This window comes from Vogesella oryzae (genome assembly GCF_902829295.1).
Lineage (GTDB): Bacteria > Pseudomonadota > Gammaproteobacteria > Burkholderiales > Chromobacteriaceae > Vogesella > Vogesella oryzae.
Genome location: NZ_CADEPL010000055.1, coordinates 56872 through 112213 on the forward strand (window position 1 = coordinate 56872; position 55342 = coordinate 112213).

The 55342-nt window shown below is 61.4% G+C and carries 57 protein-coding genes (1 of these 57 cut by a window edge); 33 read left to right on the top strand and 24 right to left on the bottom strand.

Going from position 1 to position 55342, the window contains the following annotated elements:
* Positions 1-192: the 5' end (the start) of a D-alanyl-D-alanine endopeptidase gene (gene pbpG / locus HU218_RS15215; protein WP_174875790.1), read on the bottom strand. The gene continues 663 nt to the left of window position 1, outside the view; 192 of the gene's 855 nt are visible here — the first part of the coding sequence; the start codon lies at positions 190-192; its stop codon lies off the left edge, out of view.
* 143 nt (positions 193-335) lie between these two features.
* Between pbpG and uvrB the strand changes: the two genes are divergently transcribed.
* The 19 genes from uvrB to HU218_RS15310 all read left to right on the top strand — a co-directional run bounded on the left by uvrB (position 336) and on the right by HU218_RS15310 (position 17061).
* The gene (gene uvrB, locus HU218_RS15220; protein WP_174875791.1) at positions 336-2351 is read left to right on the top strand and encodes an excinuclease ABC subunit UvrB; all 2016 of its coding nucleotides are present in this window, start codon (positions 336-338) and stop codon (positions 2349-2351) included.
* Between the two features lie 22 nt (positions 2352-2373).
* A complete protein-coding gene (locus HU218_RS15225) occupies positions 2374-2844 on the top strand; it encodes a low molecular weight protein-tyrosine-phosphatase (protein ID WP_174875792.1) in 471 nt (156 codons plus the stop codon).
* Between the two features lie 30 nt (positions 2845-2874).
* Positions 2875-3570: a chemotaxis protein CheB gene (locus HU218_RS15230; protein ID WP_281357195.1), complete on the top strand. Its 696-nt coding sequence runs from the start codon at positions 2875-2877 to the stop codon at positions 3568-3570.
* 20 nt (positions 3571-3590) lie between these two features.
* The gene (locus HU218_RS15235) at positions 3591-4937 is read left to right on the top strand and encodes a sigma-54-dependent transcriptional regulator (RefSeq protein ID WP_174875896.1); all 1347 of its coding nucleotides are present in this window, start codon (positions 3591-3593) and stop codon (positions 4935-4937) included.
* Between the two features lie 31 nt (positions 4938-4968).
* Entirely contained in the window at positions 4969-5289 is a 321-nt protein-coding gene (gene fliE, locus HU218_RS15240; RefSeq protein ID WP_174875793.1) for a flagellar hook-basal body complex protein FliE, read from the top strand.
* 55 nt (positions 5290-5344) lie between these two features.
* Positions 5345-7075: a flagellar basal-body MS-ring/collar protein FliF gene (gene fliF / locus HU218_RS15245; protein ID WP_174875794.1), complete on the top strand. Its 1731-nt coding sequence runs from the start codon at positions 5345-5347 to the stop codon at positions 7073-7075.
* Positions 7068-8066 carry a flagellar motor switch protein FliG gene (fliG, locus tag HU218_RS15250; RefSeq protein ID WP_174875795.1) on the top strand — a complete coding sequence of 333 codons (999 nt, stop codon included), beginning with the start codon at positions 7068-7070 and terminating at the stop codon, positions 8064-8066. Before fliF ends, fliG begins: the two co-directional genes overlap by 8 nt.
* Entirely contained in the window at positions 8056-8835 is a 780-nt protein-coding gene (locus tag HU218_RS15255; protein WP_174875796.1) for a FliH/SctL family protein, read from the top strand. The genes fliG and HU218_RS15255 overlap by 11 nt, the downstream gene beginning before the upstream one ends.
* The gene (fliI, locus tag HU218_RS15260) at positions 8828-10222 is read left to right on the top strand and encodes a flagellar protein export ATPase FliI (protein WP_174875797.1); all 1395 of its coding nucleotides are present in this window, start codon (positions 8828-8830) and stop codon (positions 10220-10222) included. The genes HU218_RS15255 and fliI overlap by 8 nt, the downstream gene beginning before the upstream one ends.
* 17 nt (positions 10223-10239) lie before the next feature.
* The gene (gene fliJ, locus HU218_RS15265; protein ID WP_174875798.1) at positions 10240-10665 is read left to right on the top strand and encodes a flagellar export protein FliJ; all 426 of its coding nucleotides are present in this window, start codon (positions 10240-10242) and stop codon (positions 10663-10665) included.
* Positions 10666-10722: 57 nt separating this feature from the next.
* Positions 10723-11919: a flagellar hook-length control protein FliK gene (locus HU218_RS15270; RefSeq protein ID WP_174875799.1), complete on the top strand. Its 1197-nt coding sequence runs from the start codon at positions 10723-10725 to the stop codon at positions 11917-11919.
* 156 nt (positions 11920-12075) lie between these two features.
* Positions 12076-12543, top strand: a complete 468-nt coding sequence (locus tag HU218_RS15275; RefSeq protein ID WP_246211270.1) for a flagellar basal body-associated FliL family protein — start codon at positions 12076-12078, stop codon at positions 12541-12543.
* Between the two features lie 9 nt (positions 12544-12552).
* A complete protein-coding gene (gene fliM / locus HU218_RS15280; RefSeq protein WP_174875801.1) occupies positions 12553-13563 on the top strand; it encodes a flagellar motor switch protein FliM in 1011 nt (336 codons plus the stop codon).
* On the top strand, positions 13556-14020 hold the full coding sequence (gene fliN, locus HU218_RS15285; RefSeq protein WP_174875802.1) for a flagellar motor switch protein FliN: 465 nt from the start codon (positions 13556-13558) through the stop codon (positions 14018-14020). Before fliM ends, fliN begins: the two co-directional genes overlap by 8 nt.
* A 2-nt stretch (positions 14021-14022) precedes the next feature.
* Positions 14023-14448 (top strand): flagellar biosynthetic protein FliO, encoded by a 426-nt coding sequence (gene fliO, locus HU218_RS15290; protein ID WP_246211272.1) that lies wholly within the window; start codon positions 14023-14025, stop codon positions 14446-14448.
* Positions 14445-15185 (top strand): flagellar type III secretion system pore protein FliP, encoded by a 741-nt coding sequence (gene fliP / locus HU218_RS15295; protein ID WP_174875803.1) that lies wholly within the window; start codon positions 14445-14447, stop codon positions 15183-15185. The genes fliO and fliP overlap by 4 nt, the downstream gene beginning before the upstream one ends.
* Positions 15186-15194: 9 nt before the next feature.
* The gene (fliQ, locus tag HU218_RS15300) at positions 15195-15464 is read left to right on the top strand and encodes a flagellar biosynthesis protein FliQ (protein ID WP_174875804.1); all 270 of its coding nucleotides are present in this window, start codon (positions 15195-15197) and stop codon (positions 15462-15464) included.
* A gap of 13 nt (positions 15465-15477) precedes the next feature.
* Positions 15478-16254 carry a flagellar biosynthetic protein FliR gene (gene fliR, locus HU218_RS15305; protein WP_174875805.1) on the top strand — a complete coding sequence of 259 codons (777 nt, stop codon included), beginning with the start codon at positions 15478-15480 and terminating at the stop codon, positions 16252-16254.
* Positions 16255-16335: 81 nt separating this feature from the next.
* A complete protein-coding gene (locus HU218_RS15310; protein WP_174875806.1) occupies positions 16336-17061 on the top strand; it encodes a YebC/PmpR family DNA-binding transcriptional regulator in 726 nt (241 codons plus the stop codon).
* 100 nt (positions 17062-17161) lie between these two features.
* On the opposite strand, the gene HU218_RS15315 is transcribed toward HU218_RS15310, so the two are convergent.
* The 6 genes from HU218_RS15315 to HU218_RS15340 all read right to left on the bottom strand — a co-directional run bounded on the left by HU218_RS15315 (position 17162) and on the right by HU218_RS15340 (position 23984).
* Positions 17162-18076 (bottom strand): glutaminase, encoded by a 915-nt coding sequence (locus HU218_RS15315; protein WP_174875807.1) that lies wholly within the window; start codon positions 18074-18076, stop codon positions 17162-17164.
* Between the two features lie 111 nt (positions 18077-18187).
* Positions 18188-18832, bottom strand: a complete 645-nt coding sequence (locus HU218_RS15320) for an HD domain-containing protein (RefSeq protein ID WP_174875808.1) — start codon at positions 18830-18832, stop codon at positions 18188-18190.
* Between the two features lie 120 nt (positions 18833-18952).
* The gene (gene motA, locus HU218_RS15325) at positions 18953-19813 is read right to left on the bottom strand and encodes a flagellar motor stator protein MotA (RefSeq protein WP_174875809.1); all 861 of its coding nucleotides are present in this window, start codon (positions 19811-19813) and stop codon (positions 18953-18955) included.
* 199 nt (positions 19814-20012) lie between these two features.
* Positions 20013-20936, bottom strand: coding sequence for a pseudouridine-5'-phosphate glycosidase (locus tag HU218_RS15330; RefSeq protein ID WP_174875810.1), 924 nt, complete (start codon positions 20934-20936; stop codon positions 20013-20015).
* 15 nt (positions 20937-20951) lie between these two features.
* Positions 20952-22043 carry a PfkB family carbohydrate kinase gene (locus tag HU218_RS15335; RefSeq protein ID WP_174875811.1) on the bottom strand — a complete coding sequence of 364 codons (1092 nt, stop codon included), beginning with the start codon at positions 22041-22043 and terminating at the stop codon, positions 20952-20954.
* Between the two features lie 153 nt (positions 22044-22196).
* Positions 22197-23984, bottom strand: a complete 1788-nt coding sequence (locus HU218_RS15340; protein ID WP_174875898.1) for an ABC transporter ATP-binding protein/permease — start codon at positions 23982-23984, stop codon at positions 22197-22199.
* A gap of 134 nt (positions 23985-24118) precedes the next feature.
* Here HU218_RS15340 and cysS point away from each other — a divergent pair, with 134 nt between their 5' ends.
* The 3 genes from cysS (at position 24119) to HU218_RS15355 (ending at position 27603) form a co-directional block, all read left to right on the top strand.
* Entirely contained in the window at positions 24119-25492 is a 1374-nt protein-coding gene (gene cysS, locus HU218_RS15345) for a cysteine--tRNA ligase (RefSeq protein ID WP_174875812.1), read from the top strand.
* A 119-nt stretch (positions 25493-25611) separates the two neighbouring features.
* Positions 25612-25827, top strand: a complete 216-nt coding sequence (gene rpmE, locus HU218_RS15350) for a 50S ribosomal protein L31 (protein WP_174875813.1) — start codon at positions 25612-25614, stop codon at positions 25825-25827.
* Between the two features lie 132 nt (positions 25828-25959).
* Entirely contained in the window at positions 25960-27603 is a 1644-nt protein-coding gene (locus HU218_RS15355) for an ArnT family glycosyltransferase (protein ID WP_174875814.1), read from the top strand.
* A 68-nt stretch (positions 27604-27671) separates the two neighbouring features.
* On the opposite strand, the gene HU218_RS15360 is transcribed toward HU218_RS15355, so the two are convergent.
* The 3 genes from HU218_RS15360 to HU218_RS15370 all read right to left on the bottom strand — a co-directional run bounded on the left by HU218_RS15360 (position 27672) and on the right by HU218_RS15370 (position 31320).
* The gene (locus HU218_RS15360; protein WP_174875815.1) at positions 27672-29633 is read right to left on the bottom strand and encodes an acetoacetate--CoA ligase; all 1962 of its coding nucleotides are present in this window, start codon (positions 29631-29633) and stop codon (positions 27672-27674) included.
* 129 nt (positions 29634-29762) lie between these two features.
* Positions 29763-30776 carry a fumarylacetoacetate hydrolase family protein gene (locus HU218_RS15365; protein WP_174875816.1) on the bottom strand — a complete coding sequence of 338 codons (1014 nt, stop codon included), beginning with the start codon at positions 30774-30776 and terminating at the stop codon, positions 29763-29765.
* 1 nt (position 30777) lies between these two features.
* Complete coding sequence (locus HU218_RS15370; protein ID WP_174875817.1) at positions 30778-31320, bottom strand: VOC family protein; 543 nt, start codon at positions 31318-31320, stop codon at positions 30778-30780.
* A 161-nt stretch (positions 31321-31481) separates the two neighbouring features.
* On the opposite strand from HU218_RS15370, the gene HU218_RS15375 reads away from it, so the two are divergent.
* Positions 31482-32255, top strand: coding sequence for an IclR family transcriptional regulator (locus HU218_RS15375; protein WP_174875818.1), 774 nt, complete (start codon positions 31482-31484; stop codon positions 32253-32255).
* 63 nt (positions 32256-32318) lie between these two features.
* Entirely contained in the window at positions 32319-32954 is a 636-nt protein-coding gene (locus tag HU218_RS15380) for a phosphoribosyltransferase (RefSeq protein ID WP_174875819.1), read from the top strand.
* 19 nt (positions 32955-32973) lie between these two features.
* Here the strand turns inward: HU218_RS15380 and HU218_RS15385 are convergent, their stop codons facing one another.
* The 9 genes from HU218_RS15385 to HU218_RS15415 form a co-directional block, all read right to left on the bottom strand.
* On the bottom strand, positions 32974-33870 hold the full coding sequence (locus tag HU218_RS15385) for a hydroxymethylglutaryl-CoA lyase (protein WP_174875820.1): 897 nt from the start codon (positions 33868-33870) through the stop codon (positions 32974-32976).
* A gap of 37 nt (positions 33871-33907) precedes the next feature.
* Entirely contained in the window at positions 33908-34240 is a 333-nt protein-coding gene (locus HU218_RS15390) for a hypothetical protein (RefSeq protein ID WP_174875821.1), read from the bottom strand.
* Between the two features lie 6 nt (positions 34241-34246).
* Positions 34247-36214, bottom strand: coding sequence for an acetyl/propionyl/methylcrotonyl-CoA carboxylase subunit alpha (locus HU218_RS15395; protein WP_174875822.1), 1968 nt, complete (start codon positions 36212-36214; stop codon positions 34247-34249).
* A complete protein-coding gene (locus HU218_RS17090; protein ID WP_281357198.1) occupies positions 36204-36335 on the bottom strand; it encodes a hypothetical protein in 132 nt (43 codons plus the stop codon). Before HU218_RS17090 ends, HU218_RS15395 begins: the two co-directional genes overlap by 11 nt.
* A complete protein-coding gene (locus HU218_RS17095) occupies positions 36325-36456 on the bottom strand; it encodes a hypothetical protein (protein ID WP_281357199.1) in 132 nt (43 codons plus the stop codon). Before HU218_RS17095 ends, HU218_RS17090 begins: the two co-directional genes overlap by 11 nt.
* Positions 36457-36552: 96 nt before the next feature.
* The gene (locus tag HU218_RS15400) at positions 36553-37344 is read right to left on the bottom strand and encodes an enoyl-CoA hydratase/isomerase family protein (RefSeq protein ID WP_174875823.1); all 792 of its coding nucleotides are present in this window, start codon (positions 37342-37344) and stop codon (positions 36553-36555) included.
* A gap of 19 nt (positions 37345-37363) precedes the next feature.
* Positions 37364-38962 (bottom strand): carboxyl transferase domain-containing protein, encoded by a 1599-nt coding sequence (locus HU218_RS15405; RefSeq protein WP_174875824.1) that lies wholly within the window; start codon positions 38960-38962, stop codon positions 37364-37366.
* Positions 38963-39034: 72 nt separating this feature from the next.
* A complete protein-coding gene (locus tag HU218_RS15410; protein WP_174875825.1) occupies positions 39035-40204 on the bottom strand; it encodes an isovaleryl-CoA dehydrogenase in 1170 nt (389 codons plus the stop codon).
* Between the two features lie 145 nt (positions 40205-40349).
* The gene (locus HU218_RS15415; RefSeq protein ID WP_174875826.1) at positions 40350-40751 is read right to left on the bottom strand and encodes a MerR family transcriptional regulator; all 402 of its coding nucleotides are present in this window, start codon (positions 40749-40751) and stop codon (positions 40350-40352) included.
* Between the two features lie 133 nt (positions 40752-40884).
* Between HU218_RS15415 and HU218_RS15420 the strand changes: the two genes are divergently transcribed.
* The 3 genes from HU218_RS15420 to HU218_RS15430 all read left to right on the top strand — a co-directional run bounded on the left by HU218_RS15420 (position 40885) and on the right by HU218_RS15430 (position 43802).
* The gene (locus tag HU218_RS15420; RefSeq protein WP_174875827.1) at positions 40885-42576 is read left to right on the top strand and encodes an AMP-binding protein; all 1692 of its coding nucleotides are present in this window, start codon (positions 40885-40887) and stop codon (positions 42574-42576) included.
* 144 nt (positions 42577-42720) lie between these two features.
* Positions 42721-43383, top strand: coding sequence for a YecA family protein (locus HU218_RS15425; RefSeq protein ID WP_174875828.1), 663 nt, complete (start codon positions 42721-42723; stop codon positions 43381-43383).
* A gap of 95 nt (positions 43384-43478) precedes the next feature.
* Positions 43479-43802: a hypothetical protein gene (locus HU218_RS15430; RefSeq protein WP_174875829.1), complete on the top strand. Its 324-nt coding sequence runs from the start codon at positions 43479-43481 to the stop codon at positions 43800-43802.
* Between the two features lie 109 nt (positions 43803-43911).
* Here HU218_RS15430 and HU218_RS15435 read toward each other — a convergent pair whose 3' ends face one another.
* Positions 43912-45696, bottom strand: a complete 1785-nt coding sequence (locus HU218_RS15435) for an acyl-CoA dehydrogenase C-terminal domain-containing protein (protein ID WP_174875830.1) — start codon at positions 45694-45696, stop codon at positions 43912-43914.
* A gap of 176 nt (positions 45697-45872) precedes the next feature.
* Here HU218_RS15435 and HU218_RS15440 point away from each other — a divergent pair, with 176 nt between their 5' ends.
* The 6 genes from HU218_RS15440 to HU218_RS15465 all read left to right on the top strand — a co-directional run bounded on the left by HU218_RS15440 (position 45873) and on the right by HU218_RS15465 (position 52294).
* Complete coding sequence (locus tag HU218_RS15440) at positions 45873-46430, top strand: DUF2062 domain-containing protein (protein ID WP_217450845.1); 558 nt, start codon at positions 45873-45875, stop codon at positions 46428-46430.
* Positions 46417-46974 (top strand): NUDIX domain-containing protein, encoded by a 558-nt coding sequence (locus HU218_RS15445; protein ID WP_174875831.1) that lies wholly within the window; start codon positions 46417-46419, stop codon positions 46972-46974. Before HU218_RS15440 ends, HU218_RS15445 begins: the two co-directional genes overlap by 14 nt.
* Positions 46961-47281, top strand: coding sequence for a PilZ domain-containing protein (locus tag HU218_RS15450; protein ID WP_246211274.1), 321 nt, complete (start codon positions 46961-46963; stop codon positions 47279-47281). The genes HU218_RS15445 and HU218_RS15450 overlap by 14 nt, the downstream gene beginning before the upstream one ends.
* A 192-nt stretch (positions 47282-47473) precedes the next feature.
* Entirely contained in the window at positions 47474-49402 is a 1929-nt protein-coding gene (locus tag HU218_RS15455) for a PrkA family serine protein kinase (protein WP_174875833.1), read from the top strand.
* Positions 49403-49477: 75 nt separating this feature from the next.
* Positions 49478-50749, top strand: coding sequence for a YeaH/YhbH family protein (locus HU218_RS15460; RefSeq protein ID WP_174875834.1), 1272 nt, complete (start codon positions 49478-49480; stop codon positions 50747-50749).
* A 33-nt stretch (positions 50750-50782) separates the two neighbouring features.
* Positions 50783-52294, top strand: a complete 1512-nt coding sequence (locus HU218_RS15465; protein ID WP_174875835.1) for a SpoVR family protein — start codon at positions 50783-50785, stop codon at positions 52292-52294.
* Between the two features lie 75 nt (positions 52295-52369).
* Here HU218_RS15465 and HU218_RS15470 read toward each other — a convergent pair whose 3' ends face one another.
* The 4 genes from HU218_RS15470 to HU218_RS15485 are packed head-to-tail and all read right to left on the bottom strand — an operon-like array spanning position 52370 to position 55291.
* Entirely contained in the window at positions 52370-53122 is a 753-nt protein-coding gene (locus HU218_RS15470; protein ID WP_174875836.1) for an ABC transporter ATP-binding protein, read from the bottom strand.
* A complete protein-coding gene (locus HU218_RS15475; protein WP_174875837.1) occupies positions 53115-54086 on the bottom strand; it encodes a FecCD family ABC transporter permease in 972 nt (323 codons plus the stop codon). The genes HU218_RS15470 and HU218_RS15475 overlap by 8 nt, the downstream gene beginning before the upstream one ends.
* Positions 54087-54095: 9 nt before the next feature.
* On the bottom strand, positions 54096-54902 hold the full coding sequence (gene dapB, locus HU218_RS15480) for a 4-hydroxy-tetrahydrodipicolinate reductase (protein WP_174875838.1): 807 nt from the start codon (positions 54900-54902) through the stop codon (positions 54096-54098).
* Positions 54899-55291: an outer membrane protein assembly factor BamE gene (locus HU218_RS15485; protein ID WP_174875839.1), complete on the bottom strand. Its 393-nt coding sequence runs from the start codon at positions 55289-55291 to the stop codon at positions 54899-54901. Before HU218_RS15485 ends, dapB begins: the two co-directional genes overlap by 4 nt.
* Positions 55292-55342: the final 51 nt, after the last annotated feature.

Below are 55342 nucleotides of genomic sequence, written 5' to 3' on the forward strand. Positions count from 1 at the left end.
GGCGAACGGCTGAATCTGGTTGGCGTTCTTTTCGTAGACCAGTTGGCCGGTCTGGGCGTCCACGACGGCTACCGCGTGCGAACTCAGGCGCGGGGAGGGGGTCATGGCGGCAAGGGTGACCGGTTCGGCGGCGCCCGCCATCAGCGGGGTGCCAGCCAGGCAAACCAGCATGGCCAGTGTTCTGAGCATCATGTAATGACTCCGATGCGAAGATGTTGCGATTCGATATCTCAATTTTAAATTGAAATAAACCAGTTGTGCGGACGAAATTGCGCTGCAAGCCATGATTGACGCGGATTTCGGCTACAATCCGCGTGACAAATGAGTGAGATGCCATGGTTGTTACCTATCCCGGCAGCCCGTTCCGGCTGCACCAGCCTTTTCCCCCCGCGGGTGATCAGCCGACGGCGATTGCCAGTCTGGTCGAAGGGCTGTCCGACGGCCTGAGCTACCAGACCTTGCTGGGCGTCACCGGTTCCGGCAAAACCTACACCATGGCCAACGTGATTGCGCAGACCGGCCGGCCGGCCATTGTCATGGCGCACAACAAGACGTTGGCCGCACAGCTTTACAGCGAAATGCGCGAGTTCTTTCCGGAGAACGCCGTCGAGTATTTCGTCTCCTACTACGACTATTACCAGCCGGAAGCTTACGTTCCCAGCCGCGATCTGTTCATCGAGAAAGACTCCAGCATCAACGAGCATATCGAGCAGATGCGGTTGTCGGCGACCAAGAGCATTCTGGAACGGCCAGACTGCGTGATCGTGGCCACCGTGTCAGCGATCTACGGTATCGGTGACCCTACCGAATACCACCAGATGATTTTGCACCTGAAAGAAGGTGAGACCACGCCGCAGCGCGAGATCATCAGCCGGCTGACGGCCATGCAGTACGACCGCAACGATATGGATTTCGCCCGCGGTACTTTCCGCGTGCGCGGCGACGTGATCGATATCTTCCCGGCGGAAAGCAACGACACCGCGCTGCGGGTGAGCCTGTTTGACGACGAAGTCGAGACGCTGACGCTGTTCGATCCACTGACCGGTGTCACCAAGCAAAGAGTTGGCCGCTATACGGTTTATCCGGGCAGTCACTATGTGACGCCGCGCGATACCGTGCTGCGTGCCTGCGAGAAGATCAAGACCGAGCTGCGCGAGCGCATCGAGTGGTATCACAAGGAAGGCAAGCTGGTAGAGGCGCAGCGTATCGAGCAGCGCACGCGCTTCGATCTGGAAATGCTGTACGAGATGGGCTTCTGCAAGGGCATTGAGAATTACTCGCGGCATTTCTCCGGTCGCGCGCCCGGCGAAGCGCCGCCGACGCTGATCGACTATCTGCCCAAGAACGCGCTGATGTTCATCGATGAAAGCCATGTCACCGTGCCGCAGGTTGGGGCGATGTACAAGGGCGATGCCGCGCGCAAGCAGAATCTGGTGGATTACGGCTTCCGCCTGCCATCCGCGGTGGATAACCGGCCGCTGAAATTCCATGAATTCGAAAAACTGATACCGCAGGCCATTTTTGTGTCCGCCACACCGTCTGATTACGAGGCCAAGCATGCCGGCCAGGTAGTGGAGCAGGTGGTGCGGCCAACGGGGCTGGTGGATCCGGTAATCGTGATTCGTCCGGTGTCCACCCAGGTAGACGACCTGCTGTCGGAAATCCATCTGCGCATCGAGCGCGGCGAGCGGGTACTGGTTACCACGCTGACCAAGCGCATGGCGGAGCAGCTGGCGGATTACTACACCGAGCACGGCATCAAGGTGCGCTACCTGCACTCCGACATCGACACCGTGGAGCGGGTGGAAATCATCCGCGACCTGCGGCTGGGGATGTTCGATGTGCTGATCGGCATCAACCTGCTACGCGAGGGGCTGGATATTCCAGAGGTAAGCCTGGTGGCGATTCTCGATGCCGACAAGGAAGGCTTTTTGCGCAGCGAGCGCAGCCTGATCCAGACCATCGGCCGCGCCGCGCGCAACCTCAACGGCTTGGCGCTATTGTACGCCGATCGCATCACCGACAGCATGCGGCGCGCCATCGACGAAACCGAGCGTCGCCGTAGCAAGCAGCTGGCCTTCAATGCCGAGCACGGCATCGTGCCGCAAGGTATCAACAAGAAGATCAAGGACATCATCGACGGCGTGTATCACGACAAGGCGGCTGACCGGAAGGCATTGGCCGAAGATGCACGCATCGCGATGATGGATGAAAAAACGCTGGCCAAGGAAATTAAGCGCCTGGAAAAAGCCATGCTGGAGGCTGCGCGCAATCTGGAGTTCGAGCAGGCGGCAAAGCTGCGTGACGAGCTGAAGGCGCTGAAAGAGAAAGCCTGGTTCAGTGAGTTGTGATACCGCAAGGCAAGGGAAAATCATGGCGCGCAAAATACGGGTGCTAATGGTGTGCATGGGCAATATCTGCCGTTCGCCGACCATGGAAGGCGTGATGCGCGCCCGATTGCAGCACTACGGACTGGAGACGCTGGTGGAGGTGGATTCCGCTGGCACGCACGACTACCACGTTGGCCGCGCGCCGGACCCGCGTAGTGTGGCGGCTGCCGCACGGCGGGGTTATGACCTGAGTGCGTTGCGCGCCCGGCAGGTCTCGCCGGCGGACTTTGCCGAATTCGACTACCTGCTGGCGGCCGATTGCGACAACCTTGCCAATCTGGAGCGGGTGCGTGGCGGTCGAGGCGTGGCGCCGAAGCTGCTATTGTCGATATTGGGGCAACCGGCAGAGGTGCCGGATCCTTACTATGGCGGGCCGCAAGGCTTCGAGCAGGTGCTGGACCTGGTCGAGGAAGCCTGCGATGCCTGGTGCCGCCGCCTGCAGCAGTCGTTGTAATCCAAGATGTCGTCGTCACGAGAGAACGCCATGTCGCAAACCAATAAGACGCTCGACAGCAAATCGATGTCGGTGGCCCCTAGCCACTCCGCCGATGTGATCCTGCCTCGCCAGCCCGGCAGGATGGCACTGGGGCGGCAGCCGCTGATCGCGATCGGTTCTTCCACCGGAGGTACCGAGGCTTTACGGGTGCTGTTGACCAGCTTGCCGGCCGAAATGCCGCCGATTGTGATTACCCAGCATATGCCGGAAATGTTTACCAAGTCGTTTGCGGCGCGGCTTGATTCCTTATGCAAGCTGACAGTGAAAGAGGCGGACGATGGCGAGCGCCTGCTGCCGGGGACGGTCTACATCGCCCCGGGGCACTCGCATCTGCTGGTCAAGTCGACCAATGGCATCGGCTATGCTGTCTGTCTGCATCAGGGGCCGCCTGTTAACCGGCACAAACCTTCTGTTGATGTGCTGTTCCGCTCGGCGGCCAACGTTGCCGGCAAGCACTGTATCGGCGTGATCCTTACCGGCATGGGGCGCGATGGCGCGGCGGGTATGCTGGAATTGAAAGAAGCGGGGGCATTGAATATCGCGCAGGATGAGGCGTCTTGCGTGGTGTTTGGTATGCCCAAGGAAGCGATTGCCATGGGCGGGGTGCATGAAGTGCTGCCCCTGCAGGGAATCGCCAGTCGGTTGATGGCACTGTGTGCCAACCGTCAGGGAACTGGCGGCTGAAGGATGGAATGCAGCAACAAATGAAACGCTTGCCTGTTTTGGTGGTTGAGGATGATGCCGATCTGCGTGAGGCGCTGGTCGATACACTGCTGTTGGCCGGCTTCCAGGTGGTGGAGGCGGCAGACGGTACAGCCGCGCTGGAGGTGTTGCAGCACGAGCCGGTCGGCCTGGTGATCTCGGATGCGCAGATGCAACCGATGGATGGTTATCAGTTGTTCTTTGCGATCAAGGACCGCTATCCGGGGCTGCCATTTGTGCTGATGACGGCTTATGGGGTGATCGAGCGTGCTGTCGAGTTGCTGCGTGCCGGTGCCAGTCACTACCTGCTGAAGCCGTTCGAACCGCAGCAACTGATCACCGAGGTGGAACGTTTTGTCCTGGATGTGCCGGAGGTGAGTGCCGAGACGCTGGTGGCGGAGTCGCCAGCAATGCGCAAACTGTTGTCGATTGCCAGCCGGGTTGCGCCCAGTGATGCCAGTGTTTTGATTAGTGGTCCCAGCGGTGCGGGTAAGGAGGTGCTGGCGCGTTTCATGCATCAACATTCTCGTCGCAAGGATGGTCCATTCATCGCGGTGAACTGTGCGGCGATCCCGGAGAATTTGCTGGAGTCGACACTGTTTGGTCATGAGAAGGGGGCGTTTACCGGCGCAACCGCCACCCTGCCGGGCAAATTCGAACAGGCACAAGGCGGGACGATTCTGCTGGATGAGATTACCGAGATGCCGTTGCCGCTGCAGGCGAAGCTGTTGCGGGTATTGCAGGAGCGCGAGGTGGAGCGGGTGGGGGCGACGCGTACCATCAAGCTGGATATCCGGGTGCTGGCAACGACCAACCGCGACATTCAGGCCGAGGTCGCTGCGGGTCGATTCCGGGAAGATTTGTATTTCCGCTTGAATGTTTTTCCGCTGCAACTGCCTGGCTTGGCCGCACGGCCAGAAGACATTCTGCCATTGGCACGGAAATTGCTGAAAAAGTACGCCGATGCAGTTGGAAAGCCGAATTTGATGCTTGGCAGCAGTGCCGAGCGAGAATTGACTGCCTATAGTTGGGAAGGTAACATCCGCGAGCTAGATAATGTGATGCAGCGGGCGGCAATTCTTGCCGCCGGGACGGAGGTTTTTGCCGCCGATCTGATGCTGGAACCTGTCTCGCCCGAATCGTTTGTTACCTTGCCTGACAATGTGGCCGAGCATGCTGCTGTCGAGCAGGCGATGGATATGAAGTCCATCGAGAAAAAACACATTCTGGATGCGCTGGAAGCTGTTGGCGGAGTCAAAAAGCTGGCTGCAGAACGGCTTGGGATCAGCGAACGCACCTTGCGTTACAAGCTGCAGCGCTACCGGGAAGAAGATGGTGAGTCCGCCTGAAACCGGGCGGTAACAAACAGGTAGAATCAACATGTCTACGCAAGGCATTAACCAGTTGCTGGGTGAGTTGCAGGCGATGTCGGCGCTGGCTGCCGGCAAGCAGCCAGCGGCGCCAACCCAGACGCCGGAAGTTGACTTTTCCTCTGTGTTGCAATCAACTTTGGAACAAGTCAATCAAGTCCAGCAAACCTCCCAGGAACTGCAGAAGCGTTTTGAACTGGGGGAAGAAGGGGTCAACATCCAGGATGTGATGGTGACCATGCAGAAAGCCAGCCTGAGCTTCCAGACCATGGTGCAGGCTAGAAACAAACTGGTTTCGGCCTACCAGGAAATCATGAATACGCAAGTGTAGCCCCGCTGTATGGTTTAGCATGCAGCGGTAAAATCAATAACGAAACAACCTCTGTATGGCTGATCTGGTAGACAACGCTACGCCTGCCTGGAGAGTGCGCCTTAATGAAATCACGGCGCGATTTAACGCTCTCCCAAATAATCGCAAAATCCTCCTCTTCGCCGCGGTCGCCGCGGTGTTGTCTATTGCTATTGCCTTGATGGCATTCAACCGTGAACCGTCTTACAAAATTCTGTTTACGGGTCTGGCCGACCGGGATGGCGGCCAGATAACGGCCTCCCTCCAGCAGATGAATATTCCTTACCAGCTTGGTGATGGCGGCGTTATTTCCGTGCCTAGCGACAAGGTATATGACGCCCGTCTGCGGCTGGCGTCGCAAGGTCTGCCAAAGGCCGGTGGCGTGGGTTTCGAACTGATGGATAAACAGAAGTTCGGCATCAGCCAGTTTGCTGAGCAGGTCAATTATCAACGCTCTATTGAAGGCGAGCTGGCGCGGACCATCGAGTCGGTGGCGGCGGTAGACAGTGCCCGAGTGCACCTGGCTATGCCCAAACAGAGTGTATTCGTCCGGGATCAGCAGTTGCCGACGGCATCGGTGATGCTGACACTACGTGGCGGTCGCATTCTTGATGCCGGCCAGATTGCCGGTATCGTGCATCTAGTTTCCAGCTCGGTGCCGAATTTGCCGGTAAGCAATGTATCGATTGTCGATCAGGATGGTAATCTGCTGTCGGCGATCCCTGACCTGAACGGTAATGCCGGGATGGATCGCCGCCAGCTGGCATACATCCGCCAGATTGAAGCAGACTATGCCAAGCGTGTGGAAACCATTCTGGAGCCTATCTTCGGCAAAGGGAATGCCCGTGCCCAGGTCACTGCAACGGTCGATTTCTCCGAGGTAGAACAGACTTCCGAGACTTATCGTCCTAACTCCACGCCTAATCCCTCCGCTACCCGTAGCCAGCAGATCGTGGAATCGCTGGGCAAAGAGGCCAGCTTGCCATCCGGGGTGCCTGGGGCGCTAACCAATCAACCGCCCAGTGCTGCGTCGGCTCCATTGACGCTACCGCCTGGGGCCGCGCCAGGAACGGCAACCTTGTCCGGCTTGCCGATGAACAATACCTCCGGCGCGGTGCATCGGGAAATCACCACCAATTACGAAATCGACAAAACGATCCAGCACACCAAGTTGCCGCAGGGCAATATCAAGCGCCTGACGGCAGCAGTGGTGGTGAACTACAAGATGGTGCCGGATGCGAATGGCGAGGCCAAGCCGACGCCGATGTCCGCGCGCGAGTTCCAGCAGATTAGCGATCTGGTAAAGGAGGCGGTTGGCTATAATCAGGATCGTGGTGATTCGGTCAACGTAGTGAATGCCAGCTTTGCCGAAGCAGTCCCGGTGGCATCTGCCAAAGATCGTTTGGTCGAGTATGCCTCGGAGAATGCCGGCAATCTGGTTAAATATGGCCTGCTGTTGATTGCCGTGTTGTACCTGTTGTTTGGTGTGGTGCGCCCGATCATGCGTGACGTAGTCAAGCCGCCGGCACCAGTGGTGCCGGAAGGAGAGGAGGCAGCGGCAGCGGGTGGCCGACTGCTGGCTGTTGCCGGTGAAGAGGGCGAGGCTGTGGCTGCAGCTGGTTCAGAGGTGCCGTTTGATGCGCTGGATCCGAAAGAGCAGTCACGCCGTCAATACGAGGCCAACCTTCAGACCGCTCGAGACCTGGTGAAGGCCGATCCGCGTATGGCCGCCCAGATTATCAAGGAATGGATTGCCTCCGATGAGTGATGCCGGTATCCGTCGCAGTTCTGTGCTGCTGTTCAGCTTGGGGCAGGCCGAGGCGATTGAAGTCTTCAAGTATCTAGGCCCCAAGGAAGTCCAGAAGCTGAGTCTGGCGATGGCAGGGCTTAGCAACCTGAGCCATGACGAGGTGGAAAAAGTCGTTGGGCAATTCGAAGAAGAATATGCCGCGCGTGCCAACTTCGGTGCCACCGACGAGTATCTGCGTAATGTGCTTATTGAAGCCCTGGGGCCGGATAAGGCGGCCAACCTGCTGGACAAGATTCTGCAAGGGAACGATCACAGCGGTATCGAAAGCCTGAAGTGGATGGATCCATCTTCTGCGGCTGATCTGATTCGCAACGAGCATCCGCAGATTATTGCTACCATCATGGTCCATCTCGACCCGGACTTGTCTAGCGCGATCCTGGCCTATTTCCCGGAGCGCTTGCGCAACGAGGTGCTGATCCGTACTGCCACGCTGGAAGGTGTGCAACCGCAGGCGCTGCGCGAACTTAACGATGTACTCACCCAGCTGTTGTCCGGCTCCGACCGGATCAAGAAGAGCGCTGCTGGTGGCGTGGGCATGACGGCTGAAATTCTCAACTTCCTCGGTTCAAACGTCGAGGCATCTGCCTTGTCGTACATCCGTGAATACGATCCGGAACTGGCGCAGCGTATTCAGGACAAGATGTTCGTATTCGACAACCTGCTGGAAATCGACGACCGCTCGATCCAGACCATCCTGCGGGAAATCCAGTCGGACTCGCTGGTTATCGCCCTCAAGGGAACCAGCCAGGAGCTCAAGGACAAAATTTTCCGCAACATGTCGTCACGTGCTGCCGAAATGCTGCGTGATGATCTGGAGTCCAAGGGGCCAGTCAAACTGTCGGAAGTGGAAGCCGAACAGAAAGAAATTCTCAAGATTGTGCGCAGGTTGGCAGACGAAGGCCAGATTGTGCTAGCCAGCAAGGGTGGAGACGAAGGCCTTGTCGAATAACAATGTAATTCCGGCCGAAGCGCTGGGGCAGTGGCAATCCTGGCGTTTTGGCGAGTTGGGGGCGCAAGCCGCGACACCGCAGCCAGAGTCGCCTCCTGACAAAAGCGAACCCCCTGCAGAGGGGGTTTCTGCATTGGAGCCGGCGGAGGATATCACTCAGGAGCTTGTTACTGACCTGCCATCCGAGCCGGCCGAGCCTGAGGTGGCGCCTCCAGCCTATCCGACCGCCGCGGAGCTGGAGGCAATCCATCAGGAGGCATGGCAGGCGGGTTTTGATGCCGGTCGCGAGGAGGGGCTGCAGCTAGGGCGCGGCGAAGGAGCTAGTCAGGCATTACAGGAAGCCGCCGCACGTTTTGCCGAGTATTGGCAGCCGCTCTCGGAGCTGCAGAGTGCTTTCGAGCAGCAGTTACAGCTGCTGGGAGAGTCACTGTCCGGCGACGTGTTGACGCTGTCGGTGGAGCTGGCCGAACGCATTGTGGCTGCGCATATCGAACTGGATCGCATGGCCATCCTGCCGTTGTTGCAGCAGGCACTGGATGAGCTGGGGCACGGTTTGCTGCAGGCAAAGATCAAGGCAAATCCGGAAGACATGGCGGTGATTCAGGCTTTTGTCGCTGAGACGCATCCGGGTGTCAGCTGGCAATGGCAGGCTGATGACAGCGTGGCACGCGGTGGCTGTGTGATCGAGAGCAGCCAGCATCGGCTGGATCTGGGTCTGCCGCAGCGCTTGCAGATGGTGCGACGGGCGCTGGGGGCGAGTGATGACTGACTTGCTGACTGCGCAGCGCCGCTACTTGCAGGCATGTCGAGACGCGGCAGCCCAAGTGCCGTTGTGGCAAATGCAGGGGCAACTAGTCAGGGTGACCGGTCTGGTGATGGAGGCGGTGGGCTTGCGCTTGCCGGTGGGTAGTGCCTGCAGTGTCGAGGTGGCGCCTGGGCATGTGGTGGAGGCCGAGGTGGTCGGCTTTGCGGAAGAGCGCCTGTTCCTGATGCCGCTGACCAATATCCAGGGGCTGCTGCCAGGAACGCCAGTGAAGCCTATCGTGTCGTTTCAGCCGCCGGATTACTTGCAGTCAACCGTTCGCGCCGAGTTGAACGGACCGCTTGGACGTCAGGTGCCGGTTGGTGCCAGTTTGCTTGGCCGGGTGCTGGATTCGCTGGGGCGGCCGCTGGATGGCAAGGGGCCGGTGTTTGCGGATGCCTATTTCCCGCTGTATAGCCAGCCGCTGAATCCATTGCACCGCACGCCGGTACACGACGTGCTGGATGTCGGGGTCAAGGCGATCAATGGTCTGCTGACCGTTGGCCGCGGCCAACGTTTGGGACTGTTTGCCGGTTCCGGTGTCGGCAAGTCGGTGTTGCTGGGCATGATGGCGCGTTTTACCCGTGCCGATGTGGTGGTGGTCGGGCTGATCGGTGAACGTGGTCGCGAGGTAAAGGACTTCATCGAGAATATCCTGGGTGAAGAAGGCCGTGAGCGCTCGGTGGTGGTGGCGGCGCCTGCGGATACGCCGCCGCTGATGCGCTTGCATGGCGCCGCCTACGCGACGGCGCTGGCCGAGTATTTCCGTGCGCAGGGGCTGGATGTGCTGCTGCTGATGGACTCGGTTACCCGTTACGCGATGGCGCAGCGCGAGATTGCGCTGGCGATCGGCGAGCCGCCGGTCAGCAAGGGCTATCCGCCTTCGGTATTTGCCAAGCTGCCGCAGCTGATCGAGCGGGCCGGCAATGGCGAAGCTGGCGGCGGCTCGATCACCGCCTTCTATACCGTGCTGTCGGAAGGTGATGACCAGCAGGATCCGATTGCCGACTCAGCGCGGGCGATTCTGGATGGCCACTTTGTGCTGTCGCGCGAACTGGCCGAGTCCGGGCATTACCCGGCCATCGACATCGAGCAATCCATTTCCCGGGTGATGGTGGATGTGGTCAGCCGCTCGCATATGGATATGGCGCGGCGCTTCAAACAGTTGTTCTCCCGTTATCAGCGCAGCCGTGATCTGATCAGTGTTGGCGCCTACGTACCTGGATCGGATCCGATGCTGGACGAAGCTATCCGTCGTCACGGGCAGTTGGTTTCTTTCCTAACCCAGTCCATGCATGAGAATGTGGACTTCTCTGCCTGCAGCAATCTGCTGGGAGAAACCCTTGCCGGTTGATGTGGAGCCACTAGGCGATGAGCAAGTTTGACCTTCTGCTGCGCTTGGCCAGCGATAAAGTGGATGCTGCGGCCGAGCGCATGCGCAAGGCTCAACAACAGCAGCTGCAGGCGCAACAGACCTTGCAGCAGCTGGAGAGCTTTATTGCCGACTACCAGCAGCAAATGTTGCAGCGGGGGCAGGCGGGTATGTCGGTGACCCAGTGGAGCGACTACCGGCTGTTCATGCAAAAGCTGGATGATGCGCGCGAACAGCAGCAACAGGAACTTGAGCGCAGCCTGCAGCGCTTTGCGGTAGAAAAGCAGGGTTGGCTGCAGGAACGGCGCAAGCTCAAGTCCTACGAGGTGCTGCAAAAGCGCGAGCTGCGACGTGCCGACCTCGCGCAGCGCCGCCGTGAACAAAAAACACTGGACGAGTTTTCTGCCCGCCTGAAAAAGCCCTGATCGGGGCTGGCACGTAAACTGCTTTATGGTGTCATCCTGTCAATGGGGGCAACCACCATGGCCCATGCAATATCTCCTGCCAACACTACCGCATCGACTGCTTCGGCTGTTTTTTCTGCTACTGCAGACCAGCCGGACGACAAGAGTATCTTCTCTGCGCTGTTATCCCAGTTGCAGCCTGCTACTACAGACAAGAGCGGTTTGCCGGCAGCCTTGAATGACTTGCTCGCCGGCAGTGACGCCAAGACGCTTGCAGACGATAAGTCCTTGCCACAAGGCGGCGACCTCTCGGCTGCATTGCAACTGCTGATGCAAGGGTATAACCCCCAGGCGCAAGTGGTCGGCGACCGGCAGAAATTGCCTGCGGCGGCAGCATTTGCCGGTAAGGCCTTGTCAGGGGCGGGCGGCGCTGCGGCAAAGCTGCATGACGCGTCGCTGCTGCAACAGAACGCCTCCAAACAGGTGGCTGCAGGCAAGTTGACGCCAGCGGCTACGGTTGCCGCTCAGCAAGGGAGTGATCAGGCGCTTGGCAAACTGAATGAAATGATGCAGCACCAGCAGACTGAGCCAGCGATTGCGCCGGTAGCGACAGCCTCGCGCCGCGCGGATCCACTGCCCGGCAATGTACGGCTGATGTTCCGCCCGGAGCAGCGTGCCGATGGTGCGGATTTGCAGGCTGACAAAGCCGCTGCGCAAGTCGACAGTAGCCAGAGCATGCTGTCCAGTGCGGCCAGCTCGTTGTTGCCGAATCGTGGTCATGAAAACTGGCAGGAAATCCGCCAACCGATGGCGCAGGGTAGTACCGCCTGGCGTCAGGAGTTTGCCGAAAAACTTGGCAACCTGGTGCAGTTCAAGCTCGATTCGGCCAGTATCAAGGTGACGCCAGAGCATCTGGGACCACTGGATATTTCGATTACTTTTGACCAGCAGGACAGGGCGCGGATTTCTGTCGTTGCGGCCAACCATGCCGCACGTGAGATTGTAGAAAGTGGTCTGCCGCAGCTTGGCAAGATGCTGGAGCAGTCCGGTATTCAGGTCAGCAATGTCGAGGTCAGTTCGCAGGCGCAGCAGCAACAGGCACGGGATCAGGGGGCGCAGTGGCAGCAAGGCCAGCATCAGGGGCAGCACCGAGGCCAACCTCAGGAACCGTTCATTCCGCAGAATGAAACCGGCGTAGCTGCTCTTGCGGGTGATTTGCCTGCGGGTATTGCGCCTACCACGGCGCTTTCCGAGCAATTAAGCATTCGCGCCTGACAGGTTTTCCCAAGCAGCCCTATCCAACAGGCGTGGAAATGGAGAAAATAGTAGAAATAATTTCCCGCTAGCGAGTTGACCAAAGAGATGGCTGAAAAAAAGGAAGAAACCAAAGCGCCAGCAGCGCCGGCACCTGCGGGTGGCAATAAAAAGCTGATGATCATTGTGATCGTGCTGCTGGTGGTATTGCTGGCGGCTATTGGCGGTCTGGCTGCTTATCTGGTTCTTGGGCAGTCGCACGCGCCGGAAACGGCATCTGGCGCCCATGCCGAACAGGCGGCGCCCAAGAAAGAGAAAAAAGAAGGCCCACCCATTTTTGAGAAAATGGACTCTTTCGTGGTGAACCTGACAGGCGGACCGACTGCGCCGATGCTGCAAATCGAGATGCAGGCGGAACTGGCCGACGAAGAAGCCAAGAATAACTTCAAGGCCTACATGCCGAAGATACGCAGCGCGGTGATTTTGCTGCTGTCCTCCAAGAGCGAGGAAGAGCTGGCAACTGCGGATGGCAAAGTCAAACTGCGGGCGCAGATCAAGCGCATCATGAATGAAGCCATGGATGCCGCCGATACCGAGCCGGTAGAAGGCGTGCTGTTTACCTCCTTCATCATCCAGCAACAATAAAGCTGAGTCATGGCCGACGAGATCCTGTCCCAGGAAGAGGTAGACGCGCTATTACGGGGCGTTACCGGGGAAGAGGAAGATGATGGCGATTCCGGCGACGGAAGTTCGATACGTTCCTACGATATTGGTCGGCAGGAACGTATCGTCCGTGGCCGTATGCCTACGCTCGAAATCATTAACGAGCGTTTTGCCCGCAACTTGCGTATTGGCTTCTTCAACTTTATCCGCCGCAATGCCGAAATTTCGGTAGGGCCGGTTAGGGTGCAGAAATATAGCGAGTTCATCCGCAACCTGGTGGTTCCTACCAACCTTAATCTGGTGCATATCAAGCCTTTGCGTGGTACCGGCTTGTTGATTTTCGATCCGGATCTGGTGTTTCTGGTCGTGGATAACCTGTTTGGTAGTGATGGCCGCTTCCACGTACGGGTGGAGGGCCGCGACTTCACGCCCACCGAACAGCGCATCATCCAGAAACTGCTGGAGGTGGTGTTCACCGAATACCAGAAGGCGTGGGAGCCGGTATACCCGATCGAGTTCGGCTATATCCGCTCCGAGATGAACACCCAGTTTGCCAACATTGCTACTCCAACCGAAGTCGTGGTGGCGGTGACGTTCCATATCGAGCTGGGGGCTGGCGGCGGCGATTTTCACGTCTGCTTGCCGTATTCGATGGTCGAACCGCTGCGCGACATTCTGTCCAGTACCATGCAGGCCGACCGTACCGAGGTGGACAATCGCTGGGTAAATTTGATGCAGCGACAAGTCCAGGCAGCTGAAGTGGAGCTGGTGGCCACCCTGGCGCAAGCCAAGATCACACTGGGGCAGATCCTCAACCTGAAGCAGGGTGATGTGGTGATGGTCGATGTGCCGGAAAAAATCGTGGCCGATGTTTCCGGTATTCCGGTGTTGTCTTGCAGTTACGGTACGGTGGCCGGTAACTACGCGCTGAAGGTAGAAGAAATCCTGGCCGGGGCACACGACCTGGCAGATATGCCGAATGGAGAGAACGAAGATGGCTGAAGAACAGGGCTTTGACCCGGATTCTGTTGCCGGTGCTGTGGATGGCGATGGTAATGACGTCATGGATGACTGGGCTGCGGCTATGGCCGAGCAGGAGCAGGTCGATGCCGCTTCCGCTGCGGCTGCTGCCGAAGTAAAGCCTGCCAGCGCGCTGTTCCCGGACTTCTCGGCCGCCGGTAGTGCCCAAGCGGTGCCGCAGAATCTGGACATGATTCTGGACATCCCGGTGCAGCTGACGGTGGAGCTGGGACGAACCAAGATCGCTATTCGCAACCTGCTGCAGCTGGCTCAGGGCTCGGTTGTGGAGCTGGATGGCCTGGCCGGTGAGCCGATGGATGTGCTGGTGAATGGCTGTCTGATTGCCCAGGGTGAAGTAGTGGTGGTTAACGACAAGTTCGGTATCCGCCTGACTGACATCATTACGCCGGCGGAGCGACTGCGCCGCCTGCAGAAATAATTATGCTGCGAATCCTGTTCTGTTTGCTGCTTGCCGCGCCTGCGCTGGCGGCCCCTCCTGCCGAGGGGCCGTCGCCGTTATGGGGCATGTTGCAGGTCATCTTTGGCCTGCTGCTTGTACTCGGGGCGATTGTGGCCATTGCCTGGCTGTTCCGCCGCTTTTCCATGGGGGCGGTGCTGGGGCGTTTTCAGCCGGCACGCGTAGTCAGTGGTGTCATGGTTGGCCCGCACGAGCGGGTGGTCATCGTGGAGCTGGCCGACGAATGGTTGGTACTGGGCGTGACTGCGCGCAACGTGAATCTGCTCAAAACCATGCCCAAACCGGCTGGCTATGATGCTGCTACGCCTGCGGCCAACCCGCCGTTTGCCCAGTGGCTGGCTGCCGCAATGGAGAAGTCCCGCAAGCGGCAAGGGGATGGCGAGAAATGAAGTGGAAGTTGAGCCTTGGTTTGTTACTGTCACTGCTGCCGACTGCGGTATGGGCGGCAGGCTTGCCGATGATGACCAGTACGCCGGCGCCTGGCGGCGGACAGAACTACTCCCTCAGTCTGCAGATGCTGCTGCTGATGACCGGACTGAGCTTCATTCCGGCCATGGTGCTGATGATGACCTCGTTCACGCGCATCATCATTGTACTGTCACTGCTGCGGCAGGCACTGGGCACCATGCAGTCGCCGCCCAACCAGGTGCTGGTGGGGCTGTCGCTGTTTCTGAGTATTTTCGTGATGGCGCCAACGCTGGACCAGGTTTACACCAAGGCTTGGGTGCCTTTGTCAGAGGACAAGATCACCTTCCAGCAGGCAGCGGATGAAGCAGCCAAACCGATGAAGGCCTTCATGCTGACCCAGACGCGGGAGAAAGACCTGGCGTTCTTCATCGAGATTTCGCAATCGCCGCCACCGGCAACGCGGGCCGACGTTTCCCTGAAGACACTGGTGCCGGCATTTGTGGTCAGCGAGCTGAAAACCGCATTCCAGATCGGTTTCATGGTGTTCATTCCGTTTCTGATCATCGACTTGGTGGTCGCCAGCATCCTGATGGCAATGGGTATGATGATGGTGTCGCCGGTGATCATCTCGCTGCCGTTCAAGATGATGTTGTTCGTGTTGGTGGATGGCTGGACCCTGTTGCTGGGTTCGCTGGTGCAAAGCTTTGCCGGGCGTTGAGGTAACACAATGACTCCAGAAACCGTCATCAATCTGGTGCAGAACGCGCTGTACGTGCTGATTCTGGTTTCCGCTCCGCCACTGGCGGTGTCGCTGCTGGTCGGTTTGCTGGTGAGCATCCTGCAGGCGGCTACACAGATCAACGAAATGACGCTAACGTTCATTCCCAAGCTGCTGGCGATGTTCCTGGTGCTGGTGCTGGCAGGCCCGTGGATGCTGACAACCTTGCTGGATTACATGACACGGCTGTTCCAGAGTATTCCCAGTGCCATCGGCTGAGTATCGCTGACGCATGTTGACCTTCAGCGATACCCAGATCAGCGCGTTTCTAGCCTACTTCCTGTGGCCATTTGCCCGTATTGTCGGCTTGATGTTGTCCGAGCCCATCCTGTCCTCGCGCAGTATTCCAAGACGCTACAAAGCTGGCTTTGCCCTGATGCTGACGGTGCTGCTGGCGCCGGTTCTGCCGCCGTTGCCGGCTATTCCGGTGTTGTCGGCGCAAGGAACCTTGCTGGTGATCCAGCAGTTGCTGATCGGTATCATCATGGGCATGGCCATGCGCATCGTGATTACCGCGCTGGAAATGGCCGGTTTCCTGATGGGGACCCAGATGGGTCTGGGTTTTGCCATGTTCTTCGACCCGCAGCACTCGTCACAGGTGCCGGCGGTATCGCGGGTGCTGACGGTGTTTGCCACCCTGATTTTCCTGAGCTTTGATGGCCACCACGTGTTGATTTCCGCACTGGTGGACAGCTTCCAGACCTTTCCCATCGGCAGAAGTCTGCCAGCCAGCAGTCTGCGTGAGGTGGCTATCTGGGGCGGCAAACTGTTTACCTGGGGGGTGTGGCTGTCGCTGCCGGTGGTCGGGAGCCTGCTGGTCGTCAATCTGGCGATCGGCGTCATGACCAGGGCGGCACCACAGTTCAATATCTTTACCTTCGGCTTCCCGTTGACGCTGATGATCGGTTTCTTCGCGCTGTATCTGTCTTTGCCATTGCTGGAGCCGGCGGTTAGCCAGATTTACCGCGAGGCGTTCGAGTTTATTGCGGTGCTGCTGAAGGCGGCCTAGCTTTTTGCTAGAATACCGCGCTACCTATTTTCTCGGCTTGCCACTGTGTGAGCCGCAAACCACTGATATACCGAGGCTTTTATGGCTGGCCACAGCAAATGGGCGAACATTAAGCACAAGAAAGAACGCGCCGACGCCAAGCGCGGCAAGATTTTTACTCGCCTGATCAAGGAAATTACCGTTGCGGCCAAGATGGGCGGCGCGGATATCGACTCCAACCCGCGCCTGCGTCTGGCGGTGGATAAGGCCTGGGATGCCAACATGCCCAAGGACAACATCCAGCGCGCTATCGACCGCGGTGCCGGCACCATGGAAGGCGTTGACTACCAGGAGTGCCGTTACGAGGGTTACGGTATTGGCGGCGCCGCAGTGATGGTGGATTGCCTGACCGATAACAAGACCCGTACCGTTGCCGATGTACGCCATGCCTTCTCCAAATACGGCGGCAATATGGGTACTGACGGTTGCGTGGCGTTCCAGTTCACCCATTGTGGCGCGCTGCTGTACGCACCGGGCGTGGATGAAGATGCGCTGATGGAAGCAGCACTGGAAGCGGGCGCTGACGACGTGATCACCAACGACGACGGTTCGCTGGAAGTGCTGACCCCGCCGTATGAATTCCCGGTGATCAAGGCTGCGCTGGAAGCTGCCGGCTTCAAGGCGGAAGGTGGGGAAGTGACCATGCGCCCGCAGAATGAAACCGAGCTGGCCGGCGACGATGCCGTGCGTATGCAGAAGCTGCTGGATGCGCTGGAAGACCTTGACGATGTGCAGGAGGTGTATACCTCCGCCGTGCTGGAAGACTGATCGTCAGCACTTCGCAAGTAAAAAGCCTGCATCGCAAGATGCAGGCTTTTTTTGTTTGCTGCGGACCATAAGGTTGGCCGCATGCGGCCAACCTTGTCGGCTAGAACACCGATTCGCCACTGCGGGTGGTAAAGCGGTCCAGCGCTTCCAGCCCGGCCAGCGAGTTACCGCGTGCATCCAGCCCCGGGCTCCATACCGCGATGCTCATCTTGCCCGGCAAAATCGCCAGGATCCCGCCGCCCACGCCGCTCTTGCATGGCAGCCCAACGCGGTAGGCAAACTCGCCGGCGGCATCGTAGGTGCCGCAGGTCAGCATGATGGCGTTGATCTGCTTGGCCTGGCTGCGGCTGAGGCGTTGCTGGCTGCTCACCGGCGAGATGCCATGATTGGCCAGAAACAGGCCGGCGCGCGCCAGTTCGCGCACGTTCATGCGGATGCTGCAGGCGCGGAAGTAGTGCGCCAGCAGCGGCTCGACACCGTTACGGATGTTGTCGCAGCTTTTCATGAAGTGACCCAGGGCGGCATTGCGGTGGCCGTGCTCGGCTTCCGATGCCGCAATCACATAGTCGAAATCGATTGCCGCTTCGCCGCATTCTTCGCGCAGGAAACTGCGCAGTGCGCTGCTGCTGTCGCCGAACTCGCTGATGGCGATATCGGTGACGACCAGGGCACCGGCATTGATGAACGGGTTGCGCGGGATGCCGTGCTCGTACTCCAGTTGCACCAGCGAGTTGAACGGGTTGCCGGAAGGCTCCTTGCCGACGCGTTGCCACAGTGCTTCGCCGTGGCTGCGCAGGGTATGCGCCAGCATGAAGGCTTTGGAAATGCTCTGGATGGAGAAGCGCTTGTCGGCCAGACCTGTGGTGTAGACCGCGCCATCCAGCGTGGCAACCGCCATGGCGAATTGCTGCGGGCTTTCCATCGCCAGTGCCGGGATGTAATCGGCTGGCTTGCCTTGTGCCAGATAGGGTTCGACATCATGCGCGATGCTGTCGATGAGACTCTGAATGTCCATATTGCTCTGTCAGGTGTTGTTATGTGGTACTGCCGCCGCCAGCGCCATCTGTGTGGCTTGCTGCTGGTGGCGGTGCGGGCAGTGCCGCGGCCAGCTAGGCCGCAGGCGCTGTCAGGTTGCCCATTCCGCGACAAAACTGTCACGGAACTGGTATAGCCAGGCAAGACGGGCTTCGCCCAGGGTCTTGCCGGCATTGGTCTGCATGCTGGCCGGCAGAGCGGCCAGTTTTACGGCGATATGGTCGAGCGCGTACTGGCGGTCATTCAGTTCGCGGCTGTTGCCGAGGACGTCGTCCGGGTGGGCCAGCTGGCTGTTCATGCGACCGGCGGTGTAAAACAGCCGTGCCAGCCCGACCGCGCCGAGCGCATCCAGCCGGTCGGCATCCTGCACGATCTGTGCTTCGAGCGTCTGCGGCGGGATGGCGGCGGAAAAACTGTGTGCCTCGATGGCGTGGGCGACGGCGGCCAACCTGTCGGCAGGAAAACCCATTGCGGCCAGTTTGCTGCTGGCAAGCGCCGCGGCCTGGCGCGAGGCCAGTTGGCGCTGGGGATGGTTCTTCGGCAGGTTGACCAGGTCGTGCAGGTAACAGGCGGTCATCACTACCAGCGCATCGGCCTCGGGGTAGTCAGCCAGCAGTTGCCGGGCGGTGTTCCACACCCGTTGCAGGTGATTGAGGTCATGAGCACCGTCGTCGCCGGCATGGCGGCGGGCCAGCTCCGCACAGCGCGGTTGCCAGATGGCAAGCAGGGAGGTCATGTGATGTCCGAGCGTGAAAGGTCGCCCATTTAAAAAGCCGCTACCGGTGCTGTCAATGTGTCGACCCATAAAAGCAAAGGCGCCCTACAGGGCGCCTTGCGGGGGCAATAAACTGCCGGCTTATTTCTTGCTCTTGATGCTTTCTTCCAGTTCGGCAAAGCTCGGGCGTTCGGTGGAGTACAGTACCTTGCGGCCGAATTCCACCGCAGTCTGCGGCGCATAGCCCTGCATGCTGGCCAGCAGCACGGTCTTGATGCACTGGAATTCCTTGGTGTTTTCATCCAGTTTCTGCTCCAGCAGCGTGCCCAGCGGGCCGACAAAAGCATAGGCCAGCAGAATACCTAGGAAGGTACCGACCAGCGCCGAGCCAATCATGCCGCCCAGCACGGCCGGCGGCTGGCCCACCGAGCCCATGGTATTCACCACCCCCAGCACCGCGGCCACGATACCGAATGCCGGTAGCGCATCGCCCAGACGGGTAATGGCGGCGGCCGGCGCATGACCTTCGTGGTGGTGGGTTTCGATCTCGATGTCCATCAGGTTTTCGATTTCCATCGCATTCAGGTTGCCGGACACCATGATGCGCAGGTAATCGGTGATGAAGTCCATGATGTGGTGGTCTTTGGAAATGGCTTCGTACTTGGAGAACACCGGACTGTTGTGCGGGTCATCCACGTCCTTTTCCACCGACATCAGGCCTTCCTTGCGGATCTTGACCAGAATCTCGAACAGCATGCCCAACAGGTCCATATAGCGGGCCTTGGTATAGCGCGAGCCTTTGAACAGGGTAGGCAGGGCGCTTTTCACTGCCTTGAGGGTCTTGCCCTGGTTGGTTACGACAAAGGCGCCCAGCGAGCCGCCAAAAATAGCCATCAGCTCCGTTGGCAAGGCATGGATGATCACCATCATGTTGCCTTCGTGGAGGATGTAGGCGCCAAAGATACAGACCAGCGCGATGGCGTAACCGATTAAAACGTTCATGGGCCTGCGGTCCCCTCGGTATGCAAGGCAAGTAGTTCACTATGGGTCAATGGACTGGGCATTGCCAATTGCCTTGGCAATGCCGCCCGTGTAGCTGGTTCGCATTCATTCTGTTTCAAGCGAATGCGAACACCGGATGCTACCGGATTGCCCCCGCACTGCCAACCACGCAACTGGTCGTATGTGGCGTGCTGATACCTCAGTGCAGCTGGTCGTAGGCGCCGGCGATCGCTGCGGCCAACCTGGCGTTGTTGAGTACCAGCTGGATGTTAGAGGCCAGGCTGTCGCCGCCGGTCAGCTCGCAGACACGGGCCAGCAGGAAAGGTGTGGACTCCTTGCCGGCAATGCCTTGCTGCTCGGCTTCTTGCAATGCCTGGCCAATCGCGGCATCGATCTTGTCGCGTGGCATGGCGTACTGTTCCGGGATCGGGTTGGCAATCACCATGCCACCTTTGAGACCGAGCTGCCATTTGGCCTGCATCACTGCGGCGATGTCGCTGGCCTCGTCCAGCTGATAGTCCACGCCGAAGTCGCTATCACGGGTGAAAAAGGCTGGCAGGCGGGCAGTACGGTAGCCGATTACCGGTACGCCGTGGGTTTCTAGGTATTCCAGCGTCAGGCCCAGGTCGAGGATGGACTTGGCGCCGGCGCACACCACGGCTACCGGGGTTTGTGCCAGCTCCTGCAGGTCGGCAGACACATCAAAGCTTTTCTCCGCGCCGCGATGGACGCCGCCGATGCCGCCGGTGGCAAACACGCGGATGCCGGCCATGGCGGCGATGATCATGGTGGAGGCCACGGTGGTGGCGCCGGTGCGCTTGCCCGCCACGATGAAGGGCAGGTCGCGGCGGCTGACTTTCACCACCTCACGGCCGGCTTTGCCCAAGTGTTCGATTTCATCGCGACGTAAGCCGGCTTTCAGGCGGCCATCGATGATGGCGATGGTGGCCGGTACCGCGCCGTGGGCGCGTACTTCGGCTTCCACGCGCAGCGCGGTTTCCACGTTCTGCGGATAGGGCATGCCGTGCGAGATGATGGTGGACTCCAGGGCGACCACCGGTTTGCCCGCGGCCAGTGCCGCTGCCACATCAGGATGAATATCGAGGTAGAGGTTGCTAGTCATGGTTCTGCTTTCGTATCAGGCATGTCTGGCCAGCCAGTCGGCGACGGCCGTGGTGGACAGGCTGGGGTGGTTGGTGGCGGGCGAGCTCAGGGTGAGGGCAGCGCAGGCATGGGCAAACGGCAGGCTGTCCGCCAGCGGCCAACCTTGCAGATAGCCATGCACGATACCGGCCATCAAGGCATCGCCGGCGCCGGTGGCATTGGCGACGCTGACTGCCATGGCGGGTAGTTGGCCGCGGCTGCCATCGGCATGGCTCCAGCAGATGCCTTGTTCGCCCAGGCTCAACACCAGTTGCTGCAGCCCTTGCCGGTGAAACCAGTCCGCCACCCGGTCCGCATCGTCGGGCGTGCGCAGTGGCAGGCCGCTGAGCGCTTCCGCTTCCTGGCGATTGGGTTTGAGGGTGTGGATCTGGCCCAGCCACGGCAGCAGGCGCCGGCACTTGTGTACCGACACGGTATCGGCAAATACCGGGCACTCGCCGCGATGGGCAAAAATCCACTGTAGCGAGGCTTCCGGCAGGTTGCTGTCGATTACCAGCGTGCTGGCGTTGCGCAACCGCTCCAGCTTGTCGGCCAGGCGTTCCGGTCCCAGCCGTCGCAGGATGTCCATGTCGTTGATGGCCACCGTCATTTCGCCATCCGGGCCATGCAGCGACAGGTAGGTGGAGGTGGCCTCGTCCGGCAACGTCCAGCAGTCGCGAATATCCACGCCGGCCTTGTGGCAGGCGTCGAGCAGCGTGCGGCCGTACAGATCTTCTCCCACCACGGTGAGCAGGCGCGCGTCGTTGCCAAGGCGTGCCAGGTTCTCGGCGATATTGCGGGCCACGCCGCCCGGCGAGCAGCGAATGCGCCCCGGGGTGGAGTCGCCGTCCTGCAGCGGCTGCTTGCTGCTGCCGCTGATGTCCATGTTGGCACCGCCGATCAGCAATACGTATTGCTGGCGGGCAAGGATGTAGCCCTTGCCGAGAATGCGGCCTTTCTGCATCAGGTTCATGATGTGGCCGGCCACGGCCGAGCGGCTGATGCCGAGGCGATCGGCCAGTTCCTGCTGCGGAATCAGCGGCTCGTCGCGCAGGATGGCAAGAATTTGTTGTTCGCGTCCGGTCATTTGACAAATGTTTGTTGTACAAACTTAAGTTTGAATTTTCGATGCGATCACTAGCCAGTGTCAAGCGGTGCCGCTGGCCGGCGTGCAAAGGTTGGCCGCATGAAAAAACGGCCGGAGGCAAGGCTTCCGGCCGTCAGTGACGAGTTTGCAGGATCAGGTTGGTTGCAATTGCCAATTGCCGCCGCCCTCAAGTAGCAGCTGCTGGTCGTGATGCGCCAGCAGGGTGCTGCGATGGCCGACGCTGATCAGCGTGGTATGCGGCAGGCGCTCGCGCAGCAGGCGGTACAGCGCATCTTCCAGCCCTTCGTCCATCGCCGAGGTGGCCTCGTCGAGGAAGGCAACCCGCGGTGCGGTCAACAGCAGGCGCCCGAATGCCAGGCGTTGCTGCTCGCCCAGCGACAGGGTGTGACTCCAGTCGGTATCGACATCCAGCTTGTCGGCCAGATGGCCCAGGTGCACGGCTTGCAGCGCGGCAACGGCACCACTGTCGTCATGGCTGGCCTGGTTGGGGTAGTACAGGGCATCGCGCAATGTGCCCAGCGGCAGGTATGGGCGTTGCGACAGGAATAGTAGCTGGTCGGGCCACGGATGCTGCATCTGGCCGTCGCAGTACGGCCACAGGCCGGCGATGGCGCGCAGCAGCGTGGTCTTGCCGCTGCCGGACGGGCCGCGGATCAGCAATGCCTGTCCGCCTTCCAGCGTCAGGTCCAGTTTGCTCAGCAACGGCAGTTTGTCGGGGCGGCGTACGTTCAGCCCGTGCAGGGTCAGGCCGGCTTCGCGCAGGGTGTGGTGCGGCTGCGGCAGATGGGCGGCGGCTTCTACCGCATCCATGAAGCCGGTAAGACGATCCAGCACCGCCTTGTACTCGGCAAAGCTGTCGTACGCGCTACGGAAGAACGACAGGTTGCCTTGCAGCTGGCCAAAGGCTTGCGCGGTCTGCACCATGTCGCCCAGCGAGATCTGCTTGGCAAAGAAGCGCTTGGCCTGGATCAGGAACGGAAATACCGCGGCGGTCTGACTGACAACCAGGTTGAAGCCGCTGAATTTCAGGCTCCGGAACACGATCTGCCACACGTTATCGATGATGTTGTCGAAGCGGTGGCGCAGGGTACGGCCTTCGACGGCTTCGCCACGATAGAACGCGACGCTCTCGCCGTATTCGCGCAGACGGATCAGCGAGTAACGGTAGTCGGCACCCAGTTTTTCGTTGAGGAAGTTGAGGCGGATCAGTGGCTTACCGATGCGGAATGCCAGTACCGTGGCGATGATTACATAGACGTAGACCATGAACACCATGCCGCGCGGGATGTCCACGCCAAACAGTGTCAGCACGCCGGACAGTCCCCACAGGATCAGGGTGAACTCGAAGGTGGAGACCAGGGCGTCTATTACCCCCATCGACAGCGACAGCGAGCTGGAGACGAAGCTGGCGATGTCCTGCTGGATACGCTGGTCCGGGTTATCGCTGGGGTTTTCCAGGTGGGCGGTACGGTAGTAGGCCTGACGGTTCAGCCAGCGCTTGAGCATGCCCTCGTTCAGCCATTGCCGCCAGCGGATCACGAATGCCTGCTGCAGGTAGTATTCCAGCAGCGAGCGGCCAACGTGTACCGTGGCCAGCGCCACGAAAATCCACATCGAGCTCCAGAACAGCTTGGCATCCCACTTCTGCAGCGCGGTGTACATGCCGTTGTACCAGTTGGAAAACAGCACGTTGACCCGCACCCCGGCCAGGGTGATCAGCAAAATCAGCAAAATCGCCAGCAGCGGGCGCCAGCCGTTTTTAGCCGGCAGGAAAAATTCACCGGCAAGGCGCCAGAATTGCTTTCCCCAGAGGGTGTGACGCGTCAGCAGCCTGATGGCCACGGCACTGACCAGCAGCGTAATCGCCATGGCCTTGACCAGCCAGATCGTGCTGCCGAGTAATTCCTGACTCCAATCCATCATTTCTCCTTATTGTCCTGGAAGGGTCTATTGATCGTTGCGGCGGGAAACTGTTCCGCCGGCGACTGTGGCGGGCTTGACGGGTTTGCTACAATAGCGCCTTGTCGACAACGCAACAGGCCATAAGCTACGCCATGCTCAATCTCTACAACACACTGACCCGCCAAAAAGAAGTATTCAACCCGATAGAAGCCGGCAAGGTAAAGATGTACGTGTGTGGCATGACTGTCTATGACCTGTGCCATATCGGGCATGCCCGCATGTTGACCGCCTTCGACGTGATCTATCGCTGGTTTGCCGCTTCCGGTTACGACGTGACCTATGTGCGCAATATTACCGATATCGACGACAAGATCATCAAGCGTTCCGCCGAGCGCGGCATCAGCCCGGAGGCGCTGGTGGAAGAAACCATCGCCGACATGCACGCCGATACCAATGCCCTCGGCCTGCTGCCGCCCACTTTCGAGCCGCGCGCTACCCAGCATATCGGCGGCATGCAGGACATCATCAGCAAGCTGATTTCCCGTGGCAAGGCTTATCCTGCGGCCAACGGTGACGTGTACTACGCGGTGCGCGAGTTCCCGGGCTACGGCAAGCTGTCCGGCAAGACGCTGGAGAGTCTGCGTGCCGGCGAGCGCATCGAGGTAGACCCGAACAAGCGCGACGCGCACGACTTCGTGCTGTGGAAAGCCGCCAAGCCGGGCGAGCCGCAGTGGCAGAGCCCGTGGGGTGCCGGTCGCCCGGGGTGGCACATAGAGTGCTCGGCGATGAGCTGCCATCATCTGGGTGAGCATTTCGACATCCACGGCGGCGGCGAGGACCTGCAGTTCCCGCACCACGAGAACGAGATCGCGCAGAGCGAGGGCGCGCACGGGCAGCAGTACGTGAACTACTGGATGCACAACGGCTTCATCAACGTTGATGGCGAAAAGATGTCCAAGAGCCTGGGCAACTTCTTCACCATCCGCGATGTGCTGGGCCATTTTGATGGCGAGGTAATCCGCTTCTTCATCGTGCGCAGCCATTACCGCAGCCCGGTGAACTTCACCGACGGCATCCTGGGCGACGCCAAGCAGGGGCTGACCCGGCTGTATACCGCACTGCGCGGTCTGGCGCTGCCGGCATCCAGCGGCATCGACTGGAGCAATCCGTACGCGGCACGTTTCAAGGCCGCGATGGATGATGACTTCGGTACCTCGGAAGCGGTGGCGGTGCTGTTCGAGCTGGCCGGTGAAGTGAACAAGAGCGGCGACCTGGCGCTGGCGCGCTTGCTGAAAGACCTCGGCGGCGTGCTGGGCCTGTTGCAGCGTGACCCGGAAGCCTTCCTGCAAGGCGAGGCCGGCAGCGATGGCCTGTCTGCGGAGCAGGTAGAAGCGCTGATCCAGGCGCGCAAGGATGCCCGCGCGGCCAAAAATTGGGCTGAGTCCGACCGTATTCGTGACGAGCTGACTGCCGCCGGTATCGTGCTGGAAGACAGTGCCGCCGGTACCAGCTGGCGCCGCGCCTGATCGGCGAGAGTGCAGGGGCAGATAATTGCCCCTTGCCAAGGCCGGTTAATGGCCGGATAATTGTGTGTTCTAAAGAAGTACAGGCAAAACCCCCTGTACCCGTGTGTAAAGGAAAAATCATGCAAGCTGATATCCAGCCGAATTACAAAGAAGTACAGGTTGCCTGCTCCTGCGGTAACCAGTTCGTGACCAAGTCCACTATGGGCAAAGAAAACTTCCATATCGAAGTTTGCTCCCAGTGCCACCCGTTCTACACCGGTAAGCAGAAGATCGTTGATACCGCTGGTCGCGTTGATCGCTTCAACCAGAAGTTCGGCGGCTTCTTCAAGCGCTAAGCGCTGCTTGCAGGATGCTAGTAAAAAAGGCAGCTACGGCTGCCTTTTTTGTTGCCTGCAATTTCCCGGCGCGGCACCATGCGCAGGACATACTGTCTATTTCCCGTTAACGATTCTTCCGGTTCGCGCCGCATGCTGACCTATACCCCCTACGATACCAATCGCCTGCCGGTTGCCACCGAAAAACCGTGGCTGCTGCTGTTGCTGGCCTTTGTCTGGCTGTGGCCAGGCATCTTTGGCCATACCCCGTGGAAGCCGGATGAACCGTATGTAACCGCCATCGTTCAGCACTTCGCCGCTGGTGGCCACTGGATGCTGCCTACCGTTGCCGGCCAACCTTATCTGGAGTACGCGCCGCTGTATTACTGGTTGGCCGCAGTGCTGGTGAAGCTGCTGTCGCCGTGGCTGCTGCCGCTGCACGATGCCGCGCGACTGGCGACACCGTTATTCATGGGCGTGGCGCTATTGTTTGCCGGCGGACTCGGCCGCGAGCTGATCGGTCGCCGTCATGGCCGCAGCGTGGTGCTGATACTGATCGGCAGCCTCGGGCTGATTGTGACCGGCCACGAGATGAATCCGGTGGTTGCCGGCTTTGCCGGCTTTGCGGCGGCGCTGTATGCGCTGGTGCTGACCTGGCGCTCCCCCGCGATGGCCGGCGCCTTGCTGGGGGCGGCCATCGTGGTGGTGTTTCTCGCCACCAACTTGCTGCAGCTATTGCTGATAACCAGCGTGGCTTTGCTGCTGCCGGCCTTCTCGGCCTGGCGCAACAAGAACTACGCCATCACGCTGGCGATGGCACTGCTGTTTGCACTGCCCTTGCTGCTGGTGTGGCCGTGGGCGTTGTACAAGAACTATCCGCAGGTATTCGCGCTGTGGTGGCAGAACTATGCCCTCGGCCCGCTGCGGGGTTTCGGTCAGCTGGGTTTGTTCCATGAGCTGGGCTATTCCCCCAAGCTGGTGCTGTGGTACGGCTGGCCGGCCTGGCCGCTGGCGGCCTGGACATTGTGGAAAAACCGCCGCTATGAAAAGCCGCTATTGCAGCTGCCGCTGCTGTGCTTTGCGGTGATGCTGCTGTTGCTGACCTTTTCCAGCCGTAGCCTGAGCGAAGATGCCATGGTGCTGCTGCTGCCGCTGGCACTGTTGGCCGCAGTGGAACTGGATAGCCTGCGGCGTGGTGCAGCTTCGTTTCTGAACTGGTTCGGGCTGATGGCTTTCGGTTTCTTCGCGCTGCTGGTGTGGCTGGGCTGGGCGGCGATGAACTTCGGCTGGCCGGCTCGGCTGGCAAGTCGCGCGGTGTATTTCAGCCCGTTTTACACGCCGCAGGTTTCGGTGCTGGCGGTGGTGCTGGCGCTGGTCGCCTCGCTGTTGTGGCTGTGGGCAGTGACGCGTCGCCATCTGCGCGGCCGTCAGGCGGTGACCAACTGGGCGGCCGGCTTGACCCTGTTCTGGGGCTTGCTGCTGACTCTATGGTTGCCGTTCCTGGATGCGGCCAAGAGCTACCAGCCGGTAGTGCTGGGCATGATGCGGGCGATGCCGGCCGGCGAGCAATGCGTGGCGGTCGAACAGCGGCAAACCATCGCCCGCATCAGCTGGAGCTATTACGCCAATCTGCAATTGCGACCGTTCCGGGCTGGCGATGTGGTGCCGTGCAAGCTCTGGTTGCTAGAGCGTGACCCGGCGCAGCAGCCGGCGTTGCCGGATGGCTGGCAACAGCGCTGGCAGGGCAGCCGGGCGCGGGACAAACACGAGCAGTATCTGCTGCTACAGCGGCAATAGCAAAAAACAAGACCACCCGTGGGTGGCCTTGTTTTTTGCTGTCAGCGCGGGCTGTTCCTCGCCGTGATTCAGCTTTGCAATTCCGGCAGGTTGGCAAACAGCTGCAGCGCGTCCGGGTTGGCCAGCGCGGTGAGGTTGTTTACCGGCTCGTTGTGGATCACGTTCTTCACTGCCAGCTCCACGATCTTGCCGCTGATGGTCTTGGGGATGTCGGCGACGGCGATGATTTTGGCCGGCACGTGGCGCGGGCTGGCGCCGTTCTTGATCTTGTCCTTGATGCGGCCAACCAGTTCGCTATCCAGCGGCTGCTCGTCGCGCAGCTTGACGAACAGTACCACGCGCTCGTCGTCCAGCCAGCGCTGGCCTACCACGATGCTTTCCAGCACCTCGTCGAAGGTTTCCACCTGGCGGTAGATTTCGGCGGTGCCGATGCGCACGCCGCCCGGATTCAGCACCGCGTCGGAGCGGCCGTAGATGATCATGCCGTCGTGCTCGGTCAGCTCGGCATAGTCGCCGTGGCACCAGGTGTCGGCATAGCGCTCGAAGTAAGCCTTGCGGTATTTCTCGCCGCTGTCGTCGCCCCAGAAGCCCACCGGCATCGACGGGAATGGCTGGGTACATACCAGCTCGCCCTTCTCGCCGCGCACCGGCTTGCCGGCGTCGTTCCAGATTTCCACCGCCATGCCGAGGCCGCGGCACTGCAGCTCGCCGCGGTACACCGGCAGGCTGGCGCAGCCCAGCGCAAAGCAGGACACGATGTCGGTGCCGCCGGAGATGGACGCCAAGTTGATGTCGGCTTTGATCGCCTGATACACCCAGTCGAAGCTTTCCGCTACCAGCGGCGAGCCGGTGGAAAACACCGCGCGCAGGCAGGTGAGGTCGTAGTCGCGGCCCGGCTGCAGGTCGATCTTGCGCAAGCCGTCGATGTATTTGGCCGAGGTGCCGAAATGGGTGCAGCGGTAGGTCTGGGCGTAGTCCCACAGGATGCGGCCGCTCTTGGCGAACGGCGAGCCGTCGAACAGCATCAGCGTGGCGCCGCTGGCGAGGCCGGAAACCAGCCAGTTCCACATCATCCAGCCGCAGGTGGTGAAGTAGAACAGCCGGTCGCCGGCGTGGATATCTGCATGCAGCTGGTGTTCCTTCAGGTGCTGCAGCAGGGTGCCGCCGTGGCCATGCACGATGCACTTGGGTTTGCCGGTGGTGCCGCTGGAATACAGGATGAACAGCGGGTGGTTGAACGCCACGCGGGTGAATTCCACCCGGCTGCCCACCAGCCCGGCCACGAAATCATCCAGCGTCTGCGCGCGCGGCAGGCTGGCGGCCAGCGTGTCGGTATCGCCGACATAGGGCACCACGATGATTTTTTCCACCGACGGCAGCCCGGCGGCAATTACCTGCAGCTTGTCGGCGATGTCGATGCGCTTGCCGTTGTAGAAGTAGCCGTCCGGGCAGAACAGCAGCCGCGGCGCGGTCTGGCCGAAGCGGTCGATGGCGCCGTCGGTGCCGAAATCCGGCGAGCAGCTGGTCCACACCGCGCCCAGGCTGGCGGCGGCCAGCATGGCGGCCAACGTTTCCGGCATATTGGGCATGTAGCCGGCCACGCGGTCGCCCGGCTGGATGCCGTGCTGCTGCATGGCCTGCTGCAGTCGCGACACCAGATCGTTCAGCTCCCACCAGCTCAGCTCGCGCTTGACCTGGTCTTCGCCCCAGAACCCCACCGCCAGCGAATCGTCGCGGCGCTTGAGCATGTTCTCGGCGTAGTTGAGGCGAGCCTCCGGAAAAAAGCGCGCATCACGCATATTGCCATCGTGCTGCAAGGCGATGCTGCCCTTGTCGCCCAGCACGGCGCAGTAGTCCCACACATGGTTCCAGAAGCGGCCGGGCTGGCTGACGCTGGCCTGCCACAGGCTGGCATAGTCCGGGTAGGCGCGGTTATCGGCCAGCGCGGCCAGCTTGCCGAAGGCGGTCAGGTGGCTGGCGGCGATGCGCGATGCGCTGGGTTGCCACAGCGGGGTATCCGGTGCCTGCATTGTGCGTTCTCCTCTGGTGGGGCAGGTTGCTACGATTTATGCGGATGGGGCAGTGTACTGCAGCGCCGCGCTGTCGGGGCGAGCGAGGCGGCTGCGGCCAACGTTGGCCGCAGCGGAGGGGTACCGGGCTTAGCCCGGGATGGCGCGCACGGTGTTGTCGATGGCACCAAAGATGCTGTGACCGGCGGCATCGAACATCTCGATGTGCACGCGATCACCATGTTTCATGAACGATGTGCGCGGCTGGCCCTGCTCGATGGTCTCGTACATGCGCACTTCGGCCAGGCAGCAGTAGCCGACGCCACCGTTTTCCACGCTGGAGCCCCACAGGTCGCCCTGCTTGTTGGACACCGTGCCGCTACCGATGATGGAACCGGCGCCCAGCTCGCGGGTCTTGGCCACGTGTGCCACCAACTGCGCGAAGTTGAAGGTCATGTCCACGCCGGCATTAGGCTGGCCGAACACGGTGCCGTTCAGCGCAACGGTCAGCGGCAGGTGCAGCTTGCTGTCATGCCAGGCGCTGCCCAGCTCGTCGGGGGTAACCGCCACCGGCGAGAATGCCGACGCCGGCTTGCTCTGGAAGAAACCGAAGCCCTTGGCCAGCTCGTTCGGAATCAGGTTGCGCAGGCTGACATCGTTGACCAGCATCACCAGGCGGATAACGCGGGCGCAGTCTTCCACGCTGGCGCCCAGTGCCACGTCGCCGGTGACCACTGCCACCTCGGCTTCGAAGTCGATGCCCCAGCTTTCGGCGGCCACGATCTCGTCGCGCGGGCCGATGAAGCGGTCGGAGCCGCCCTGATACATCAGCGGGTCGGTGTGGAAGCTGGCCGGCAGCTCGGCGCCGCGCGCCTTGCGCACCAGTTCCACGTGGTTGATGTAGGCGGAGCCGTCGGCCCACTGGTAGGCGCGCGGCAGCGGGCTGGCGCACTGGTGCTGGTCGAACGGCTGCATGTTGGCCGCGGTGCCGGCATTCAGTTGTTCGTACACCACATGCAGTTGCGGCGCGCAGTCATGCCAGTTGTCCAGCGCGGCTTGCAGGGTCGGGGCGATGTGGCCCACGGTGCAGCAGCGGGTCAGCGCGCGGTTGACGACGACCAGCGTGCCGTCACGGCCGCCGTGGTTGAGGGTGGCGAGTTTCATCTCAGTTTTGCTCCTTGTAGCTGCCGTCGTGCATCCAGCGCGCGTGCTGCGGCGCCTTCTTGGTGACTGCCCATTCGTTAAGCATGCCCCATTTCACCTCGTCCAGCATCTGCATCATTTTCGGGGAAGCGGTGTTGCAGGCCAGTTCCAGGCGGTGACCGTTGGGGTCGAAGAAGTAGATCGACTGGAAAATGGTGTGGTCGGTAGGGCCGATCACGTCAATGCCGGCCGCCTGCAGCCGCGCCTTGGTGGCCAGCAGTGTGTCCATGCTGTCCACTTCCAGCGCCAGGTGCTGTACCCAGGCCGGGGTGTTGGGGTCGCGGCCCATCTCCGGGCGGGTGGGCAGCTCGAAGAAGGCCAGGATATTGCCCTGGCCGGCATCCAGGAACACGTGCATATACGGGTCCGGCGCCTTGGTGGACGGCACTTCGTTCTCGGCGATGGCCAGCACGAACTGCATGTCCAGGTGTTTTACGTACCACTCCACGGTTTCCTTCGCATCCCTGCAGCGATAGGCAACGTGGTGAATTTTGTTGATCAGCATGGTGGTGTCTCCCGGTGCGTGGTGCGCGGCGCTGCTGGCCGGCTGCGGATGGAACCATACGTCAAGATTAGATAATGATCAATTGATTTGCTATTAACTAATAACGTGACCGGCGACAGGCTGCTACACTTGCCCGCAAACCGGCCAGACACAGGCAAAGCATGGAACTCGAAAAAGACACCCGCCGCGGCATCCAGTCCATCGAAGTGGGCGGCGCGCTGCTGCAAACCCTGGTGCGCTTCGGCACCCCGATGATGTTGAAAGACCTGGCGCGCGAAGCCGGCATGCCGCCGGCCAAGGCGCACCCCTACCTGGTGAGCTTCGGCAAGCTGGGGTTGATCGAGCAGGACAGTGTCACCGGCCTGTACCAGCTGGGCAGCTTCGCGCTGCAGATGGGGCTGACCGCGCTGCACGAACTGGATGCCATCAAGGTGGCCAGCGAGCAGGCGGCGATGCTGGCGCTGACTTGCCAGCAGAACGTGGCGCTGGCGGTGTGGGGCAACCACGGGCCTACCGTGGTGCGCATCCAGGAATGCAACCGCATCGTGCACATCAATATGCGCGCCGGCAGCGTGATGTCGCTGCTGGATTCCGCCACCGGCCGTGTGTTTGCCGCCTACCTGCCGCCGCATCTCACCGCCGAGCTGCAACAGCAGGAGCTGGCGCACAAGCCGGCGGCCGAGCGCCCGGACGTGGCCGCCATGCTGGCCGAGGTGCGCGCCCACGGCATGGCGCGCGCGGTGGGCTACCCGCTGGCCGGCATCAACGCGCTGTCGGCGCCGGTATTCGACAACGGCGGCCAGCTGGCGCTGGTGATCACCACGCTGGGGCCGGCAGCCGAGTTCGACCCGGACTGGCACGGCGCGCTGGCGCAGCAGCTGCGCGACTGTGCGGCCAACGTCTCCAGCCTGCTGGGCTATCGCGGCAAGGTCTAGCCGGCAAGCTTGGCCGCAGCGGGTATAACGAAGCATCGGCCACAGAAACGCTGGAGGTGCCGCATGTTTACCGACCGTCAACACGCCGCGGAACAATTGCTGCAGGCGCTGGCCGGCTACCGCGGGCAACAGCCGCTGGTGCTGGGCATTCCACGCGGTGCGGTGCCGATGGCGCGGCAGATCGCCGACGGGCTGCAAGGCGAGCTGGACGTGGTGCTGGTGCGCAAGCTGGGCGCGCCGTGGTCGCCGGAGCTGGCCATCGGCGCGGTGGACGAAAGCGAGGTGGTGTATCTGGACGAACTGGCGGCCAGCATCGACCCGGCCTACATCCGCGAGGAAACGCAGCGTCAGCTGGCGGTGATCCGCCAGCGCCGCGCCAGCTACACCCCGGTGCGGGCGGCGGTGCCGGTGGCCGGCCGGCTGGTGATCGTGGTGGACGATGGCCTGGCCACCGGCGCCACCATGCTGGCCGCACTGCAGGCCTTGCGGCGCAAGCATCCGGCCCGGCTGGTGTGCGCGGTGCCGGTGGCGCCACCCGATACGCTGCAGCGGGTACAGGCTGTTGCTGACGAGGTGGTGTGCTTGCGGGTAGCGGCGGACTTTTCCGCCGTCGGCCAGTTCTATCGCCATTTCGATGAGGTCAACGATGCGATGGTGGTGGCGGCACTGCGTAGCTCGCCGCCAGATCATCCCCGCTGAAGCGGCGTTCATGCCTGGCTCATGCCGGGCTGTAACCGCGCGCCTTGGCATAGCGTGAGCCCGGGTCGCGCACCAGTGCCTCGGCGATGAACCAGGAAGTGTCGGCCAGTTTGTTGAGGTCCACGCCGGTGTGGTAGCCCAGGCCGTGCAGCAGGTACACCACGTCTTCGGTGGCCACGTTACCGGAGGCACCCTTGGCATACGGGCAGCCGCCCAGGCCGGATATCGAGCTGTCGAAGGTGCGCACACCGGCTTGCAGCGCGGTGTGGATGTTGGCAATTGCCATGCCGTAGGTGTCGTGGAAATGGCCGGCCAGCTTGGCCACCGGCACCACTTCCGTCACCGCATCCAGCATCGCGGTCACCTTATTGGGGGTGCCGACGCCGATGGTGTCGCCCAGCGAGATCTCGTAGCAGCCCATGTTGTACAGCGCCCGCGCCACCTCGGCCACCTTGTACGGGGCGATGTCGCCTTCGTACGGGCAGCCCAGCACGCAGGACACATAGCCGCGCACCTTGATGCCGGCGGCCAGCGCGCGCTTCATCACCGACTCGAAGCGCTGCAGGCTCTCGGCGATGCTGGCGTTGATGTTCTTCTGGCTGAAGGCCTCGCTGGCGGCGCCGAACACCGCGATCTCGCGCACGCCGGCTTCCAGCGCCGCATCCAGCCCCTTGTCGTTGGGCACCAGCACCGGGTAGTCGATGTGGCTGTTCAGGTCCAGCGCCTGCAACACCTGCAGGCTGTCGGCCATCTGCGGCACCCACTTGGGCGACACGAAAGCGCCGGCTTCGATGCACTGCAGGCCGCTGTCGGCCAGGCGGCGGATCAGCTCCAGCTTGGTGGCCAGGCTGATGCTGTGCTTTTCATTCTGCAGCCCGTCGCGCGGGCCGACTTCGACGATTTTTACGTGGGTCATGCTGTATCTCGCAAATTATTCACCCGGTGTCTGGCCATCAATAGCGTCGCAGCCAAAAGCCAAGGCGGGTGATTACCAGGCCAATTGCTATCCAGAACATCTGCAGCAGCGTTGATGTGATGCCGATCGGAATGAGTGGCTCCAAAGCGTGCAATACACCACTGTACCTGGATGGTATTTTTAACTTTTGTGGTGACTCGGCTAACCACTCATAGAGCTTCCCCCACCCTGCAAGGGGAGGGCGGGCCGCGATGTCGTAATACAAGTCGTAGCAATGGATTGCTGTAAACAGTAATCCGACCACAACGATCAGCCACGCGGCCCGCTTGCCGCTCCTGTTATTGCCTTGCAGTGGCTGATAACGCTGCATCGTGACTCAGTCCGCCTCGAAATCCACCAGCTCGTCGCCGTCGTTCACCTGCTCGCCGGCGGCAAAGTAGAAAGCCAGCACCTTGCCATCTGCCGGAGCGGCGATGGTGTGTTCCATCTTCATCGCTTCCAGAATCAGCAGCGGCTCACCCTTGGCTACGCGGGCGCCGGCTTCAGCCAGCAGCGCTACCACGCGGCCCGGCATCGGTGCCTTGAGGTGGGTTTCGCCGTGCACGCCTGCTTCTTCATAGGCGTAAGGGTCGAGGTAATCCACGGCAATGCGCTCGCCATCGACAAACAGCACCCGCTGCGTGCCGTGGCGTACCAGCGTAGCGCTGATCAGTTTGCCGCCAAGGTTGGCCGCCAGCTGGTTGCCATGCAGGCTGGCGCTGGCGTGCAAGCTGTCATTGCCGATGTTGAGTACGAAGCCCTTGCCGTCATGCCGTAGCAGCACCTCGTAGCGTTTTTCGCCGTGGGCAAAGCCGATGCGACGCTCCAGTGTGCCATTCAGGCGCCAGCCCTGCAGTGCGCCGAAGGCGTGGCTGTCGCCACTGGCTGCGGCCAAGGTTTCCCCCAGCGCCAGCAGCGCCAGCTGCTCGGCCGATGGTGCGGCAGGGGCAGGCAACAGGCTGTCGTGATAACGGGCGATCAGGCCGGTATCCACGTCGCCGCTGGCAAACGCCGGGTTGGCGGCAATGCGGCGCAGGAAGCGGATATTGGTGGTGACGCCGACCACCTGGTAGGCGGCCAGCGCGGCATCCAGCTGTTGCAGTGCTGCCTCGCGCGTTTCGCCCCACACGATCAGCTTGGCGATCATCGGGTCGTAGAACGGCGAGATGGTATCGCCCTGCAGTACGCCGGTATCCACCCGCACGTGGGCATTTTCTACTGGCGGCACCAGATGCAGCAGGGTGCCGGTAGCCGGCAGGAAGCCCTTGTCCGGGTCTTCGGCGTAGATGCGCGCCTCGATGCTGTGGCCGTGGATCGCCAGCTGCTGCTGTTGCAGCGGCAGCGGCTGGCCGCAGGCCACTTTCAGCTGCCAGGCCACCAGATCCTGGCCGGTGATCATCTCGGTAACCGGATGCTCCACCTGCAGGCGGGTGTTCATTTCCATGAAGTAGAACTGCCCCGACTCCACGTCCATGATGAATTCCACAGTGCCGGCGCCGACATAGCCGACGGCGCGCGCGGCGGCGACCGCCGCTTCGCCCATTGCCTGGCGGGTTGCTGCCGGCAGCTGCGGCGCCGGCGCTTCTTCCAGCACTTTCTGATGGCGGCGCTGCACCGAGCAGTCGCGCTCGAACAGGTAGACGCAGCCGCCAAGGCTGTCGGCAAAGACTTGAATCTCTACATGGCGCGGGCGGGTCAGGTATTTCTCCACCAGCACCTTGTCGTCGCCGAAGCTGGCGCGCGCCTCGCGCTGGCAGCTGGCCAGTGCGGCCAGGAAGTCGCCGCCGCGTTCCACAATGCGCATGCCCTTGCCGCCCCCGCCGGCGCTGGCCTTGATCAGCACCGGGTAGCCGATGGCATCTGCCTGGGTCTTGAGGAATTGCTCGTCCTGATCGTCGCCGTGGTAGCCCGGCACCAGCGGCACATTGGCTTTTTCCATCAGCGCCTTGGCGGCGGACTTGCTGCCCATGGCGGCGATGGCGGAGGCCGGCGGGCCGATGAAGGCGATGCCGGCGGCCTCGCAGGCGGCGGCGAAGTCTTCGTTTTCCGACAGGAAACCGTAGCCCGGGTGCACTGCCTGTGCGCCGCTTTGCTTGGCGATATCAAGGATCAGCTCGGCTTTCAGATAGGACTCGGCCGCCGGTGCCGGCCCCAGGCGGTAGGCTTCATCCGCCAGCTTCACGAAGCGGGCGTTGGCATCGGCATCGGAATACACCGCTACGGTGGCCACGCCCATGGCGCGGGCGGTCTTGATCACGCGGCAGGCGATTTCGCCACGGTTGGCGATGAGGATCTTAGTAAACATAGTGATCTCCCGTGGCGAACTCGCCGCGGCACATGCGTGCCGCCAGGCAATTTTGCTGCGCAGCTGCGCAGCCTTGCGGCTGCTGGTCGCCACGGTTGGCGATGAGGATCTTAGTAAACATGGTGATCTCCCGTGGCGAACTCGCCGCGGCACATGCGTGCCGCCAGGCAATTTTGCTGTACAGCGGCGCCGCCTTGCGGCTGCTGGTCGCTACGGTTGGCAATCAGAATCTTGGTGAACATATCGGGGTGATCCCTTTTATTGTCGGTACCACTGCTGGTGGGTACGCGGCGCTTTGCCGCAGCCTTGCGGGCAACGTTGGCCGCAAGGCTGGCTGTCTAGTCCTTGACCCAGCGTGGCGGACGCTTGTCGAAGAAGGCGGCCAGACCTTCGCGGGCTTCTTCGGTGATACGGATGGCGGCAATGCGGTGCGCGGTATCGGACAGCAGTTCGTCCCCCATTGGCGAGCCATCGCGCAGGCAGCCCAGCAGCTCCTTGGCGGCGGCCAGCGCGTGCGGCCCGCCCTTGCATAGCTCGGCGGCGATCTCGGCGATGCGGGCATCCAGCGCGTCTTCGGCGACCACCTCGTGCACCAGGCCAATGCGTTCAGCGGTGGCGGCATCAATGCGCTCGGCGGTGAGGAAGTAGCGGCGTGCCTGGCGCCAGCCGATGGCATCCGCCACATACGGCCCGATGGTGGCGGGAATCAGCCCCAGCCGTACTTCGGTGAGCGCGAACCTGGCCGCCTCGGTGGCGATGACGATGTCGCACACCGCGGTCAGCCCGGTACCGCCGGCCATCGCTGCGCCATGAATGCGGGCGATCACCGGCTTCTTGCTGCGATAGATGCCCTTGAGCATGGCCGCCAGCTTGCCGGCATCTTCCAGGTTCTGCGCCTCGCTGTAACCGGCGGCACGGCGCATCCAGTCGAGATCGGCGCCGGCCGAGAAACTTTTGCCGCGACCGGCCAGCACGATCACCCGCACGCTGTCGTCGTGGTTCAGCTCGCGGAACGCCGCGGCCAGATCGCCGATCAGGTGCTCGTTCATCGCATTGTGCAGCTCGGGGCGGTTCATCCACACCGTAGCGAGCTGGCCGCTGCGTTCGATTTCAAGTGTTGTGTAGCTCATGTCCGCAACTCCTTTGACATCACATCCGGAACACGCCGAAGCGGGTTTTTTCCACCGGCGCCGACAGGCTCGCTTCCAGCGCCAGGCTCAGCACCTCGCGCGTTTGTGCCGGGTCGATCACCCCGTCGTCCCACAGCCGCGCGCTGGCGTAGTAGGGGTGGCCCTGGCGCTCGTACTGCTCGCGTACCGGCGCTTTCAAGGCTTCTTCCTGCTCGGCGCTAAAGGCGTCGCCCAGCTGTTCTTTCTTCACCTGGGCCAGCACGCCGGCAGCCTGTTCGCCGCCCATCACCGAGATGCGGGCATTCGGCCACATCCACAGGAAACGCGGCGAGTAGGCGCGGCCGCACATGCCGTAGTTGCCGGCGCCGAAGCTGCCGCCGATCAGTACGGTGAACTTGGGCACGCTGGCGCAGGCCACGGCGGTCACCAGCTTGGCGCCGTCCTTGGCGATGCCGCCGTTTTCGTACTTCTTGCCGACCATGAAGCCGGTGATATTTTGGAGAAATACCAGCGGGATGCCGCGCTGACAGCACAGCTCGACGAAGTGCGCGCCCTTGAGCGCGGACTCGGAGAACAGGATGCCGTTGTTGGCGATGATGCCGACGCGGTAGCCGTTGAGGCGGGCGAAGCCGGTCACCAGCGTGGTGCCGTAGTTCTGCTTGAATTCGTCGAAGTCGGAGTCGTCCACCAGCCGGGCGATGATCTCGCGCACGTCGAACGGTTTTTTCGCATCGGCCGGAATCACGCCGTAGATTTCGTCGGCGGCGTAACGCGGCGGACGCGGCTCGACACGATCCAGCACGCCCTGCTTCTGCCAGTTGAGATCGGACACGATGCGACGGGCGATGGACAGTGCGTGGGCATCGTTCTGTGCCAGGTGGTCGGCCACGCCGGAGATGCGGGTGTGCACGTCGCCGCCGCCCAGCTCTTCGGCCGACACCACTTCACCGGTGGCGGCTTTCACCAGCGGCGGGCCGCCGAGGAAGATGGTGCCCTGGTCCTTGACGATCACCGTCTCGTCGCTCATTGCCGGCACGTAGGCGCCGCCGGCGGTACAGCTGCCCATCACTACCGCCACCTGCGGGATGCCGGCCGCGGACAGGTTGGCCTGGTTGTAGAAGATGCGGCCGAAATGCTCGCGATCCGGAAACACCTCGTCCTGCAGCGGCAGGAAGGCGCCGCCGGAATCGACCAGGTAGACGCAGGGCAGGCGGGTTTCGCGGGCGATTTCCTGCGCGCGCAGGGGCTTTTTCACCGTCATCGGGTAGTAGGTGCCGCCTTTTACCGTGGCGTCGTTGGCCACGATCAGGCATTCGATACCGCTGATGCGACCGATGCCGGTAATCACCCCGGCACCCGGCGCGTCATCGCCATACATGCCGTATGCGGCCAACTGCGACAGCTCCAGAAACGGCGAGCCCGGGTCCAGCAGCAGGTTGATGCGCTCGCGCGGCAGCAGCTTGCCACGGGCGACGTGCTTTTCACGCGCCTTGTCACCGCCGCCCAGCGCGGCACGAGCCACCTTGTCTTTCAGGTCGGCGACGATGGCATGCATCTTGGCGGCATTGCCCTGGAAGTCGGCGGCGCGGGGGGAGAGCTTGGATTCGATGATGGGCATGGTTGCGCCTCTATCGGTACGGAACACGGTGCGGCAAGGTTGGCCGCACCACTGGTTGCTGGCGGGCCGGGCTTAGCGGGTCTCGGCCATCAGTTCGCGGCCGATCAGCCAGCGGCGGATCTCGCTGGTGCCGGCGCCGATCTCGTACAGCTTGGCGTCGCGCAGCAGGCGGCCGGTCGGGTATTCGTTGATGTAGCCGTTGCCACCCAGACACTGGATGGCGTCCAGCGCCATCTGGGTAGCGCTCTCTGCGGCGTACAGGATGGCGCCGGCGGCGTCCTTGCGGGTCTGGCGGCCGGATTCGCCGCGGTCCAGCGCCTGGCCGACGGCATATACGTAGGCGCGGCTGGCGGACAATTTCACGTACATGTCGGCCAGCTTGCCCTGCATCAGCTGGAAGTCGCCGATGCTCTGGCCGAACTGCTTGCGGTCGGTCAGGTACGGCACCACCACGTCCATGCACGCCTGCATGATGCCCAGCGGGCCGGCGGACAGCACCGCGCGTTCGAAGTCCAGGCCGCTCATCAACACCTTGACGCCATTGCCTTCGCCGCCCAGCACGTTTTCTTCCGGCACGAAGCAGTCGTCGAAGAAGATCGGGTAGGTGTTGGAGCCGCGCATGCCCAGCTTGTCCAGCTTGCTGCCGTGGCTGAAACCGGCAAAGCCTTTCTCGATGATGAAGGCGGTAATGCCCTTCGGGCCGGCATTGACATCGGTCTTGGCATACACCACCAGGGTGTCGGCATCGCCGCCGTTGGTGATCCACATCTTGCTGCCGTTGAGCTTGTAGCCGCCAGCCACCTTGTCGGCACGCAGCTTCATGCTCACCACGTCGGAACCAGCGTTGGGCTCCGACATCGCCAGCGCGCCGATGTGATCACCGGAAATCAGCTTGGGCAGGTATTTCTGCTTTTGTGCCGCGTTGCCATTCTTGTAGATCTGGTTGACGCACAGGTTGGAATGCGCGCCGTAGGAGAGGGCGACCGAGGCGCTGGCGCGGCTGATCTCTTCCATCGCGATCATGTGTGCCAGGTAGCCCATGTTGGCGCCGCCGTATTCCTCGCTGACGGTAATGCCCAGCAGGCCCATGTCGCCGAACTTCTTCCACAGGTCGGCCGGGAACAGGTTGTCGCGGTCGATGTAGGCGGCACGCGGGGCGATCTCGCTCTGGGCGAAGTCGCGCACCGATTCGCGCAGCATGTCGTAGGTTTCGCCAAAGTCAAAGCGCAGGCTGCTGTACATGTCTTTCTCCTCTGTGTTCGGTACGGTGCGGCACATGGCTTCTTGATAGCTGCTTTTTGCACCGATGATGGTTAATGTTGACTTACGCTTACGTTAACGTCAATAGGTGGTGACAGAACCATCCTCACGGATGGCATGACTGCTGTCAGGCTGTGGTTTCCTTGCCGGTCATGGTGTCGATGACCTGGCGGCAATGGCTTTCCAGCGTGTCGATCTCGGCCAGTACCGCATCGATATCCTGGCGCTGTTCTTCCAGCTGCTTTTTGCGGTCGGACAGCAGCTGCAGCAGTTTGAGCGACTGGCTGGCTTCGTCGCGCGCCAGTTCGTACAGATCCAGAATCTCGCGGATTTCGGAGAGCGCCAGACCAATGCGCTTGCCGCGCAGAATCAGCTTCAGTCGCGCCCGGTCGCGATGGGTAAACAGCCGCTGGCGGCCTTCACGCTGCGGCTCGATCAGGCCTTGTTCTTCGTAAAAACGGATGGTGCGCAGGGTGATGTCGAAATCGCGCGCCAGGTCGGAAATGGTGAAAAGACGTTCTTCGCTCATGGTGCTTCCTGATGGTCTGTGGCGATTGTAGCGTTTTTTGTCGCGACTGCCCGTCTTGTGCTTGAGTTTACGTTAACGTAATAGTAAGTTTGCCGACAAAAGACAACAGCATCCACTGCGGAGAGACCTCACCATGTCACAACACCCGAGTTATGTGCACGGCGGCAGCGACAAGCCGTTGATCGGCCAGACTATCGGCCAGTTCTTTGATGCGGCCTGCCAGCGCTTTGCCGACCGTGATGCGCTGATCGTGCGCCAGCAGGGCGTGCGCTGGTGCTATGCCGAGTTCGGCGAGCAGGTGACGCGGCTGGCGTGCGGCCTGCGCCGGCTGGGGCTGCAGCCGGGCGATCGCATCGGCATCTGGTCGCAGAACAATGTGGAATGGGTGCTGATGCAGTTCGCCACTGCCAAGGCCGGACTGGTGCTGGTGAACATCAATCCGGCCTACCGTCGCAGCGAGCTGGAGTACGCGCTGGGCAAGGTGGGCTGTCGTGCGCTGGTGTTGTCGCCCAGCTTCAAGAGCAGTGATTACCTGGCGATGCTGAATGATCTGGCGCCGGAGTTGGCCGCAAGCACACCGGGTGAAATGCAGGCAGCCAAGCTGCCATCGCTGCGCTGGGTGATCCGCCTCGGCAGCGAGGCCACCGCCGGCATGCTCAACTTCGACAGTCTGCTGGCGGCACCGACCGATGCCGAACGCCAGGCGCTGGCCGAGGTGGGGCTGACACTGCAATTCGATGATGCCATCAATATCCAGTTCACCTCCGGCACCACCGGCAGCCCCAAGGGCGCCACGCTGACCCATCACAACATCCTCAACAACGGCTTTTTCGTCGGCGAGGCGATGCGCCTGACCGAGCACGACCGGCTGTGCATCCCGGTGCCGCTGTACCACTGCTTCGGCATGGTGCTGGGGGTGCTGGCTTGCCTGACCCACGGCGCGGCGATGGTGTTCCCGTCGGAGGCGTTCGAGCCGCTGGCGGTGCTGCAGACGGTGGCGGAAGAAAAATGCACCGCGCTGCACGGCGTGCCGACCATGTTCATCGCGGTGCTGGATCACCCGCGTTTCGCCGAGTTCGACCTGTCCACGCTGCGTACCGGCATCATGGCCGGCAGCCCGTGCCCGATCGAGGTGATGAAACGGGTGGTGGCGCAGATGCACATGGCCGAGGTCACCATTGCCTACGGCATGACCGAAACCAGTCCGGTCAGCTTCCAGAGTGCAACCGATACCCCAGTGGCGAAGAAAGTGGCCACCGTTGGCCGCGTCCATCCCCATGTCGAGGTCAAGATCGTCGATGTCGAGGGCCGCATCGTGCCGCGCGGCGAGACCGGCGAGCTGCTGACGCGCGGCTACTCGGTGATGCTCGGCTACTGGGGCGACGAGGAGAAAACCCGCGAGGCGATCGATGCGGCCGGCTGGATGCATACCGGTGACCTGGCGGTGCTTGATGCCGATGGCTACTGCAACATCGTTGGCCGAGTGAAGGACATGGTGATCCGCGGCGGCGAGAATATCTACCCGCGCGAGATCGAGGAATTCCTCTACCGGCATCCCAAGGTGCAGGACGTGCAGGTAGTGGGCGTGCCGGATGCCAAGTACGGCGAGGAGCTGTGCGCGTGGATCCGCCTGCGCGACGGCGAAAGCTGCAGCGTGGAAGAGATCCGTGCCTTCTGCGACGGCCAGATCGCCCACTACAAGATTCCGCGCTATATCGAGTTTGTCGACAGCTTCCCGATGACCATCACCGGCAAGATCCAGAAGTTCATGATGCGCCAGCAGATGAAGCAGAAGCTGGGGCTGGAAGAAAGCAAGACGGCCTGAGCAGGCCGGTTGTCCCTGACTGCCCCGCACCCGCGGGGCTTTTTTATGGTCATCGTGATGACTTGTGCGGCGGCTAGCATGGCGGAAGCCGACTAAACTGGAACGATCGGCTACAATGCGCGCCATTCTTGATGGAGATTGATCATGACCCAATTCGACGAGGCCGACCTCACCCGCCTGGAACTGCTGCTGACCCCGCTGTCGCAGGCCGGCACCACCATGCGTCCGGATGAAGTGCAGGGTTTCTTCTGCGCGCTGGTGTGCGGCCCGGATCGCCTGGACATTGATACCTGGCTGCCGGAAGTGCTGGGCGATGCGCCGGCGTTCGACAATGCCGAGAACGAAGCCGAAGTCCGCGCGCTGCTGCAGAAGTTCTACGACGCCATTGCCGAGACCATGGCCGATGGCGATCTGCCGGAGCTGGTGCTGTACGAAGAAGAAGGCGGTGAAGAGGCCGACTTCCGCCCGTGGTGCAATGCCTTCATGTACGCGCTGGATGTGGTGCCGACCGACTGGTTCGAAGCGGCCGACGACGAAGGTTTCGAAGACCTGCTGATGCCGGTGATGGCGCTGGGCGGCATGTTCGACGGCGAAGATGGCGAGGCGGCGCTGCTGCAGTTCGGCGAGAGCGAACTGAACAGCTTCAAGAGCGAGTTCGAAGACGCGATGCTGGCGGTGTACGGCTACTGGCGCGCCAAGGAACAGGCTCCGGTGACCCTGCGTCGCGAAGGTGACAAGGTTGGCCGCAACGATCCGTGCCCGTGCGGCAGCGGCAAGAAGTACAAGGCCTGCCACGGCCGCAATTAAGTACTGGCCGTCATGCGGCCAACCCAGCAACCCCGTGCCTCGGCACGGGGTTTGTTTTTGCCGGCTACACTCAGAAGGTAACCGGGAGAAGCATCATGAAGCTGGGGCTGGAAGCGATGCTGCAACTGTTGCAGGAGGTGGAGCAGGGCGATCCGCTGGATTTTGCCGATCTGCCGATGGACGAGGAGCAGCTGCGGCGGCTGGTGATGCTGGATCTGCTGCAGCGGGACGAGGCGTTGCAGGCCGAAGCCAGCCCGGAGGAGTGCCAGCTGATCTACATGCTGTCCACCGCGCGGCTGGTGCTGGAGAACCTGCTGCTGCATTTGCAGCTGTTGCGGCTGGAGCAGCCGGAAGGCTCGGCCGAGGAGCAGTTGCAAGCGGTGCTGCGCCGGCTGCGCGGCGAGGAGGGCGAGCAATAAACCTTGCTGCTGGCCGCGAAAAGGTTGGCCGCAGATCATGGGCCGCGCGGGGAGTGGTCATGAAAAACGGCGCCGCAAGGGCGCCGTCTGGTTTGCCGTATCAGCCGGCTCAGAACGCGAAGTGCTCGTCCTGCAGTGTCATCAGCGGCTGGGCGCCGGACTTGATGCTCACCTTCAGCGCTTCCACTTCCGGCAGCAGCTTGGCGTAGTAGAAGCGGGCGGTGGTGATCTTGGCCTGATAGAAGGCATCGGCACCGTCTTCCAGCTTGGCGTAGGCCACCTCGGCCATGCGTGCCCACAGCCAGGCATAGGTCAGGTGACCGATCAGACGCAGGTAATCGGTGGCCGCGGCGCCGGCTGCATCGCGATCCTGCATCGCCGCCATGCCGATGCCCATGGTGATCTCGCCGGCCTCCTTCAGCAGCTTGCTCAGCGGGCCGACAAACTCGGCCAGTTGCGCATTGCCTTCATTGGCCTGGCAGAACTTGTGGATCAGCTTGCTGAACTTGCGCAGCTTGGCGCCCTGGTCCATCAGCACCTTGCGACCCAGCAGATCGATGGCCTGGATACCGTTGGTGCCTTCGTAGATCTGCGAAATGCGGCAGTCGCGCACCAGCTGCTCCATGCCCCACTCGCGGATGAAGCCGTGGCCGCCGAATACCTGCATGCCCATGTTGGCCGCGGTGTAGCCGTTATCGGTCATGAACGCCTTGGCTACCGGGGTCAGCAGCGCTACCAGGTCGGCAGCATCGGCACGGGCGTCGGCATCCGGGTGCTTGTCCTCGATATCCAGCTGCAGCGCCAGTAGTGCCGACAGCGCGCGGCCGGCTTCGGTGTAGGCTTTCTGCGTCAACAGCATGCGGCGTACGTCCGGATGCACGATGATCGGGTCGGCGGCTTTTTCCGGAAATTTGGCGCCGGTCAGCGCGCGCATCTGCAGGCGCTCGCGGGCATAGGCCAGCGCGCCCTGATAGGAGGCTTCGCCGATGCCCAGACCCTGCATGCCGCAGCCCAGACGGGCGGCGTTCATCATGGTGAACATGCAGGCCAGGCCCTTGTTCGGCTCGCCGATCAGCCAGCCTTTGGCGCCATCGAGGTTGATCACCGCAGTGGCGTTGGCCTTGATACCCATCTTGTGTTCCAGGCTGCCGCAGTACACGCTGTTGCGGCTGCCGTCCTGATGGAATTTCGGCACGATGAACAGCGAGATGCCTTTCACGTCCTTCGGCGCATCCGGCAGGCGCGCCAGCACCAGATGGATGATGTTGTCGGACAGGTCGTGTTCGCCGGCGGAGATGAATATCTTGGTGCCGGTAATGGTGTAGCTGCCGTCGCCGTTCGGCTCGGCCTTGGATTTGAGCAGGCCCAGATCGGTGCCGCAGTGCGGCTCGGTCAGGCACATGGTGCCGGTCCAGCTGCCATCGACCAGTTTTGGCAGATAGGTGGCTTTCTGCTCGTCGGTACCGTGGGCATGGATGGCGGAGTAGGCGCCGTGCGACAGGCCCGGGTACATCGACCACGCCACGTTGGCCGCACACTGCATTTCCATCACCGGGAAGGCCAGCGACTTGGGCATGCCCTGACCGCCGTAGGCCGGGTCGCAATCCAGCGCCGGAAAGCCCAGCTCGCAATACTGCTGGTAGGCGGCCTTGAAGCCTACCGGGGTAGTGACCGATTTGGTGGCGGCATCGAACTGGCAGCTTTCCTCGTCGGCCTGCCGATTCAACGGTGCCAGCTCGTTTTCGCAGAACTGGGCGGCGGCTTCCAGGTAGGAGGTAAAGATGTCCTGGCTGGCCTCTTCGTAACCCGGCAGCGAGGGCAGGATGTCCTGAACTTTGATCAGCTCGTTGAGGACAAAATCAAAATCGCGCAGCGGTGCTTTATAAGCAGGCATGATGGTCTCCGGTGTTGATGCGCGGCCCGGCGGCTGGCCGGGTCGGGTTTCCTCGTGTTGGCCGGGTGGGCGGCCGCGGTGTCCTGCTCGTCGTGGCAGAATAAATCAAACGACTGTTTAAATTATTCCGGAGTTTTTTGCAACCTGCTTTTCCGGGGTGCGCTGGTGGAGAGGGCATGGCAAAACTGAAACGCTGGGTGCGCGGCAAGATGCATATCGCTCACGGCTGGTTACAGCAGCCGCTGCTGCGCTTTCTGCAGCCCTATCTGGATCGCCCGCAGTTGTGGAGCGTACAGCGGCGCAACGTGGCCAAGGCGGTGGCGGTGGGGCTGTTTTCCGGCCTGATGCCGGGGCCGACCCAGATGCTGACCGCTGGGCTGCTGGCGTTGCTTTTCCGCATCAACCTGCCGGTGGCGCTGATCTGTACCCTGTACACCAACCCGTTTACCTATCTGCCTTTGTACTTTCTGGCTTTCCGTCTCGGTTTGCTGTTACTGGGACAGCAGGCGACCGCTACAATGCCGGTCATGCCGGACGGCGCGTGGCATGACATTGCACTTTGGGGGCCACAGTTGCTGCATTGGCTGACACAATACGGCAAGCCCCTGTTGCTGGGCGTGCCGGCACTTGGCCTGGCGCTGGCTTTGGCTGGCTACCTTGCTGTCATGCTGTGTTGGCGGCTGGCGGTGCAACATCAATGGCAACACCGAAAGATAGAGCGTGGATCTGACTGAGAAAAAACTTCGTGGCGAACAGGTATTCAGTGGCGGCTTTCTGAAAGTGACGCGCGATGAAGTCGAGCTGCCGGATGGCAAGGTGGCTACCCGAGAATTCATCCGCCACCCGGGTGCGGTGGCTGTTCTGGCGCTGACCGATGATGATCGTCTGGTCATGGAGCGGCAGTACCGCTATCCGGCCGGGCGGGAATTCATCGAGATTCCGGCAGGCAAGATCGATCCGGCGGAACCGCCACACGAAACCGCCCGGCGCGAGCTGCTGGAAGAAACCGGTTTTACCGCCAGCCAGTGGCGATATCTGGGCAAGGCCTGGCCATGCATCGGCTATGCCGACGAAGTCATCCATTACTACCTGGCCACCGGGTTGCGCCAGCAGGCGCGGCAGCTGGACGAGGGCGAGTTTCTGGAGGTGATGCTGCTGGATCGTGACGAGGTGCAGCAGATGGCACTGGATGGCACTATCGCCGATAGCAAGACCATCGTCGGCCTGCACTGGTTGGCCGCATGGCAACAGGGGAAACTGCCCGGTGAAACCGTTTGAAACCCAATACCAGGATCGCCGCGTTGGCCGCCGCATGCGCATGGGGTGTCGTGCCAAGTTCAAGTCGTTGCACACCGGCGAGACGCACTACGGCGAGTGTGTCGATCTGTCGGTAGACGGTCTGGCTATCCGCTGTTCCTACGTGCCGCAGCACGGAGAAAGGCTGGATGTGGTGGTCATCGTGCCCGGGGTCGGCAATGTGCCGATGCGGCCGCTGGAAGCCACGGTAGAGGTGCGACGCTGTAACGAGGTCGAGCGCGGCAGACTGTACGAGATCGGTACCCGCATCCTGCAGCGCAAAAAATGACCATGAAATAATTGCCCTGCCAATAAAAAAGCCGACGGAATGTCGGCTTTTTCTTACTTGCACTTTTTTGCTGTGCTATACCCAATCAAAGAACAGCTTTTCCGCGACAGCTGACAACTTGGCAAGGGGGATCTGGCACGGCAATCTCACCAGTGCCAGGGTCTCGTTTGCCTCCACCAGGAGGGCGACGCCATGACCCAAGACATCTTCAGTCACTACGCTTCCCGTTACGATCGCACCCGCGAAGAGGAATACACCATCCAGGAGTTCCTCGAACTGTGCAAACGCGAGCCGATGGCCTATGCCTCCGCCGCCGAGCGCATGTTGATGGCGATTGGCGAGCCGGAGGTGATCGACACCCGTCACGACCAGCGCCTCTCGCGCATTTTCAGCAACAAGATGATTCGCGTCTATCCGGCATTCCGCGAGTTCTTCGGCATGGAAGAAGCCATCGAACAAGTGGTGGCCTACTTCCGTCATGCGGCCCAAGGGCTGGAAGAGAAGAAACAGATTCTCTATCTGCTGGGGCCGGTGGGCGGTGGTAAATCGTCGATTGCCGAAAAGCTGAAAGAGCTGATGGAGCGGGTGCCGTTCTACTGCATCAAGGGCAGTCCGGTAAACGAGTCGCCGTTGGGGCTGTTCAATTACGACGAGGATGGCCCGATCCTGGAAGAACAGTACGGCATTCCGCGCCGTTACCTGCGCGCCATTCCCAGTCCGTGGGCAGTGAAGCGCCTGCACGAGTTCAACGGCGACATCAGCCAGTTCCGCGTGGTGAAGCGCTACCCGTCGGTGCTGAAGCAGATTGCGGTTGCCAAGACCGAACCGGGCGACGAAAACAACCAGGACATCAGCTCGCTGGTGGGCAAGGTGGATATCCGCAAGCTGGAAAGCTACGCCCAGGACGATCCGGATGCCTACAGCTACTCCGGTGGCCTGTGTCTGGCCAACCAGGGTTTGCTGGAATTCGTGGAAATGTTCAAGGCGCCGATCAAGGTGCTGCACCCGCTGCTGACGGCCACCCAGGAAGGCAACTTCAAGGGAACCGAGGGTTTTGGTGCCATTCCTTTCGAGGGCATCATCCTGGCCCACTCCAACGAAAGCGAGTGGAAACACTTCCGCAACAACAAGAACAACGAGGCTTTCCTCGACCGTATCTACATCGTCAAGGTGCCGTATTGCCTGAGGGTGACGGATGAAATCCGCATCTACGACAAGCTGCTGAGCAACTCTTCGCTGGCCGGTTCGCCGTGCGCACCGGGTACGCTGAAGATGATGGCGCAGTTTGCGGTACTGTCGCGGCTGAAAGACCCGGAAAACTCCAGCCTGTATAGCAAGATGCAGGTATACGACGGCGAGAACCTGAAAGACACCGACCCGAAAGCCAAGTCGCTGCAGGAGTACCGCGACTTTGCCGGTGTCGATGAGGGCATGCAGGGACTTTCCACCCGCTTTGCCTACAAGATCCTGTCCAAAGTGTTCAACTTCGACCACACCGAGGTGGCGGCCAACCCGGTACACCTGCTGTACGTACTGGAGCAGCAAGTCGAGCGCGAGCAGTTTCCGGCAGAACTGGAGCAGAAATACCTTACCTTCATCAAGGAGTATCTGGCACCGAAGTACGTCGAGTTCATCGGCAAGGAAATCCAGACCGCCTATCTGGAAAGCTACAGCGAATACGGACAGAACATCTTCGATCGCTACGTGACCTTCGCCGACTTCTGGATTCAGGACCAGGAGTACCGCGACCCGGACACCGGCGAGAGCTTTGATCGCAACTCGTTGAATGCCGAACTGGAGAAAATCGAGAAACCGGCAGGGATTTCCAATCCGAAGGACTTCCGCAACGAGATCGTCAACTTCGTGCTGCGGGCGCGTGCCAGCAATGCCGGCAAGAATCCGCTGTGGACCAGCTATGAAAAGCTGCGCACCGTGATCGAGAAAAAGATGTTCTCCAATACGGAAGAACTGCTGCCGGTGATCAGCTTCAATGCCAAGGCCAGTACCGACGAGGCGAAAAAGCACGAAGACTTTGTCAATCGTATGGTGGTCAAGGGCTACACGCCCAAGCAGGTACGGCTGCTGTGCGAGTGGTATCTGCGTGTGCGCAAGTCGTCCTGAGTTGCTGGTAGCAGGTTGGCCGCAGCGTGCGGCCAACCGCTGCCGGTTTCGCCGTCAGCAGGCTAGGAGGCAAGCATGTCGCATATCATCGACAGAAGACTGAACGGCAAGAACAAGTCTGCCGTCAACCGCGAGCGCTTCCTGCGGCGTTTCAAAGCCCAGATCAAGGAAGCGGTCGGCAAGGCAATCAAGGGGCGAAGCATCACCGATATCGAAAACGGTGAGAGCGTATCCATTCCGGTCAAGGATATTTCCGAACCGGCCTTCCATCACGGGCGGGGCGGGGTGGCCGACCATGTGCACCCGGGCAACGAGGAGTTCATTGAAGGCGATCGCCTGAACCGGCCGCAAGGTGGCGGCGGTGGCGGCGGTGGCGGCAAGGCCAGCAATGAGGGCGAGGGCGAGGACGATTTTGCGTTCCAGCTGTCGCGCGAAGAGTTCATGAACGTGTTCTTCGAGGATCTGGCGCTACCCAACCTGATCAAGACCCAGTTGATGGGGATCGAGGAAATGAAGCCGGTGCGCGCCGGTTACACCAATGACGGTACGCCGGCCAATATCAGCATCGTGCGCAGTCTGCGTGGCGCGCTGGCACGGCGGGTGGCGCTGGGGGCGCCGACGTTGCGTGAACTGCGCGAGGCGGAAGAAGACCTGGACACCCTGCTGGAGTCCGATGAGGACAACGGCGTCGAGGTGCGCGAGCGCCGCAAGCAGATTCATGCCCTGCGCGACAAGGTGAACCGCATCCCGTTCATCGACCCGTTTGACCTGCGCTACAACAACCGGGTGAAGCAGCCCCAGCCGACCAGCAAGGCAGTGATGTTCTGCCTGATGGACGTATCCGGCTCGATGGATGAGGGCAAGAAGGATATTGCCAAGCGCTTCTTCATCCTGCTGTACCTGTTCCTGCAGCGTAACTACGAGAAGATAGAGGTGGTGTTCATCCGCCACCACACCAGTGCGGTGGAGGTGAACGAGCACGATTTCTTTCACTCGCGCGAATCCGGCGGCACGGTGGTGTCTTCCGCGCTCAACCTGATGGCGGAGGTGGTGAAAAAACGCTACGCCAACAGCGAGTGGAACATCTATGCTGCTCAGGCGTCTGACGGGGATAACTGGGACAGCGATTCGGCCAACTGCAGCCGTATCCTGCAGGAGCAATTGCTGCCGTGGTGCCAGTACTTTGCCTACATCGAAATCACCGAGGGCGAGCCGCAGAATCTGTGGTACGAGTACCTGAAAGTGGCCGAACAGAGCAAACACTTTGCCATGCAGAAAATCCGTACGCCGGCCGACATCTATCCGGTGTTCCGCGAACTGTTCAAACGGCAGCCGGCTACCCGCTAAGGTTGGCCGCGGCAAGCAAGGGGAGGGCAGCGCATGAAACCCATCTCTACCGGGTCCGAATGGACCTTCGAACTGATCAACGAGTACGACAAGGCGATTCGCGAGATTGCCATCGACGAGTTCCAGCTGGATTGCTATCCCAACCAGCTGGAGATCATTACCGCCGAGCAGATGATGGACGCCTACTCGTCGGTGGGCATGCCGGTGAATTATCACCACTGGAGTTTCGGCAAGCACTTTGTCTCCACCGAAAAAGGTTACAAGCGTGGCCAGATGGGGCTGGCGTACGAGATCGTGATCAACTCCAACCCGTGCATTGCCTATCTGATGGAAGAAAACTCCATGACCATGCAGGCGCTGGTGATCGCCCATGCCGCCTATGGTCATAACAGCTTCTTCAAGGGTAACTACCTGTTCCGCACCTGGACCGATGCCTCGGCCATCATCGATTACCTGGTGTTCGCCAAGCAGTACATCAGCCGTTGCGAGGAGCGCTACGGCATCGAGGCGGTGGAAGAGTTGCTGGATTCCTGTCATGCGCTGATGAATTACGGCGTGGACCGCTACAAGCGACCACAAAAGTTGTCACTGGCAGAAGAGCAGGCACGGCTGCACGAGCGCGAACAGTACCTGCAGACGCAGGTCAACGATCTGTGGCGCACCATTCCGCGGCGCGAGCGCGACGATAGCAACCGCGCCGCACCGCGCTTTCCGGCCGAGCCGCAGGAAAACATCCTGTACTTCATCGAGAAGTCCGCACCGTTGCTGGAGCCGTGGCAGCGTGAAATCGTGCGCATCGTGCGCAAGGTGGCGCAGTATTTCTATCCGCAACGCCAGACCCAGGTGATGAACGAAGGCTGGGCGACCTTCTGGCACTACACCATCCTCAATCGGCTGTTCGAGAAAGGGCTGGTCACCGATGGCTTCATGATGGAGTTTCTGCAAAGCCATACCAACGTGGTGTATCAGCCGCCGGTGACGGCACGCTGGTACAACGGCATCAACCCGTATGCGCTCGGTTTCAATATGTACCAGGACATCCGCCGCATCTGCGAAAACCCCACCGCAGAGGATCGCGAGTGGTTCCCGGATATTGCCGGGCAACCGTGGCGGCCGGTGCTGGAGTTCGCGATGAGGAACTTCAAGGACGAAAGCTTCGTGTCGCAATACCTGTCGCCCAAACTGATTCGCGACTTCCGCTTCTTTGCCATCCGCGACGACGACCAGGATGACAAGCTGGAGGTGGCCGCTATCCATGACGACGCCGGCTACCGCCGCATTCGCACCATGCTTTCCGAGCAGTACAACCTCGGCTCGCGCGAGCCGAACATCCAGGTGTGGTCGGTGAATGTGCGTGGCGACCGCAGCCTGACGCTGCGGCATACGCGGCACAACCGCAAACCGCTGGACGATGGCAGCGCACAGGAGGTGCTCAAGCACGTCGCCCGATTGTGGGGTTTTGATGTCCGGCTGGAGAGTGCAGATGCCGACGGTACCGTGCAGCAGCACTTTGAGGTGAAGCCGGAAGTGCCGGCAATGGCGTAAAGGTTGGCCGCATGACCAACAACAAGGCCGGGCAATGCCCGGCCTTGTTGTTGGCGCTATCCACTCGCGGAGGCCCTATGCTTGTGTGGCGATAAAGGCGCGGCAGCCGCTCGCATCGCGCAGTTCGCGCAGTGGCGATTCGTATAGCGCTTGCAGCATCGGCAGCTGCAGTACTTGCTCGGCGCTGCCGCAGGCCATGGCCGTGCCGTTTTTCAGCAGCAGCACATGGTCTGCGTGCTGGACTGCCAGGTTGACATCGTGCAATACCGCGATCACCCCGATGCCATGTTGGCGGGCGATCTGTCGCAGGCTGGACAATTGCAGGTTGGCCGCACCGATATCCAGCGCCGCGGTGGGTTCATCCAGCAGCAGATAGCGTGCCGCAGCGGGGCTGGCCAGCAATTGGTGCAGTGCGCGGGCCAGATGGACGCGGGCAAGCTCGCCGCCGGACAGCGTGGCGCAGTCGCGCTGCAGCAGGTCATGGATGCAGGTGTAGTCGATCGCCTGCTGCCTTGCGCCCGGATTGCTGCCGGCTACGCCGATGGTGAGTAGCGTGGCTACCGCCATGCCGGCCGGCCGGGCCGGTTGCTGCTCGACCAGTGCTCTGTGCTGTGCCAGTTGTGCTGCAGACAGTGCTGGCAACGGCTGCTGGTCGAGCCATATCGCACCGCTTAGCGGGCGGATTGCACCGCCCAGCAGGTGTAGCAAAGTGCTTTTGCCGGCGCCGTTCGGCCCCAGGATGACGCTGAGCGCCCCTTCCGGCAGCGCGGCGCTGACACGCTCCAGATATGCCGGCTGCCGCAGGCTGACAGCGCGTGCTTCAAGCATGTGCACCTCGCTGTCTGGCCAGCAGGTAGAGAAAGAACGGTGCGCCGGCCATACTGGTGATCACGCCCACCGGCAACTCGGCCGGATACAGTGCCTGGCTGGCAATCAGGTCGGCCAGCACTGCCAGTAGCGCCCCGGCCAGCGGGGTCAGCACCAACAGCGCGCGCAGTTGCAGGCCGATCAGGCGGCGCAGGATGTGTGGCGCCATCAGGCCGATAAACCCCACCATACCGCATTGCGCTACGACCAGCCCGCAGGCCAGTGTTGCCAGTAACACGGTTCGCCAGCCTTCGCGGCCAACGTTGAAGCCGCTGTAGAACGCGGCACGGTCGCCCAGCTGCAAGGCTTGCAGAAATGGTGCCTGCCGCCATAGTTGCCAGGCAATCAACCCGGCTGCCGTCAGCAGCAGCATGGCTTGCCCTGCGCTGGCGCCAGAGAAGCTGCCCATCAGCCAGAAGGTGACATTACGCAGGCCGTTATCCGGTAGCGTGGTGATCAGTAGGGTGAGCAGGCTGCCGCAGAGTGCATTGACGGCGACGCCCGCCAGCAGCAGCTTGGCGGCGGAGCGGCCGTGGGCCAGCAACTGGATGGCGAGCAGGGCCAGGGTGGCGCCGGCAAAAGCCGCCACGGAGACCAGTTGCGCCGGCCAGGCGGCGGCCAACGCCAGCGCCGCAGCCAGTGCGCCACCACCGGAAATGCCGATCAGGCCCGGTTCGGCCAGATCGTTATGGAAGCGCGCCTGGATCGCCAGACCGGCACAAGCCAGTAACGCACCGGCTGCGGCGGCGCTGACGATGCGCGGCAGGCGCAGCTCCAGCAGCAGCATGCGCTGTAATGGATCAAATCCGGGCAGTTGCAATAGGGCGGAGGCACTGCTGGCGGCATCGTGGCCGGCGAACAGCGAAATGACACTGGCCAGCCCGGTTAGGCTGGCCAGTAACAATAACCACGAGCGGGTGGTCATCGGGCAGGCTTAGCGCAGGCCAAGTACGTCCTGCATGTCGAACAGGCCGTGCGGCTTGGCTGACAACCACTTGGCGGCACGTACCGCACCATTGGCGAAAGTGGCGCGACTGGAGGCCTTGTGGGTGATCTCCACACGCTCGCCCAGCGCGGCGAACAGCACGGTGTGGTCGCCGACCACGTCGCCGGCGCGCACGGTGGCAAAGCCGATGGTGCCCGGATCGCGTTCGCCGGTTACGCCTTCACGGCCGTAGACCGCACATTGTTTCAGGTCGCGACCCAGTGCTTCGGCCACCACTTCGCCCATGCGCAGAGCAGTGCCGGATGGTGCATCTACCTTGAAGCGGTGGTGCGCTTCGGTGATTTCGATGTCGTAGCCTTCGTTCAGCACGCGCGCTGCCATGTCCAGCAGCTTGAAGGTGAGGTTCACCCCCACGCTGAAGTTGGCCGCAAACACGATGCCGATTTTTTCGGCGGCAGCCTTGATGGCGGCCTTGCCGGCATCGTCAAAACCGGTGGTGCCGATGATCAGCTGCACATTGTTGGCGACGCAGCCGGCGAGATGCTGCAGCGTCCCTTCCGGACGGGTGAAGTCGATCACCACGTCGGCGCCATCCAGTGCGGCATTGAAATCGCTGCTGATCTTGACGCCGGTTTCCCGGCCCATGAACAGGCCGGCATCCTGGCCGATAAACGGAGAACCGTCGCGCTCCAGTGCAGCGTGCAGCTTGGTACCGGTGGTTTCAAGAACGGATTCGATCAGCGTGCGGCCCATGCGGCCACCGGCGCCGACGATAACGACATTCAGGGTGCTCATTGCTTGACTTGTCCAATCGTATTGCTGGCTTCCAGTTGCGGACGCAGTGCCGGGAAGGCCTGGCCGTCAACGCGTTCTACCTGGTCATTGCCGTTGAAGTACACCACCAGGTTCTTTTCCTCTGCCGGCTTGCCTGGCCGGTCAATGCGGTACAGGTAGTCCCAGCGGTTGGCATGGAAGATATCGGTAAGCAGCGGGGTGCCCAGCAGGAAGCGTACCTGCGAGCGGTTCATTCCCGGCTTGACGCGGGCAACGGCGTCTTCGGTCACGTAGTTGCCCTGCTGGATATCCATGCGGTGGGCGGTAAACCAGTTCATCGGATTGAGGCTGCTGCAGCCTGCCAGGAACAGCACAGACAGCATCAGCACGGGCTTGAGCAGTTTTGCCATGAGCACCTTCACATTTGGGGAATCTGCTGAAAGGCTTTATCATACTGGAAG

What these genes read in the sequence shown, in the direction of transcription:
- fliE (WP_174875793.1), top strand. Translation starts at nt 4,969, where the DNA reads ATGTCTACGCAAGGCATTAACCAGTTGCTGGGTGAGTTGCAGGCGATG.
- HU218_RS15425 (WP_174875828.1), top strand. Translation starts at nt 42,721, where the DNA reads ATGACCCAATTCGACGAGGCCGACCTCACCCGCCTGGAACTGCTGCTG.
- motA (WP_174875809.1), bottom strand. Translation starts at nt 19,813, where the DNA reads ATGAACGTTTTAATCGGTTACGCCATCGCGCTGGTCTGTATCTTTGGC.
- fliJ (WP_174875798.1), top strand. Translation starts at nt 10,240, where the DNA reads ATGAGCAAGTTTGACCTTCTGCTGCGCTTGGCCAGCGATAAAGTGGAT.
- HU218_RS15415 (WP_174875826.1), bottom strand. Translation starts at nt 40,751, where the DNA reads ATGAGCGAAGAACGTCTTTTCACCATTTCCGACCTGGCGCGCGATTTC.
- dapB (WP_174875838.1), bottom strand. Translation starts at nt 54,902, where the DNA reads ATGAGCACCCTGAATGTCGTTATCGTCGGCGCCGGTGGCCGCATGGGC.
- HU218_RS15360 (WP_174875815.1), bottom strand. Translation starts at nt 29,633, where the DNA reads ATGCAGGCACCGGATACCCCGCTGTGGCAACCCAGCGCATCGCGCATC.
- HU218_RS15410 (WP_174875825.1), bottom strand. Translation starts at nt 40,204, where the DNA reads ATGTACAGCAGCCTGCGCTTTGACTTTGGCGAAACCTACGACATGCTG.
- HU218_RS15470 (WP_174875836.1), bottom strand. Translation starts at nt 53,122, where the DNA reads ATGCTTGAAGCACGCGCTGTCAGCCTGCGGCAGCCGGCATATCTGGAG.
- HU218_RS15485 (WP_174875839.1), bottom strand. Translation starts at nt 55,291, where the DNA reads ATGGCAAAACTGCTCAAGCCCGTGCTGATGCTGTCTGTGCTGTTCCTG.
- rpmE (WP_174875813.1), top strand. Translation starts at nt 25,612, where the DNA reads ATGCAAGCTGATATCCAGCCGAATTACAAAGAAGTACAGGTTGCCTGC.
- HU218_RS17090 (WP_281357198.1), bottom strand. Translation starts at nt 36,335, where the DNA reads ATGTTTACTAAGATCCTCATCGCCAACCGTGGCGACCAGCAGCCGCAA.
- HU218_RS15460 (WP_174875834.1), top strand. Translation starts at nt 49,478, where the DNA reads ATGTCGCATATCATCGACAGAAGACTGAACGGCAAGAACAAGTCTGCC.
- fliP (WP_174875803.1), top strand. Translation starts at nt 14,445, where the DNA reads ATGAAGTGGAAGTTGAGCCTTGGTTTGTTACTGTCACTGCTGCCGACT.
- fliO (WP_246211272.1), top strand. Translation starts at nt 14,023, where the DNA reads ATGCTGCGAATCCTGTTCTGTTTGCTGCTTGCCGCGCCTGCGCTGGCG.
- HU218_RS15370 (WP_174875817.1), bottom strand. Translation starts at nt 31,320, where the DNA reads ATGCTGATCAACAAAATTCACCACGTTGCCTATCGCTGCAGGGATGCG.
- HU218_RS15475 (WP_174875837.1), bottom strand. Translation starts at nt 54,086, where the DNA reads ATGACCACCCGCTCGTGGTTATTGTTACTGGCCAGCCTAACCGGGCTG.
- HU218_RS15330 (WP_174875810.1), bottom strand. Translation starts at nt 20,936, where the DNA reads ATGACTAGCAACCTCTACCTCGATATTCATCCTGATGTGGCAGCGGCA.
- HU218_RS15390 (WP_174875821.1), bottom strand. Translation starts at nt 34,240, where the DNA reads ATGCAGCGTTATCAGCCACTGCAAGGCAATAACAGGAGCGGCAAGCGG.
- HU218_RS15455 (WP_174875833.1), top strand. Translation starts at nt 47,474, where the DNA reads ATGACCCAAGACATCTTCAGTCACTACGCTTCCCGTTACGATCGCACC.
- HU218_RS15420 (WP_174875827.1), top strand. Translation starts at nt 40,885, where the DNA reads ATGTCACAACACCCGAGTTATGTGCACGGCGGCAGCGACAAGCCGTTG.
- HU218_RS15235 (WP_174875896.1), top strand. Translation starts at nt 3,591, where the DNA reads ATGAAACGCTTGCCTGTTTTGGTGGTTGAGGATGATGCCGATCTGCGT.
- HU218_RS15380 (WP_174875819.1), top strand. Translation starts at nt 32,319, where the DNA reads ATGTTTACCGACCGTCAACACGCCGCGGAACAATTGCTGCAGGCGCTG.
- HU218_RS15230 (WP_281357195.1), top strand. Translation starts at nt 2,875, where the DNA reads ATGTCGCAAACCAATAAGACGCTCGACAGCAAATCGATGTCGGTGGCC.
- HU218_RS15405 (WP_174875824.1), bottom strand. Translation starts at nt 38,962, where the DNA reads ATGCCCATCATCGAATCCAAGCTCTCCCCCCGCGCCGCCGACTTCCAG.
- HU218_RS15320 (WP_174875808.1), bottom strand. Translation starts at nt 18,832, where the DNA reads ATGACCTCCCTGCTTGCCATCTGGCAACCGCGCTGTGCGGAGCTGGCC.
- HU218_RS17095 (WP_281357199.1), bottom strand. Translation starts at nt 36,456, where the DNA reads ATGTTCACCAAGATTCTGATTGCCAACCGTAGCGACCAGCAGCCGCAA.
- HU218_RS15225 (WP_174875792.1), top strand. Translation starts at nt 2,374, where the DNA reads ATGGCGCGCAAAATACGGGTGCTAATGGTGTGCATGGGCAATATCTGC.
- HU218_RS15385 (WP_174875820.1), bottom strand. Translation starts at nt 33,870, where the DNA reads ATGACCCACGTAAAAATCGTCGAAGTCGGCCCGCGCGACGGGCTGCAG.
- fliF (WP_174875794.1), top strand. Translation starts at nt 5,345, where the DNA reads ATGGCTGATCTGGTAGACAACGCTACGCCTGCCTGGAGAGTGCGCCTT.
- HU218_RS15440 (WP_217450845.1), top strand. Translation starts at nt 45,873, where the DNA reads ATGGCAAAACTGAAACGCTGGGTGCGCGGCAAGATGCATATCGCTCAC.
- cysS (WP_174875812.1), top strand. Translation starts at nt 24,119, where the DNA reads ATGCTCAATCTCTACAACACACTGACCCGCCAAAAAGAAGTATTCAAC.
- HU218_RS15400 (WP_174875823.1), bottom strand. Translation starts at nt 37,344, where the DNA reads ATGAGCTACACAACACTTGAAATCGAACGCAGCGGCCAGCTCGCTACG.
- fliG (WP_174875795.1), top strand. Translation starts at nt 7,068, where the DNA reads ATGAGTGATGCCGGTATCCGTCGCAGTTCTGTGCTGCTGTTCAGCTTG.
- fliN (WP_174875802.1), top strand. Translation starts at nt 13,556, where the DNA reads ATGGCTGAAGAACAGGGCTTTGACCCGGATTCTGTTGCCGGTGCTGTG.
- fliR (WP_174875805.1), top strand. Translation starts at nt 15,478, where the DNA reads ATGTTGACCTTCAGCGATACCCAGATCAGCGCGTTTCTAGCCTACTTC.
- uvrB (WP_174875791.1), top strand. Translation starts at nt 336, where the DNA reads ATGGTTGTTACCTATCCCGGCAGCCCGTTCCGGCTGCACCAGCCTTTT.
- HU218_RS15365 (WP_174875816.1), bottom strand. Translation starts at nt 30,776, where the DNA reads ATGAAACTCGCCACCCTCAACCACGGCGGCCGTGACGGCACGCTGGTC.
- HU218_RS15395 (WP_174875822.1), bottom strand. Translation starts at nt 36,214, where the DNA reads ATGTTTACTAAGATCCTCATCGCCAACCGTGGCGAAATCGCCTGCCGC.
- HU218_RS15275 (WP_246211270.1), top strand. Translation starts at nt 12,076, where the DNA reads ATGATCATTGTGATCGTGCTGCTGGTGGTATTGCTGGCGGCTATTGGC.
- HU218_RS15340 (WP_174875898.1), bottom strand. Translation starts at nt 23,984, where the DNA reads ATGGATTGGAGTCAGGAATTACTCGGCAGCACGATCTGGCTGGTCAAG.
- HU218_RS15435 (WP_174875830.1), bottom strand. Translation starts at nt 45,696, where the DNA reads ATGCCTGCTTATAAAGCACCGCTGCGCGATTTTGATTTTGTCCTCAAC.
- HU218_RS15375 (WP_174875818.1), top strand. Translation starts at nt 31,482, where the DNA reads ATGGAACTCGAAAAAGACACCCGCCGCGGCATCCAGTCCATCGAAGTG.
- HU218_RS15465 (WP_174875835.1), top strand. Translation starts at nt 50,783, where the DNA reads ATGAAACCCATCTCTACCGGGTCCGAATGGACCTTCGAACTGATCAAC.
- HU218_RS15270 (WP_174875799.1), top strand. Translation starts at nt 10,723, where the DNA reads ATGGCCCATGCAATATCTCCTGCCAACACTACCGCATCGACTGCTTCG.
- HU218_RS15355 (WP_174875814.1), top strand. Translation starts at nt 25,960, where the DNA reads ATGCTGACCTATACCCCCTACGATACCAATCGCCTGCCGGTTGCCACC.
- fliQ (WP_174875804.1), top strand. Translation starts at nt 15,195, where the DNA reads ATGACTCCAGAAACCGTCATCAATCTGGTGCAGAACGCGCTGTACGTG.
- fliI (WP_174875797.1), top strand. Translation starts at nt 8,828, where the DNA reads ATGACTGACTTGCTGACTGCGCAGCGCCGCTACTTGCAGGCATGTCGA.
- fliM (WP_174875801.1), top strand. Translation starts at nt 12,553, where the DNA reads ATGGCCGACGAGATCCTGTCCCAGGAAGAGGTAGACGCGCTATTACGG.
- HU218_RS15315 (WP_174875807.1), bottom strand. Translation starts at nt 18,076, where the DNA reads ATGGACATTCAGAGTCTCATCGACAGCATCGCGCATGATGTCGAACCC.
- HU218_RS15430 (WP_174875829.1), top strand. Translation starts at nt 43,479, where the DNA reads ATGAAGCTGGGGCTGGAAGCGATGCTGCAACTGTTGCAGGAGGTGGAG.
- HU218_RS15310 (WP_174875806.1), top strand. Translation starts at nt 16,336, where the DNA reads ATGGCTGGCCACAGCAAATGGGCGAACATTAAGCACAAGAAAGAACGC.
- HU218_RS15335 (WP_174875811.1), bottom strand. Translation starts at nt 22,043, where the DNA reads ATGACCGGACGCGAACAACAAATTCTTGCCATCCTGCGCGACGAGCCG.